Below are 57,053 nucleotides of genomic sequence, written 5' to 3'. Positions count from 1 at the left end.
GCCACGTTCCTGCTCGGTGTAGCCGGGTGAAACCGAGACCCAGCCGCCGGGCTCCACTTCGGCCAGGGCGTGCGGAGCCGCCAGCAGTGAAGTGGCGCCCACGGTCGTGGTCACGACGAGTGCGCGCAGGCGTGTGAGCATCCTGCCTCCCGAGGAGTGTGGGGGGTGACCGCCATTCACGCATTGTTCAAGTACATGAACTTTGGTCCCTGATTTGAACAAGCGAGGGGGACGTTAGGACCAGCCCAACAGACCGTCAAGAGATCGCGCGGCTCTGATCTTTCCCCTCCTATCCAGTGCGTTTCGGCCGTCGGGCGGGCATGGTTGTGCTCGACGCGTTCGTCTGCCTGCCGCGCCCAACTGGCGGAACGGCTGGGGACACGGTGGGATCGATGTGGTGCGAAGCAGCGATCCATGGGCATGCGAAGGGCGTCCGATGCAGACCGCCTGGAGCCGCAGAAAGGGATGAACACCGTGACACGACCCAGGATCCTGGTGGTCGGCGCAGGCTTCGCCGGCGTGGAGTGCGTACGCCGACTGGAGCGGAAGCTCGCGCCCGACGAGGCCGACGTCACGCTGGTGACGCCGTTCTCCTACCAGCTCTACCTCCCCCTGCTGCCCCAGGTCGCCTCCGGCGTGCTGACGCCCCAGTCGATCGCCGTGTCGCTGCGGCGCAGCAAGAAGTACCGCACCCGGATCATTCCGGGCGGAGCCATCGGCGTGGACATCAAGTCCAAGGTCTGCGTCATCCGCACCATCACCGACGAGATCGTCAACGAGCCCTACGACTACATCGTGCTGACGCCCGGCAGCATCACCCGCACCTTCGACATCCCCGGCCTCACCGAGCACGCGTACGGGATGAAGACCCTCGCGGAAGCCGCCTACGTGCGCGACCACGTCATCTCCCAGCTCGACCTGGCCGACGCGAGCGACGACCCGGCCGAGCGCGCCTCGCGGCTGCAGTTCGTGGTCGTGGGCGGCGGATACGCCGGCACGGAGACCGCGGCCTGTCTGCAGAAGCTCACCCACGCCGCGGTCAAGCGCTACCCGCGCATCGACCCGGCGCTCATCAAGTGGCACCTGATCGACATCGCCCCGAAGCTGATGCCCGAGCTGGGCGACAAGCTCGGCACCAGCGCCCAGACGATCCTGCGCAAGCGCGGCATCGACATCTCGCTGGGCGTCTCCATCGAGAAGGCGGGCGCCGAGGAGGTCACCTTCACCGACGGCCGGGTGGTGCCCACCCGCACCCTGATCTGGACCGCCGGGGTCGTCGCGAGCCCGCTCATCGCCACCCTCGGCGCCGAGACGGTCCGGGGGCGCCTCGCGGTCGCCGCGGAGATGAACCTGCCGGGCCAGGACGGCGTCTTCGCGCTCGGCGACGCCGCCGCGGTGCCCGACAAGGCCAAGGACGACGACGCCGCGGTCTGCCCGCCCACCGCCCAGCACGCCATGCGGCAGGGCAAACACGTCGCCGACAACGTCATCGCGACCCTGCGCAACAAGCCGCTGACGCCGTATGTCCACAAGGACCTCGGCCTGGTCGTCGACCTCGGCGGCAAGGACGCCGTCTCCAAGCCGCTCGGCATCGAACTGCGCGGTCTGCCCGCCCAGGCCGTCGCCCGCGGCTACCACTGGTCGGCGCTGCGCACGGGCGTCGCCAAGACCCGCGTGATGACCAACTGGGTGCTCAACGCGGTCGCCGGCGACGACTTCGTCCGCACCGGCTTCCAGTCCCGCAAGCCCGCCACGCTGAAGGACTTCGAGTACACCAACGCGTACCTGACGCCCGAGCAGGTGCGGGCGCAGGTCGAGGGGACGGGCCCCGAGGGGACCTGACGCGGTGCGCGCGCTCCCGTCCCGGCATGCCATGCTGGGACGGGATCTTGACGTGAGACGGGGACGGGAGTGAGTGCGGCGGCGTGAGAGCAGTGGCAGCAACGCTCCGGGCGCGGTCGCGCGATCTCGTCGCGGCATCCGATCCCGGACTGCTGCGACTGACCGCGGGTCTGCGGACCGTGGCTGCCATCGCCCTCACACTGGCCGTGCTGGCGCTGCTGCGGGCCGACGTGTCGCATCTGGTGGCCGGTGCCATCGCGGCGATGGTCGCCACCTTCGCCATCCGCGAGAAGGAACGCGGCCCGCAGGCGGTGACACTCGCCCTGGGCCTGCCGGTGGCGTTCGCTTCGCTCACCCTGGCCGCCCTGCTGCACTCGCGTGTCGTCGGCGGTGACGTCTTCTTCGTGGTGCTGATCTTCTGCGCCGTATACGGCCGCCGGTACGGGGACCGGGGCACCGCGCTGGGCCTGATCGGCTTCCAGACCTACTTCCTGTCCCTGTTCGTCGGCGCCACCCTCTCGACCCTGCCCCAGCTGTACGGGGTCGTCGCGATCGCCTTCGCCGCCAGCGCACTGGTGCGCTTCGTGCTCGTACCCGAGACGCCCGAGGGGATCCTGGGGCGGCTGCGGGACGCCTTCCGGGCCCGGCTGGCGCAACTCGTGTCCGCGCAGCTCGAACTGCTCGACGCCGGGCCGGACGAGGCCGAGACGGCCCTGGAGCACCTCCGTGAGGGCACCGCACGGCTGCACGAGACCGCGATGATGATCCAGGGCCGGCTGGAGCAGGGCACCGCCGACGCGGCCGTGGCACGGCTCGTGCAGCGCCGTATCGCGGACGCGGAGATCGCCGCCGAGCGCCTGGGCCTCCTGCTGCTGACCGCGCGCAGCGCCGAGCGCGCGGACACGCTGACCCTGCACCTGCCGGGCGCCCCGGTCCCGCCGCGGGGCGGCCGGCTGCCGGTGGGCGACGAGGCGACCGCCACCCTGCGCCGGGATCTGGAGGCACTGCGCCTGCTGGTCCTGCGGCCGGTGTCCGGGGACTCGGGGACCGGTCTGGCGCATGTGCGCAACCGGCTCCTCGGCTACCGTGACGAGGAGAACCTGCCCAAGGCGCCGCCCGCCGTGCAGGACGTGTTCCGGGGCATCGGCGAGGCCGGGCGCGCGGTGCTGGGGTTGCGGATCGCGCTGGACGGGCCGCAGGACGAGTCGGACGACAGCCCGTCGACGACCCGTTCGCGCGAGGAGCTGGACGCCGAGGACGTGGCGATCGACGCGGGCGAGGAAGAGCCCGAGGAGGAGCCCACGGGGCTGCGGCGGCCCACCACGCGGGCGGCCGTGCAGGTGGCGGTGGGGTCGTCGCTGGCGATCGTGGGCGGCGAGTTCCTCTCCAGCCAGCGCTGGTACTGGGCGGTGCTGACCTGCTGGATCGTGTTCATCAACACCGCGTCCACCGGTGAGATCCTGGTCAAGGGCTACCGGCGGCTGCTGGGCACCGTGCTCGGCGTGGTGGCCGGCCTGCTCCTGGCGGGCCTCGTCGGCCATCACACCTGGACGGCGTTCGCGCTGGTGCTGCTGCTGGTGTTCGCGATGTTCTACACGGCACCGCTGTCGTACACGCTGATGTCGTTCTTCGTCACCGCGGCCCTGGGGCTGCTGTACACCCTGCTGCACACCTACAGCCTGTCGGTGCTGATCCTGCGTGTGGAGGAGACGGCGCTCGGCGCGGCCTGCGGGATCATCGCGGCGGCGTTCGTCCTGCCGGTGCACACGGACCGCCGTACCAACGACCTGCTCGGCACCGTCCTTGACCGGCTCTCCGATGTCACGGAGGCCGCCGTCGACCAGCTCAGCGGCGGGCCCGCGGTCGACCTGCTCGACATGGCCCGTGATCTGGACCAGGCGCTGGCCGATCTGCGCGCCGCGACCCAGCCGCTCACCCACCCGGTGACGCCGATGCGGGCCCGGCGCGACACCGCGCGCTATGTCGTCGCGCTCCTGGAGACCTGCGCGTACCACGCGCGTTCGCTGGCCGCGACGGCCGAGCTGCTGCCCGGCAATCCGTCGATCGCCGCGGACCCCCGGCTGCGGCGGGCCGGTGAGCGCATCCTGCGCAACATCGGGGCGATCGCCGCGCGCGTGGCGGACGAGCGGGCCGAGGTCGAGGTCGAGACCGGCCCGAGCATCGCCGCGCTGCTGGAGTCCGACCGGCCGGGCACCTCCCGCTACGGGCGGGTCACCGACCGCGTGCTGAGGCATCTGCAGCGCCTCGACGAGGCCGTGACGGGGCTGGCCCGGCCGCTGAAGGTACCGGTGGCGGCGCCGGTGAAGAAGGCCAAGGGGTGAAGCGGTGGCTCAGAAGTCGGTGGGCAGGCCGCTCACCTCGGCGATGCCGCGCAGCTCCTCGTTCTCACGGTGCCGGTCCCGGATGTAGTCGGCGATCTCGCCCAGCCGTACCGGGTCAGCGGCGGTGTCCGCGTCGGTGACGACGCGGATCGGGCCGGTCTCGTCGAGGTTGAGCTCGACGACCTCGTTGTCCATCCTGCCGGTGACCGCGGCGGCGACGACCAGGGCCGCCTCGTCGCGGATCTCCTGGGACATGCCCTGTCCGCCCTCCTCGCCGATCGCGAAGTCCAGGGCGGGCAGGCGTTGCTCGTCGATCGCCTTGAGGACCGGTTCGACCACATCCAGCAGCAGCCGGTAGTCATCCGTGTCCATCCGGGTGCGCAGAATGCCGAGGTACATGTCGACGGCCCGGTCTTCCGGTGGAAACTCGGATTCGCTCATGGGCCTCGGGTGCCCGGTCCCCCGGGTGTCATGCGTACCGTCCTGCCCGCGTCACGACCGCCGGATCCGGGTGCCGCGCCCCCTGCGGCCGAGGGCGTGCAGATACTCCAGGGCGTCCAGGACCACCGTCCGGTCGTGCCAGGCCAGCCAGCGCCCGGCCTCGGCGCCCATCACCTCCAGCGTCTTGAGCTGCGTGTCGGTGAGCCGGCGCAGAGTGTGGTCGGCGTGGGCGGAGACCATGGCCACGCACATGCCGGACGCGGTCGACAGCGGCACGCTGTGGCAGCCCAGGCTGCCCGCCGCGAGGATCTGCGCCCGGGCCGCCTCGTCGAACACGGGGTCCGTCGACACGTCCGTGACGGTGACCTGTGTGAGGTCGCGGGCGGCGGCCGCGCAGGACGTGCCCTCTTCACCGACGTACGCGAAGAAGTCCACGAAGTCGTCGGTGAGACCGGTGTGCTTCTCCATCCGCAGTCCGCCCTTGACCCGGTCGGCGACCTGGACGTTGCCCATGGAGGTCTCGACCACGGCGAGCGTCTGGCTCAGTACGGCGCTCAGGACGGCGCCGCGGTTGCCTGGCTCCGGGCGGTACGGCGCCGGGAAGTTCAGCGCGGGCTCCGGAGACCGGACGCGCCGCGGGAACCACAGGGCGTCCTCGTCCGGGCGCGGGGCGGTGAGCACCACGTCGGCCAGCGACCGGAGTTTGACGTTGAACCGCTGGGAGGCCCGCTGCAGGAGCCCGAACGCGCTGTCGCCGTCGGGAAGTCGGTAGCGCTCCTGGAGAACGCCCTGTGCCTGGGATATCAGCGGGTGGGCGCGGGCCCGGGCCCGCAGTTCGCGCGCCTCCGCCCGCAGCCGTTCCAACTCCGCACGCTCCCGCTCCTCGTCCGCCCCCCGGCGCGCCGCCTCTGCCATGAACTCCCTCGCCTCCCGTCGCCCTGACACACAAGTGCCCGTGTGCGTGTTCGGACCGCATACGGGCACCTGCCGCTTGCCAGCGTCTTCCCCATTCGAACGGGCGTACACGAGGCGTGCGGGTTCGGTCAGGTGAGAGCCACCACAGCGGTGATGCACTTGCCGCCGGCGGGCAGTTCGGACACCCGGACGTCGCGGGCCAGCCGGCAGACGATCGGCCAGCCACGGCCGCCGACCCGTCGGCGCCCGGCCGAGTCGAACGGATCGCCGGCCACGGGCAGTTCGTCACTGCGGTCGCACACCGAGACGCGTACACCGGGCTCGACGACGTCGACACGGAAGCCCGTGACGCCGCCGCCGTGCCTGATCGCGTTGGTCGTCAACTCCGAGACGACGAGCAGGGCGTCACCCAGGGCGTCCTTGTCGCAGCGCGTCCGGGTCGCCCGGCACCGCGCCGCGACCGCCCGCTCGACCGCCCTGCGGGCCTCGGCCGGCCGGACCACCGGAGGAACCGGCATCCACGCCGCGGCCGACCTGGACTCGGGGTCAACTGCCCGGCCCGCCGGTTCGGCCGACACGCGCTCGCCGGGCCCACAATTCGGCCATGGCTCCATCTCCCGCCACTCCTGGGCGAATTGGGGGAATTCGATGCTGTGCTCCTTGCACATCGCCTGGCTCCCTGATCGGTGAAGAACCGGCCTCCTGGTTCATCGGCAACGAGGCCGGACCTGCCGCACCCGCGGTACGTGCCACTTGACCACCGCAGGCGCTCACCTAATCGGCTGACCTGTAAGGGCGGCACCAAACCTGTCGGCGGGATGCGCGAGTTCCGGTCATGGCTCCGCGAAAGCGGGGTATGCGCACCGCATGACGGAAGTCGTGGATTCGGGCGAGCTGTTGCGACGCCTGCAGCGGGCTCGGGCCTGCGCGGAACAGGAGCGGTCGACGTGGTGGGTGCGGAGCGAGGAGCTGCGGGCGACCGATCCGGACGCGGCACGCGAGGCGGCCGTACGGACGGTGGCCTTCGAGGCGGTGCTGCGGGTGCTGGACGAGGTCCTGACCCCCGGGCGGCATGCCGAGGCGGGGGTGACGGAGTGAAACCGGTCACGTGACCGGGTTTTTGCTACGCGAAAGCCTCGCATATGGTTTACCGTTCATTCATACGTGGTGACGGGGTGGACCGTACCGTCCTCCGACACCACCGCTTACGGCCCTGGCTGGCCTCCCCCGTCCAGCCAGGGCTTTTTCATGCCCTCACGCGGACCGTCCATCGGATACACACGTCCGCCGAGGTGCCCTGGACGGCCGCAGCAGCTCAAATGGGCTTAGGGAAAGCACCGGAACCGATGGCCGGCGAGGAGCCCCGCGTCATGACCAAAGCGACGAAACTGCTGACCGCCCTTCCCCCGCCCCAGCGCCACCACCTCATGACGCTCGCGCGCGAGGTCTCCTTCCCGGAGGACCACCGCATCTTCGAGGCGGGCGGCCGGGCCGACCGCTTCTGGGTGATCCGCTCCGGCGCGGTCTCGCTCGACCAGCGTGTCAACTCGCTGCAACGGGTCACCGTGGCCAGCCTCGGCGCCGGCGATCTGCTCGGCTGGTCCTGGCTGTTCCCACCGCACGAGTGGGACTTCGGCGCGGAGGCGTTCAGCCCCGTACGCGCCCACGAGTTCGACGCGGACGCGGTGCTGCGGCTGTGCGCCGAGGATCCCGAGCTCGGGATGGTGCTGGTACGGGGCGTCGCCGAGATCCTCGCGCACCGGCTGGAGACGACGCGGGGGAAGTTGATGGAGTACGCGAGGCATCGACGCAGCGCCCTGTAGGGGCCGCTGGTCGGACGGTCGTAACTCGGGGCGGCCGCACCGACCGACCCGGCTCGACCACCGTCGCAACCCGCCGGGCAGGCCTCCGCTCAGATCCGGTAGCGGCGCAGGGCCGGTACCGCTGCGGCCAGGCCCAGCATCACCACGACTACCAGGAGGCCGCCGCCCACGACCGCCGTGCGGGGGCCGAAGGCCGAGCCCGCGGTGCCGTGCAGGACGTCGGCGAGGCGTGGACCGCCCGCGACGACGACCGTGAAGACGCCCTGCATGCGGCCGCGCATCTCGTCGGTGGCCGCCGACAGCAGGATCGCCCCGCGGAAGACCATCGAGACCATGTCGGCGAGCCCGGCCACGGCCAGGAAGGCCGCCGCGACCCACAGGTTGGCGCTCAGCCCGAAGCCGGCGATCGCGGCGCCCCAGGCGACCACCGCGCCGATCACCATCCAGCCGTGCCGGCGGGCCCGCGAGAACGTCCCCGAGAAGAGGCCGCCGAGCACCGCGCCGATGGGTATCGCCGCGAACAGCAGACCGAGGGCGAGCCCTTCGCCGTAGGAGCCGTAGGTCTGGGCGGCGAGCTGGGGGAACAGGGCGCGCGGCATGCCGAAGACCATGGCGATGATGTCGGCCAGGAAGGACAGCAGCAGCACCTTGTGCAGGGAGAGGTAGCGGAAGCCCTCCACGATCTCGCGCACTCCGGCGCGCCGCGTCGCCCCGCCCACCAGCGGCGGCAGCTTGGGCAGTTGGTAGACCGCCCACACCGTCACGCACAGCGCGAGCGCGTCGATCAGGTACAGCTCGGCCAGGCCGATGACGGGGATCAGGACGCCGGCGAGCAGCGGGCCGACGACCTGGCCGGTCTGCATGACGGTCGAGCCGAGGGCGTTGGCGGCGGGCAGCTGCTCCGCGGGGACGAGCCGGGCGATGGAGGCGTTGCGGGCCGGGGCGTTCAGTCCCCAGAACGCCTGCTGCATCGCGAGCAGCAGCATCAGGACGACCACGGAATCGAGCCCGATGACGGCCTGGACCCAGAACAGCAGCGAGGTGACGGCGATGCCGATGTTGGTGATCAGGAGCAGCTTGCGGCGGTCCATGGTGTCGGCCACCGCGCCGCCCCACAGCGCGAACACGATCAGCGGCAGCAGCCCGGCCAGGCTCGCGGCGCCGACCCACGCCGAGGAGCCGGTGATGTCGTAGACCTGCTTGGGCACCGCGACCGCGGTGAGCTGGCTGCCGACCGCCGTGACGATCGTCGAGGACCACAGCCGGCGGTAGGCCGGGATGCGCAGCGGGCGGGTGTCCATCGCCCAGCGCCGCCAGCCGACCCGCGGCGGGCCCGCCTCGACGGGCGCGGATGGCTGCGGCTGAGCGGATGGCTGCGGCTCGGTGCTGCTCTCGCTGGTGTCCACGGAGTTCCTGGTTGCTCGTTACATCTTTCGGGGCCGGGGATCACTATCGCAGCACAGGAGGGAGTCCGGGACCGGCGGTCTCGGATCGCGGAACTCGGTATCCGGCGCCGTGCGTCAGCCCAGCGACGCCAGCCTCGTCGCCGCGCTGTCCAGCAGCATCTCCAGTGCCGTCGGATACGCGCTGGTCACCATCCGTCTCGCCAGCAGGGGTGCCGCCTCGGCGATGCGGGGGTGGGTGGTGCGGGGCAGGTGGGCGTAGGTGGAGCGCCACATGTCCTCGTCGGCGTGCAGGGCGGCGCTGGGCAGGGTGAGGGAGGCCGCGTCGAGGGCGGCGAAGGCCAGGGTCTGGTCGATGAAGGCGTGGTAGATACGCACGGTGTCGGCGAGCGGGAAGCCGGCGGTGCGCAGGACGTCCAGGACCGCCTCGTCGGCGGCGAGTTCGTTGGCGCGGCCGGTGACGCGGTTCGTGGTGAGCAGGGCCGCCTGCGGGTGGGCGACGTAGGCGGCGTGGATGCGCAGGCCGACGGTGCGCAGGTCCGCCCGCCACTCCCCCGTCGGGTGCCAGTCGGCGAGGGCCTGGCCGATCAGCGCGTCGCCGATGGCCAGGGTCAGGTCGTCCATGCCCCGGAAGTACCGGTAGAGGGTGCTCGGGTCGGCGTCCAGGGCGAGGCCGAGACGGCGGGCGGTCAACCCCGCGCTGCCGTGCTCGCGCAGCATCCGCAGCGCCGTCTCGACGATCAGCGCCTCCGACAGCACGGTGCCGCTCTTGGTCGGCCGGCGTCTGCGCCGCCGCTCCTCGGGGACCACGGGCTTGGGCACCGCACGACCTCCCGCTACGGCCTTCCGCTCTTATGCCAACGGCATTGACCTTACGTGACGACACGGCGTTGTATCCCCACCCAAGGGCCCGCACATCTCCGCTCCGGGCCCCGCACCTCTACGTCCTTCGACCCGAAAGGGAGTGTTCGTCATGCGTGTACTGCTCGTCGGCGCCGGAGGCGTGGGCACCGCGATCACCCGGATCGCGGCCCGGCGTCCGTTCTTCGAGGCGATGGTGGTCGCCGACTACGACCTGACGCGGGCCGAGGCGGCGGTCGCGGCCCTCGGCGACGGCGAGAGCCGCTTCCATGCCGAGCAGGTCGACGCGAGCGACGAGGCGGCGGTGACGGAACTGCTGCGCCGGCACGCGTGCGACGTGCTCCTCAACGCGACCGACCCGCGCTTCGTGCTGCCCCTCTTCCGGGCGGCCCGCGCCGCCGACACCACCTACCTCGACATGGCGATGTCCCTGTCGCACCCGCACCCCGAGCGTCCCTGCGAGGAGTGCGGGGAGAAGCTCGGCGACGCGCAGTTCGCGCAGGCCGAGGAGTGGGCGAAGGCGGGCGCGCTGGCCCTGGTCGGCATGGGGGTCGAGCCGGGTCTCTCGGACGTCTTCGCCCGCTACGCCGCCGACGAACTCTTCGACGAGATCGAGGAGATCGGCGTCCGCGACGGCGCCAACCTCACCGTGGACGGCTACGACTTCGCCCCGTCATTCAGCATCTGGACGACGATCGAGGAGTGCCTCAACCCGCCCGTGGTCTACGAGTCCGACCGCGGCTGGTACACCACGGAGCCGTTCAGCGAGCCCGAGGTCTTCGACTTCCCCGAGGGCATCGGCCCCGTGGAGTGCGTGAACGTGGAGCACGAGGAGGTACTGCTCGTGCCGCGCTGGGTCGACGCGCGCCGCGTCACGTTCAAGTACGGCCTGGGCCGGGAGTTCATCGAGACACTCAAGACGCTGCACCTGCTGGGCCTGGACCGCACCGACCCGGTCACCGTGCCGAGCGCGTCCGGACCGGTCGCCGTCTCGCCCCGTGACGTCGTCGCCGCGTGTCTGCCGGACCCGGCGACGCTGGGCGAGCGGATGCACGGCAAGACCTGCGCGGGCACATGGGTGCGCGGCACGAAGGACGGCGCGCCGCGCGAGGTGTACCTGTACCACGTGGTCGACAACCAGTGGTCCATGGCGGAGTACGGCAGCCAGGCCGTGGTGTGGCAGACGGCCGTCAATCCGGTCGTCGCACTCGAACTCCTCGCCACCGGCGCCTGGTCGGGCACGGGCGTCCTCGGCCCCGAGGCGTTCCCCGCCCGTCCGTACCTCGATCTGCTGACCGCGTACGGCTCACCGTGGGGCGTTCGGGAGCAGTGATCCACGTCACCCCGAACTCCTTGGTTTCACTTGCGCATCGACAGGTCACCCGGAAGCGAGTAAGCCATCCGCGAGGGCACGGACGACTTCGATCGCAGGTGACTTTGATGGACTTGACGGACGACTGGCGAGACCAGGCCGCATGCCGATACGAGGACCCCGACCTCTTCTTCCCGATCGGCACCTCCGGCCCGGCACTGTTGCAGACGGAACAGGCGAAGGGGGTCTGCGGACGCTGTCCGGTGCGGGAGCAGTGCCTGCGCTGGGCCCTGGACACCGGGGAGTGCCTCGGCATCTGGGGCGGCACGAGCGAGACGGAGCGGCGCACGCTGCAACTGCGCCGACGGCGGGCCGAGGCGCGGCAGGGGCGCGGGTAGTTGGAACGGGGCGGGTCCTCCGGGGTCCCGCCCCACCCACGCCGGTTCAACTCTCCAGCGCCGGTGCAGGCGCAGGCGCAACCGGCACGCGCAGCGTGAACTCCGCGCCCGCGCCCGGTTCGCTTGTCGCCTCGACCGTCCCGTCGTGTGCGGCCACCAGGTCGCGGACGATCGCCAGGCCGAGGCCGCTGCCGCCGGTGCGGCGGCTGCGGGACTTCTCGGCACGCCAGAACCGGTCGAAGACATGCGGGAGATCGTCCGGCGCGATACCCGTGCCGGTGTCGCGGACGGTGAACACGACCTGGTCACCCTCACGACGGGCGGCCAGCGTGACGGTGCCGTCCGGCGGTGTGTGCCGTACGGCGTTGGAGACGAGGTTGCCGAGCGCCTGCCGCATGCGCACCGGGTCGGCGTCGAGCCACGGGGCTCCGTCGGTCTCGGTGACCAGCGCGACCCCGGCCGCGTCGGCTCCGACGCGGTGGGCGGCGGCCACCTGGTCGAGCAACTCGTCGGCGCGGACCGGCTCGCGGTGCAGCCGTAGCGTGCCGGCGTCGGCGGCCGCCAGGTCCTGGAGGTCGTCGATGATCCGCTGGAGCACCATCGCCTCGTCGTGCAGGGAGGACAGCAGGGCGGGGTCCGGGGCGACGACGCCGTCTCGGGTGACCTCCAGCCAGCCGCGGATGTTGGTGAGCGGGCTGCGCAGTTCGTGGGCGATGTCGCTGACCATCGCCTTGCGCTGGACCTCTATCCGCTCCCGCCGTTCGGTCAGGTCGTTGAACGCCTCGGCCAGGATGCCGGTCTCGTCCCGGGTGGTCACCGGGACGCGGACATGCCGTTCCGGCGGCTGCTGGGCGGCTGCCGTGAGCGCGCGCAGGGGCCGGACCAGCCGGGTGGCGACCACCGCCGTCATGGCGACGGTGACGGCGAGGACGAGGCCGGCCACGCCGACGATCTTCGCCTTGTTGGCCGGGGACATGTCGAAGCGGGGCACGGTCTGGTCCCCGATACCGAGGAACAGGTCGGCCACGGGGGCGACATAGGGATCGAGCTGGGCGCGCCGCGCACTGTCGATGCAGTTCTGCACGATCCGGTCGGTGTCCGCGCCGGCGCCTGCGGGCCGGGAGTACTTGGAGGTGACGAAGTGGCCCGGGACGGTGTCGCGGGTGGGGTCCAGGGCGAGGAACAGCGGTTCGACGCCGGCGGCTCCCTTGTCCTGCACACAGGACCAGGCCCTCTTCTGGAGCGCGGACAGCGCCCTGCTCTCCGTCCGGGTCGGCGCGTCGTACCCGTAGCCGCAATCGGCCTCGTAGTGGTCCTCGGCGCTCGTTCCGTCCTCGTTGACGAGGACGGAACGTCCGCTCGGGGCCCGCTCGATCCTCACCTGGCTGAGGCCGTACCGCTCGTAGCAGCCCCGCAGTTTCTGCATCATCAGGTCCACCTCCTCGCGTTCGCCCGCCGTCAGCCGGTACGGGCCGACCGCGCGGGGATCGACGCCGCTGAGCTGGGCCCCGGACTCGCTGTAGGTGTCGGTGTGCAGGGGGTCGATGGTGGCGGCGGGCCGGGGTGGCAGGGAGGTGCGGCGGGGGGCGGAGTCGGCGACGAGCGTGCGGTCCGTGGTGGTCACCGCGATGCGCCGGCCGGTCTTGGCGGCCAGGGCGCTGATGGTCTTCTGGACTCCGGACCAGTCACGGTGGGTCGCGGCATAACCGCTGAGCTGCGCGAGGATCTTGGTGTCGGCGGCGAGATCCTGGCCCTGTTCCTCCTTCAGCGCACTGGTGGTGGTCGTCACGGCGAGCCAGGCGGTCGCGGCCACCGAGCACACGGCGATCAGGGCCGAGGTGAGCAACAGCCGCACCAGCAGCCGCTTGCGCAGCGGAATGCGGCGCTTCACGCCCGGCCGCCGCTGAGCTTGTAGCCCACGCCGAACACGGTCAGCAGCCGCACGGGCCGCCGCGGGTCGGCCTCGATCTTCTTGCGCAGGTTCATGATGTGGACGTCGACGGCCCGTTCCGTGGACGCCCGGTCGAGCCCCCGGGTGACCTGCAACAACTGCCGCCGGGAGAAGACGCGGTCCGGCTCCCCCGCCATGGCCAGCAGGACCTGGAACTCGGCCGGGGTGCACTCCACCGGCACCCCGTCACAGCGCACTTCGTGCCGCACCGGGTCCACGGTCAGCCCGGCGGCGCGTACGACGGGCTCCTCCCGCACCCCGTCCGCGCGCCCGCTGCGTCGCAGCACCGTACGGATCCGGGCCATCAGCTCGCGCGGGCTGTACGGCTTGGTCATGTAGTCGTCGGCGCCCAGCTCCAGGCCGAGCAGGACGTCGTCCTCCTCGGAGCGCGCGGTGAGCATCAGCACGGGTATCTCGGCGTCGCCGCCGCGCAGCACCCGGCACACGCCGAAGCCGTCGATCACCGGGAGCATCAGGTCCAGGACGACGAGGTCGGGCCGCAGCCTGCGGGCGGCCTCCAGAGCCGCCGCGCCGTCGTGCACGACGGTGGCGGTGTGGCCCTCCGCCAGCAGGGAGCGGCGGATGAGTTCGGCCTGCATCTCGTCGTCCTCGGCGACCAGCACATGTGCGCACACCCGGCGGATCCTAAGCGCTTCAGCGCGCGAGGGACGCGGCGTCCCCCATCACGACGACGGGGTGGAGGTGCGGGTCGAGCGCCAGGAGAAGCTGCTCCATGTGCTTCTCGGCGATGCTCACGCATCCGTGCGTCGGCCCGCCGTGGTCGACGTGGAACCATATTCCGCCGCCCCGGTTCGCACCGAGGGGACGGGTCCAGTCCAGGGGCGAGGTGCCCGGCTGACGGTTGTAGTTAATGGCGACGACGTAGTCGAAGGAGCCCTTCAGCGGCTCGCCCTCGAAGCCCGTGCCGGGCGAGACGAATCCGTAGCCCTGGTCGTACGTCAGCTTGGTGCCGGGGTCGCGGAGCAGGCCGCCGGCGTCCGTGAGGCCGTACACGCCGATCGGTGAGCGCAGGTCACCGCCCATGTGGTGGTCGCTCCAGCCCTTGAGCGCGTTGTGCGCGGGCCAGCTCTCGCCGGGCTGCCAGCCGGTGGACGCGCGCTCGTACAGGACGACCTCGGACGTCGGCGAGTTCTTGCCCCGGCCGGTGACCACGACGGCCTGTCGGGCGTCGGAGGGGACCTGGGCCAGCGTCTTGGGCCCGAGGCCCGGCAGTTCCAGGCGGGCGGCCTCGGCGGACATGGCCGGCGAGGGCGAGGAGGGGATCGCCGTCGTGGAGGCGGGCGGCCCGGGTTCCGACGTGGCGGCGCCGGACGGGTGGCCCGGCGACGCCACGGCACCGCTGCCGCATCCCGCGAGGAGCAGGGACGCGGCCAGCAGAGCGACATGGGGTCTGCGCATGATCATGACTCGACCTTGACCCAGACTTATCAGGAACTCGTCAGGTTCTAGGGTTTGTTCGGCTTGCCCGGCTCGTAGAGCCAGGTGTGGAACAGCCCGTCCAGGTCCTTTCCGGACACCCGCTCCGCGAGACGAACGAACTGCGCGGTCGTACCGTTCCCGTCGTGGTGCTGGGCCGCCCAGGCCCGCAGGGTCCGGAAGAACGCCGGGTCGCCGACGGCCGTACGCAGTTCGTGCAGGGCCATCGCGCCACGGGCGTAGACCGGTGTGCCGAAGATGTTGGCGCCGCTGCCCGGGTCGCCGGGCGGGAACTCCCACAGGCCGTCGCTCGCCGGGCGGGCGTAGAGCGCGTCGAAGGACTTCTGCGCGCTCGCGCCGCCGTGCTGCTCGCTGTAGAGCCACTCCGCGTAGGTCGCGAAGCCCTCGTTGAGCCAGATGTCCTTCCAGGAGGTCAGCGACACGGAGTCGCCGAACCACTGGTGGGCGTTCTCGTGGACGAGGGTGCCGAGACCGGGCGCCGAGTCGTACACGGGACGCGTCTGTGTCTCCAGGGCGTACCCGACGTCGGGCGCGTGGTCGACGATGGATCCGGCGGCGCGGTACGGGTACGGCCCGAAGAGCTTGCTCTCCCACTCCAGTACGGACGGCAGCTTCTTGAGCACGGGCGCCGCGGCGGCGGCCTCGCGCGGGTCGACCGCGTTGTAGACCTGGATGCCGTCACGGGTCCGGTACTGCTCGACCTGGAACCTGCCGACCGTGGCCGTGGCCAGATAGGCGGCCATGGGTTCGCGCTGACGCCAGCGGAATGTGGTCTTCCCGTGCGCGGTCCGCTGCCCGAGGAGCACGCCGTTGGCGACCGCGGTGCGCCCCTTGGGGACCGTGATCGTGATGTCGTACGAGGACTTGTCCTTGGGATGGTTGTTCGCCGGGAACCAGGTCATCGCGCCCTGGGGTTCGCCGGCGACGAAGGCGCCGTCGTCGGTGGGGATCCAGCCGTCGGGCGAGCCGTCGGGGTCGGTGACCGGCTTCGGGACGCCGTTGTAGGTGACGGTGACGCGGAACTTCTGGCCCTTGTGCAGTGAGTGGCGCGGGGTGACGACGAGTTCCTGTCCACTGCGCCGGAAGTCGGCCCTGGCGTGGTCGACGGTCAGGCCTGTGATCTTCAGGCCCGAGAAGTCGAGGTCGAAGCGGGTGAGCCGCTCAGTGGCCCGGGCGGTGAGAACCGCGGTGCCGTCCAGGTGCCGGCTGCCGGTGTCGTAACCGAGGGTCAGTCCGTAGTGCTCGACGTGGTAGCCGCCGTTCCCGGCGAGCGGGAAGTACGGGTCGCCGACACCGGACGCCCCGGTGGTGCCGGCCGCGGCGGGTCCGGCAGCGGCGAGCAGAGCCGCGACGGCGACGGGGACGGTCACGACGACGGCCTCGCGGCGGAGGACGGCGGTACGTCTGGTGCCTTGCCGGCGGGATTGCCTCACATGCGCTCCTTCGGGGGGGTGGCGGGTGATCAAACGGCCCCAGGCTAGAGGGGCACCTCGTACGGTTTCCCCCTCCGTCAGGTCAAGTCACGAAGCGTCACCCGGCCTCCCCGAACTACCGTGGACAGCGTCCCGTCCCCGGAGAGAGGCCCGGCCGTGACCGTTCGTGTGCGTCGCGTCTACCAATCGCCCGAGCCGCAGGACGGCGTCCGCGTCCTGGTGGACCGGCTGTGGCCGCGCGGTCTTTCCAAGGAGGCGGCGGCCGTCGACGAGTGGCCCAAGGCACTCACCCCGTCGACCGAACTGCGCCGCTGGTACCACGCCGGTGAGGGGTCCTACGAGGAGTTCGCCCGCCGGTACGAGGCTGAGCTGGCGGTCCCCGAGGTGGCCGAACTCCTCGACGGTGTACGCGAGTCGGCGGCCAAGGGCCCCATCACACTGCTCACCGCGGCGAAGGCACCCGAGCAGAGCCACGCGGCGGTGCTGGCCCGTCTCCTCCAGGACTGACTGCCCTGGTACGAGGAGACGGGCCAGGCGCCTTGGTCAGCCGGTCTGTTGCGCCGCGGCACGACCCGCCGCGCGGCCCGAGAAGAGGCAGCCGCCCAGGAAGGTGCCCTCCAGCGCGTTGTAGCCGTGGACGCCGCCACCGCCGAAGCCGGCGACCTCGCCGGCCGCGTACAGGCCCTCGATGGGTGTCCCGTCGGCACCCAGCGCGCGGGAGTCGAGGTCGGTCTGGATGCCGCCGAGGGTCTTGCGGGTCAGGATGTGGAGCTTGACACCGATCAGCGGGCCTGCCGCGGGGTCGAGGATGCGGTGCGGGGTGGCGACGCGGCCGAGACGGTCGCCGATGTAGCGGCGGGCGTTGCGGATGCCCTGGACCTGGGAGTCCTTGCTGTACGGGTTGGTCATCTGCAGGTCGCGGGCCTCGATCTGGCGGCGCAGCCGCTCCGCGTCGAGCAGCGGCTTGTCCGTGAGGCCGTTCATCTTCCCGACGAGCTGCTCCAGGGTCGGGGCGGTCACGAAGTCGGCGCCCTTGCGCAGGAACGCGTCCACCGGGCCCGGGGCGCCCTTGCCGAGGAGGCGGTCGCGCAGGACCGCGGTCTTGTCCTTGGCGGTGATGTCGGGGTTCTGCTCGGAGCCGGAGAGCGCGAACTCCTTCTCGATGATCTTCTGGGTGAGGACGAACCAGGAGTGGTCGTAGTCCGCGATGTCCTCGGTGGTGCGCAGGTACTTGAGCGTGCTGAGGGTGTCGTAGCCGGGCAGGCAGGGGTCGGGCAGCCGGCGTCCCAGTGCGTCGAACCACATCGACGACGGACCCGGCAGGATGCGGATGCCGTGGCCGGGCCAGATCGGGTCCCAGTTGTGCAGGCCCTCCGTGTAGTGCCACATGCGGTCGCGGTTGACCAGGCGTACGCCCGCCTCGGCGCTGATGTCGAGCATGCGCCCGTCGACGTAGGCGGGCACGCCGGTGGCCATCTCGGCGGGCGGGGTGCCCAGGCGCTCGGGCCAGTAGCGGCGGACGATGTCGTGGTCGGCGCCGATGCCTCCGGAGGTGACGACGACGGCTTGGGCGGTGAGTTCGAAGTCGCCGACGCGGTCGCGGTTGGAGGAGACGCCGCGGGGTGAGGTGTCGTCGGCCAGAATCGTGCCGCGCACGCCGCGTGCGGTGCCGTCCTCGACGACCAGGGCGTCGACCTGGTGGCGGTGGTAGAAGGTCAGCAGGCCGTCACGCCTGGCCTGCTTGGCGTACTCGACGAACGGCTCCACGACGCCCGTGCCGGTCCCCCAGGCGATGTGGAAGCGGGGTACGGAGTTGCCGTGTCCGTCGGCGCGCAGGTCACCGCGCTCGGCCCAGCCGACGGTCGGCAGCAGCTTGATGCCGTGCCCCTCCAGCCAGCTCAGCTTCTCCCCCGCCGCGAACTCGACGTACGCGCGCGCCCAGCGCACCGCCCAGGAGTCCTCGTCGTCCTGCCGGTCGAATCCGGCGCTGCCCTGCCAGTCGTTCCAGGCCAGCTCGAAGGAGTCCTTGATGCCGAGGCGGCGCTGCTGCGGGGAGTCGACGAGGAACAGTCCGCCGAACGACCAGAACGCCTGGCCGCCGAGGTTGGCGGCGTTCTCCTGGTCGACCAGCGCGACCCGCCGTCCCCGGCTGGTGAGTTCGTGCGCGGCGACCAGGCCCGCGAGGCCCGCTCCGACGACGATGACGTCGGCATCCATGGCGACCGTCCCTTCTTCATCTGGTGATGTGCACGGTTTGCATTGATGTGTACGGCGATGTCATACGGCGGTGTCGCCGCTGTCGGTCAGCAGCGCGGTGAGCAGTTGCCCGAGCCAGGCGCGGGCGCGCTCGGCGTCCTTGTCCAGCAGCAGTTGGGTGGTGACGCCGTCGTAGGCGGCGACCACGGCGTGCGCCGCGCCGTCCAGGTCGCCGAGCACGGCGGGCAGTCGGGCGTGGCCCCGGGCCCGGGCGAGCCGGTCGCGGATCGCCCGGCGCAGTCGCGCGCGGTGTTCCAGCAGGGTCCGCGCCACGGCCGGGTCGCGGGCGGCGTGCACCAGGAAGTCGGTCTTGACCAGCAGCCAGTCCCGGTCGAGCAGCAGCACCTCGGTGACGCGGTCGACAGCGGCCGGCACATCGAGATCCGGCCCGTCGAGGGCGAGCGCACCGGACACCTGGTCCGCGATGAGGTCGGCGCGTTCCTGGTAGAGCGCGAAGAACAGCTCGTCCAGGGTGGCGAAGTTCGAGTAAAAGGCGCCCCTGCTGTAGCCCGCGGCCTCGCAGACCTCCTCGATGGAGACCCGCCCGAACCCCTTGGCGGCGAAGACGGCGAACGCGGCGTCGAGGAGATTGGCGCGCGTGCGGATCCGGCGCCTGGTGACGCGCCGGGCCGTGTCCTCCGTTGTCATGTCCGGACCTCCGTTCGATACGGGAATGTATCCGATACACGACTGCATCGAAAGGCCTGGACGACAGCCGACCCGTATCGGGAACGGGCGAGAATCGAATAGGAACAGGTTTTCGATTTAGAGGTACGCTGGATCCATGACCACGCACCTCCAGGGCTCTCTCTTCGACCAGACGGACCGGTTGGCGCTCGGTTCCCTCGACGGGATCCGTCGGACGCGGCTTGGTCAGGGCGCCTGGCTCGACGTGCTGCCCGGCTGGCTCGGCGGCTCGGACACGCTGTTCGAACAGCTGGCCGCCGAGGTCCCCTGGCGCGCGGAGCGCCGCACGATGTACGACCAGGTCGTCGACATACCAAGACTGCTGGCGTTCTACGGACGGGACGACGCCCTCCCCCACCCCGTGCTGGACGAGGCGCGCGAGGCGCTCAGCGCGCATTACGCCACCGAGCTGCGCGAGCCGTTCACCACGGCCGGGCTGTGCCACTACCGCGACGGGCGGGACAGTGTGGCCTGGCACGGGGACCGGATCGGGCGGGGTGCGCGCGAGGACACCATGGTCGCGATCCTCTCCGTGGGCGCGCCCCGCGACCTGCTGCTGCGTCCGGTGCGCGGCGGCGAGTCGGTGCGCCGGCCGCTGGGGCACGGGGACCTGATCGTGATGGGCGGCTCCTGTCAGCGCACGTGGGAGCACTGCGTACCGAAGAGCACACGAGCCGCGGGACCGCGCATCAGCGTGCAGTTCCGCCCGCACGGCGTGCGCTGAGGCGGAGAGGCGGCCGCTTCGGACGCACGGCCGGGGCTGCCTCCGGCGGACGGTGCCGGAGGCAGCTCGTATCCCGCACGCCCCGCGCGCGAGTTGGCGCGGACCCGACGGTTCCGGAAGCATCCCGGTCTGCTTTGCTGGTGGTGACGGGCAGGGACGGGACCTCAGGACGCGGGGCGATCATGCGGGCAGACGTGCACCAGGTAGCCGACGGCGTTCATCTCGTGCACGGTTCCAACACGAACTGGGTGATCCTCACCGAGGGGGACCAGGTCACCCTCGTCGACACCGGCTACCCCGGGGACCGGGAGCAGGTTCTCGCCTCCCTCACTGCGGTCGGCGCCGCGCCGGAGGCGGTCGCGGCGGTGCTGATCACCCACGCGCACAACGACCACATCGGGTCCGCCGAGTACCTGCGCGCCGCCTACGGCACCCCGGTCTATCTGCACGAGGCCGAAGTCCCGCACGCCCGCCGGGAGTTCCTGCACCAGGTGGGCGTCGGGCAGGTGTTGAGGAACAGCTGGCGGCCCGGGGTCCTGCCCTGGGCGCTGCACGCCATGCGGTCCGGCGGCACGGCCCACGTGCCCGTCGCCGAGCCGGAGCCGTTCCCCACCGCGGGACCCCTGGACCTGCCGGGCCGGCCCGTGCCGGTGCACACGCCCGGCCACACCGACGGACACGCGGCCTTCCACCTCCCGGACGCCGGAGTGGTGCTCTCCGGCGACGCCCTGGTCACCGGCCACCCCACCTCGCGCGTACAGGGCCCGCAGCTGCTGCCCGACATGTTCCACCACGAGCGCGCCCGGGCCGTCGCCTCGCTGGACGTCCTGGCCGGCCTGGACGGCGACCTGCTGCTGCCCGGGCACGGCCCCGAGCACCGCGGACCGGTGGGCGAAACGGCACTTCAGGCCCGGGAGCGCGCGCTCTAAGGTGAGGTGACGATCACCCGCGAGGCAAGGACACACGCGCCATGGCACTGCAGATCAGCGCGACCAACCCGGAGCACCCCGCGCTCCTGCTGGCCCTGCCGTGGCAGCTGCCCCTGGAGCAGTGGCCCGACGAGTACCTGGTCCCGCTCCCCCGCGGCATCTCCCGCCACGTCGTGCGCTACGCGCGCGCAGGCGACGAGGTCGTCGCCGTCAAGGAGCTCGCCGAACGGCCCGCCCTGCGCGAGTACGAGCTGCTGCGCGACCTGGACCGGCTCGCCATCCCCGCCGTCGACCCGCTGGCCGTGGTCACCGGCCGCACCGACGGCGAGGGCGACCCGCTGGAGTCGGTGCTGATCACCCGCCACCTGCGCGGCTCCCAGCCGTACCGCTCGATGTTCGAGACGACCATGCGCCCGGCCACCATGCACCGCCTCATGGACGCCCTCGCCGTGCTGCTGGTGCGCCTGCACCTCGCCGGGTTCGCGTGGGGCGACTGCTCGCTTTCCAACACCCTCTTCCGGCGCGACGCGGGCGCGTACGCCGCGTACCTGGTGGACGCCGAGACCGGCGACCTGCACAGCCAACTGAGCTCCGGGCAGCGGGAGTACGACCTCGACCTCGCGCGCGTGAACATCAGCGGCGAGCTGCTCGACCTGGAGGCCTCCGGGGCGCTGCACCCCTCCGTCGACCCGATCGAGTTCGGCATGGAGATCTGCGCCCGCTACCAGGGGCTGTGGGAGGAGCTGACCCGCACCTCCGTCTACCCGGCGGGCAAGTACCACTTCATCGAACGCCGGATACGCCGGCTCAACGAGCTCGGTTTCGACGTCGCCGAGATGCAGATCCAGCACTCCTCGAACGGCGACACCGTCACCTTCGTACCGAAGGTCGTCGACGCGGGCCACCACCAGCGGCAGCTGCTGCGACTGACCGGCCTGGACACCGAGGAGAACCAGGCCCGCCGGCTGCTGAGCGACCTGGAGAGCTGGATGGCCACCCAGGACGACTACGCCCCGGGCGACCCCCTCGCCGCCCGCCCCGAGGTCCTCGCCCACCGGTGGGTCCGGGACGTGTTCCGGCCCACCGTGCGGGAGGTGCCGCCGGAGCTGCGCGGCTCCATGGACGCGGCCGAGATCTACCACGAGCTGCTCGAACACCGCTGGTACCTGTCCGAGCGGGCGCAGCACGACATAGGGCTGGACACGGCGGTCGAGGACTTCATCAAGAACGTGCTGCCCAAGGCCCGCGAGACCCTGGTGCCGGTCACCCCGGAGTGACTCAGGCGTGCGGGACCACGGCCACCGGGCAGTCCGCGTGGTGCAGGACGCCGTGCGCCACCGAGCCGATGCGCGCGCCGACGGCCGTACGGCGGGCCCGCCGGCCCACCACCATCAGCTGGGCCCTCGCCACCACCGACAGCAGCACCTGCCCCGCGCTGCCCATCTCGATGTGCTCGACCACGGGCACGTCCGGGAACCGCTCCCGCCACGGCTGCAGCGCCGCCGCCAGCGCCTTCTTCTCGTACGGCTCCAGACCGCCGGCCTCGTCGAGGAGCTTCATCGAGCCGGGGCTGTAGGCGAACACCGGCGGCAACGTCCAGGCCCGTACGGCGCGTACCGCGGCCCCGCGCGCGGCTGCGGTCTCGAACGCGAACCGCAGGGTCTCGGCGCTGTCCTCCGGTTCGCCCTGGTGGCCGACGACGATCTCGCGACCCGCGGCCTCGCCGGCCGCCTCGTCCCCGGCCCGCACCAGAACGACCGGCCGGGTGGCCTCCGCGATCACCTGCTGGCCCACCGAGCCGAGCAGGAACCCGACGACCGGCCCGTGCCCGCGCGAGCCCAGCACCAGCAGTTCGGCCTCCGCCGCCGCGGCGACCAGCGTCTCGACGGGGTCCCCCTCCAGGACCTCGGTGCTCACCTCCAGACCGGCATGCCGCGAGGTGACGGTCCGCGCCGCCTCGGCCAGCCCGTCCCGCACCCACCCGGCCTGCGTGTCCTGGTCCGCCGCGTCGATCGCCTCGTACGGCTGGAACCGCCAGGCCTGCACCACCCGCAACAGCAGCCCCCGCCGGACCGCCTCCCGGGCCGCCCAGGCCAGCGCCGCGAGGCTCTCCTCGGTTCCGTCGACGCCTGCGGTGATCGGGCGCGTCATGGGGATGCCTCCTGTGTCGTGGTCACGTCGGTCGGGGCCAGTCTTCACTACGCTGGCGACATGGCTCTGGAATGGGAACAAGTGATCGTGGACTCGGTGGACCCCGTGGCCCTCGGCCGCTGGTGGGCCGAGGCGCTGGGCTGGGTCGTGGTGGGCGAGGAGCCGGGCGAGTACGAGATCCGGCCCGAGAAGGACCGGCTGCCCGGACTGCTCTTCGGCACGGTGCCGGAGGAGAAGACGATCAAGAACCGGCTCCACCTGGACTTCCGCCCCGACGACCAGGAGGCCGAGGTCGCCCGTCTCCTGGCGCTCGGCGCGCGGCACGCGGACGTCGGTCAGGGCGAGGAGACGTGGGTGGTGCTGGCGGATCCGGAGGGCAACGAGTTCTGCGTGCTCTCCTCACGCAAGGGCTGAGGTACGGCCCGCCTGTCGATATACCGGAGCGAAGCGGGACGATCGAACTTACGATGGGCAGGAGCCGGCGCGGTGACTGTTCCTACGACGGGGCTCGCCGTGCCGCAGATCCGACCACTCGGGGTGGGAGACGTATGGCACAGGCGTCCGACGCAGCGCGGACCGTCATCATGACCGTGGACGACGACCCGGGGGTCTCCCGGGCCGTCGCCAGGGATCTGCGGCGGCGCTACGGCGAGTCGTACCGGATCGTGCGCGCGGAGTCCGGCGAGTCCGCGCTGGACGCCCTGCGCGAGCTGAAGCTGCGCGGGGATCTCGTGGCCGTGATCCTGGCCGACTACCGCATGCCGCAGATGAACGGCATCGAGTTCCTGGAGCAGGCCCTGGACGTGTACCCGGGCGCGCGCCGGGTGCTGCTGACCGCGTACGCGGACACGAACGCGGCGATCGACGCGATCAACGTCGTCGATCTGGACCACTACCTGCTCAAGCCGTGGGACCCGCCGGAGGAGAAGCTCTATCCGGTCCTGGACGACCTGCTGGAGTCGTGGCGGTGCAGCGACTTCCGGCCGGTGCCCAGCACCAAGGTGGTCGGCCACCGCTGGTCGGCGCGTTCCTCGGACGTACGGGAGTTCCTGGCCCGCAACCAGGTGCCCTACCGCTGGTACTCCGCCGATGAGCCCGAGGGGCAGCGGCTGCTCAGGGCGGCCGGCCAGGACGGACAGCGGCTGCCGCTGGTGATCACCCCGGACGGGACGCCGCTGATCGAGCCGGAGGCGCCCGAGCTGGCCGCGCAGGTGGGTCTGGCGACGACTCCGGCGGCGGACTTCTACGACCTCGTCGTGATCGGCGGCGGGCCCGCCGGGCTCGGCGCGGCCGTGTACGGGGCCTCGGAGGGGCTGCGGACCGTGCTGGTGGAGCGGTCGGCGACCGGCGGGCAGGCCGGGCAGAGTTCCCGGATCGAGAACTATCTGGGCTTCCCGGACGGTGTGTCGGGGGCGCAGCTCACCGACCGGGCCCGTCGGCAGGCGGCGAAGTTCGGCGCGGAGATCCTCACCGCGCGCGAGGTCTCGGGTCTGGAGGCCAACGGCGCCGCGCGGACGGTGCGGTTCTCGGACGGCTCGGCGGTCGCCGCGCACAGCGTGATCCTGGCGACCGGTGTGTCCTACCGCCAGTTGACCGCTCCCGGCACGGTCGACCTGACCGGGTGCGGTGTGTTCTACGGCTCGGCGCTGACCGAGGCGGCCTCCTGCCAGGGCCACGACGTGTACATCGTCGGCGGCGCCAACTCCGCCGGGCAGGCGGCGATGTACCTGGCCAAGGGCGCCAAGTCGGTCACCCTGCTGGTGCGCGGGCAGGACCTGTCCGCGTCGATGTCGTACTACCTGATCCAGCAGATCAACGAGGCACCGAACATCTCCGTACGCGCGCGTACCGTCGTCGAGTCCGCGCACGGCTCCGACCACCTGGAGCAGCTCACGCTGCGGGACGTCGACACGGGACACACCGAACTCGTCGACGCGCAGTGGATGTTCGTGTTCATCGGCGCGGCCCCGCTGACCGACTGGCTGGACGGCACGGTGCTGCGCGACGAGCACGGGTTCATCCTGACCGGGCCCGACCTCACCGCCGACGGCAAGCCGCCGGGGGACTGGGAGCTGGACCGGCCGCCCTACCACCTGGAGACCAACATTCCCGGCGTGTTCGTGGCGGGCGACGCGCGCGCGGAGTCGGCCAAGCGCGTCGCGTCCGCCGTCGGAGAGGGAGCCATGGCAGTCATGCTCGTCCACCGGTATCTGGAGCAGTCGTGAGCGGCAAAATGGTGCCCTGCAGCCCGCAGGAGATCGGGACGCTGTTCCTGTTCGAGAAACTCACCCCGGAGCAGCTCGGACGGCTGTGCAGCGAGGGGCGGGTGGAGCTGTTCGAGCCGGGGCCCGTCTTCACCGAGGGTGAACCCGCCACGTGCTTCTACGTGATGGTCGAGGGCACGGTCGTGTTGTACCGCCGGGTCGGCGGCGACGACGTGGAGATCAGCCGTACCTCACAGCGCGGGGTGTACGCGGGCGCGATGCAGGCCTACATCGGGGACCGGATGCAGCAGGTCTACAACAACTCGATGCGCGTCACGGAGCCGACCCGGTTCTTCGTGCTGCCCGCGGACACGTTCGCGAGCATCATGCAGGAGTGGTTCCCGATGGCGGTGCATCTGCTGGAGGGGCTCTTCTTCGGTTCGAAGAGCTTCCAGCAGGCCATCAGCCAACGTGAACGGCTGCTGGCGCTGGGCTCGTTGTCCGCCGGGCTCACACACGAACTCAACAATCCTGCTGCGGCGGCCGTCCGCGCCACCGCGACCCTGCGGGAGCGGGTCGCCAAGATGCGGCACAAGCTCGGCGTCATCTCCTCGGGCCCCTATCCGCGCGAGGACCTGGCCGGACTCATCGAGATCCAGGAACGCACGGCCGAGCTGGTCGCCAAGGCGCCGACGCTCAGCCCGCTGGAGGCCTCGGACCGCGAGGACGAGCTCAGCGACTGGCTCGACGACCACGGCATCCCCGACGGCTGGCGGTTCGCGCCGACGTTCGTGCAGGCCGGTCTGGACGTCGCCTGGCTGGACCAGGTCGCCACGGAGGTGGAGGAGCAGATCCTGCCGGCCGCGATCGGCTGGCTCAACTACACGGTCGAGACCGAGCTGTTGATGGATGAGATCGAGGACTCCACGACCCGCGTCTCCAACCTGGTGAACGCGGCCAAGCAGTACTCGCAGCTCGACCGCGCCCCCTACCAGAACGCGGACGTGCACGAACTCCTCGACAGCACCCTGCTGATGCTCTCCGGCAAGATCGGCGCGCAGATCGACGTCGTCAAGGACTACGACCGTACGCTGCCGAAGATCCCCGCCTATCCAGCGGAGCTCAACCAGGTGTGGACCAACCTGATCGACAACGCGGTCCAGGCCATGAACAGTGCCGGTGGGGAGGGCACGTTGACGGTCCGCACGGCGCTGGAGAACGACCAGTTGCTGGTCGAGTTCGGCGACACGGGGCCCGGTGTGCCGAAGGAGATCCGCGGTCGTATCTTCGATCCGTTCTTCACCACCAAGCCGGTGGGCGAGGGCACGGGGCTCGGCCTGGACATCTCCTGGCGGATCGTCGTGAACAAGCACCACGGCACCCTGCAGGTCGAGTCCGAACCCGGCGACACCCGCTTCCAGGTCCTGCTGCCGCTCACCGCGGCGGACGACGAGACGCCCGAGGAGCCCGCATGAGCAGCGACAACCGAATCGACCCCAGCGTCGCGCCGAGCGGCGACGGCTGTGTCGAGTGCGACCAGGCCGGCGGCTGGTGGTTCCACCTGCGGCGCTGCGCGCAGTGCGGCCACATCGGCTGTTGCGACGACTCCCCCGCCAAGCACGCCACCGCCCACTACCGGGAGACCGGCCATCCGGTGATCCGCAGCTTCGAGCCCGGCGAGGCCTGGTTCTGGGACTTCGAGTCCTCGCAGCTGTACGAGTCGGGTCCCGAACTGGCTCCTCCGGTCAGTCATCCCCTCGACCAGCCGACGCCGGGCCCGGCGGGCCGGGTGCCGGAGAACTGGGCGCAGACGCTGCGTTGAGCCTCGGGGCCGTCGGGCCTCGTCGTCCCTGCTCGCAGGCCGCGTTGTCAGTGCCGCGTGCCAGGATGGATCCGTGCCGCAGACCGTATTCACCGCACCGCTGATCGGCCGGGACGACGAGGTCGCCCGACTCGCCGGCGTACTTGAGCGAGCCCGCGGCGGCCAGGCCCAGGCCGTGCTGCTCGCCGGGGACGCCGGTGTGGGCAAGACGCGCGTGCTGGACGAGCTCGCCGTACGGGCCGCCGGGGCCGGGATGACGGTGCTGACCGGTCACTGCGTCGATCTCGGTGACGTCGGTCTGCCCTATCTGCCGTTCACCGAAGTGCTCGGAGTGCTCGCGGCCGACGAGCGGTTCGCGGGCGTCCTGACCGCGCATCCGGTGGTCGACCGGCTGCTGGGCGCGGGGACGGACACCGCGCGGGACGTGGGAGGGCGGCTCCAGCTCTTCGAGGGCATGGCGGGGCTCCTGGCCGACCTCGCGGACGTGGCTCCGCTGCTGCTGGTCCTGGAGGACCTGCACTGGGCCGACCAGTCCTCCCGGGACCTGCTGCGGTTCCTGCTCAGCCGCGGCATCCTGCAGCGGCCGGCGGGCGGCACGCCCACCCACCGGCTCGCGGTGTTCGCGTCGTACCGCGCGGACGACCTGCACCGCCGCCACCCGCTGCGCCCGCTCCTGGCCGAGCTGGTGCGCCTCCCTGCGGTCGAGCGGCTCGAACTGCGGCCCATGGCCGACGCCGAGGTGGCCCGGCTGGTGCGCGCGCTGGAGGACCGTCCGCTGCCGGAGGCCACGGTCCGCGGGATCGTGGAGCGCGCCGAGGGCAACGCGTTCTACGCGGAGGAGTTGGTCGCGGCCACGGACACGGCGGCGGACGGGGTGCCCAGCGGCCTGGCCGACGTCCTGCTCATCCGCTTCGAGCAACTCACCGACACCGCCCAGCAGGTGCTGCGCACCGCCGCCGTCGCCGGACGGCGCGTCGAGCACGACCTGCTGCGCGACGCGGTCGGGCTCCCGGAGGACGAGCTGGAGTCGGCGCTGCGTGAGGCGATCAGCCGTCAGCTCCTGGTCTCCGGCGCCGGTGACACGTACACCTTCCGGCACGCGCTGGCCCGGGAGGCGGTCTACGCCGACCTGCTGCCGGGCGAGCGGTCGCGGCTGCACGGCGCGTTCGCCCGGCTGCTGGCAGGCCGCGGCCATCCCGCCGAGAGCGCGGCGGAGCGCGCCCACCACTACCGCGAGAGCCACGAGCTGGCGGAGGCGCTGGCCGCCTCGCTGGAGGCCGCCGACCACGCCCAGCGGGTGGGCGCGCCCGCCGAGGTGCTACGACATCTCGAAACCGCCCTCGATCTGTGGGCGGTGGTGGATCCCACGGCCCGGCCCGCGGGCGACGGCGTCGACCGGGTCACGCTCACGCTGCGCGCCTCGGCGGCGGCCGCGCACGCCGGGCAGGCGCACCGCGCGGTGTCCCTCACCCGGTCCGCGCTCGCGGGCATCGGCCAGGACGCGGACTCCGAACTCGCCGCCCGGGTGCGGTACACGCTGGCCGGCAATCTGCTGGGCGTCGACAGTCTGACGGCCGCGTTCGGCTACAGCAGCGAGGCGCTCGCCATGATCCCCGCGGATCCGCCGACCCGGACCTGGGTGTGGGCGGCGGCCACCCATGTGATGGCGGCCCGGCAGGTCGGGGAGAACGAGACGGCGCTGAAGGTGGCCCGACAGGCCCTGGGCGTGGCCGAGCAGTTGCAGGTGACGGACGCGCAGGCAGACCTCCTCGTCTCGCTGGCCACCCTGGAGGGCGGTGGCCGTCGCACCCCCGAGGGCCGGGAGCGGCTCAAGGAGGCCCGGGAGCTGGCGAGGCGCGCGGGGAACATGCCGGTGGAGATGCGTGCCCTGTTCAATCTCGCCGTGGGCTCCTTCGAGTCCGGTGACCTGGAGGGCTCGCTGCCCTGGGTGACCGAGGGCCTGGACCGGGCCCGGCGGGCGGGGTTGCTGTCGTCGCCGTATCCGCTGGAGATGCGGTATCTGCATCTGCTCGTGCTCTACACGCTGGGGCACTGGGACGAGTGTGCCCGGGCCGCGAAGGCGGACGCCGAGGTGTTGCCGGGGGCGGGCGGGTACGCGGGCGGGCCCGCGCTGTACGTGGCGCTGGCCCGGGGCGACCTGAGCGCCGCCGACCGGGCCCGGGCCTTGCTGGAGGGGCACTTCGACTGGATGGCCACGCTGGTCGCGGGCGTCGCCCTGACGGAGGCCGCCGTGCTGCGCGGCGATCCGGAGGGGGCCGTGGAGCGGTTGCGGGTGACGGTCGCCGCGCTGAGCGACGACGCCGGCAACCGTCCCGACGTCACGGTCCGGCTCGCCACCCTCGCGCTGACCGCGGTCGCCGACGCGGCGGTGGAGCTGCGGTCGTCCGGCGACGCGTCGCAGCGGTGGAAGGAGACCGCGGACGAACTGGTCGAACTGGCCCGCACGATGGCCCTGCGCAGCGAGGACGGCTCCCCGCAGGGCCCCGAGGGACTGGCGTGGCTGGCCCGTGCCGAAGCGGAGTGGACGCGGGTCGTGTCCGGGCCGGACGCGGCGGCCTGGGAGAAGGCGGTCACCGCGTTCGACTTCGGTGACGTGTACGAACGGGCGCGCTGTCAGGCCCGGTTCGCCGAGGCCCTGCTCGCGGCCGACCGGCGCGACGAGGCGGCCGTCCAGGCCCGCGAGGCGAGAGCGGTGGCCGAACGGCTGGGCGCGAGGCCCCTGTTGGAGCGGATCGACGCCCTGGTCCGGCGCGGCCGGCTCGGGGACACCCCGGCCGACCACAGCCGCACCTCACCGCTGACCGCCCGCGAGCAGGACGTCCTGCGGCTCCTCGCGCGCGGCCGCAGCAACCGTCAGATCGGCGAGGAGTTGTTCATCACCGGCAAGACGGCCAGCGTCCACGTGTCCAACATCCTCGCCAAACTGAGCGCCGCGAGCCGCACGGAGGCGGTGGCGATCGCCTATCGCGAAGGCCTCATCAGCAGCCCAGCCCCTTGAGATCGACCGCGTCGGCCATCGCCGCCATCCCCTTGTCGTTGGGGTGGATGTGGTCGCCGCCGTCGAAGAAGGGCAGCATCCGCTCCTGGTCGTAGGGACTGCGCAGGATGTGGTCGAAGTCGGTGTAGCCGTCGAAGTCGGTGCTGTCGCGGATGTACGCGTTGACCTCCTGACGGACCGCCTCGCCGGCCTGGTCCCACTCCGACCAGCCCTTGAAGGGGGCGACCGTCGCGCCGACGACACACTTCCCGGCGGCGTGCGCCCGCCGCGCGATCTCCTGGTAACCGGCGATCAGGTCCTGCGCGGTGACGCCGGAATGTGCCTTGAGGTCGTTGACGCCCTCGAAGAGGAACACCGTACGGACTCCCGGCTGGGACAGGACATCGCGCTCCAGCCGGTTCAGGGCGCTCTGCCCGGCGCCGTCCGCGAGCACCTTGTTGCCTGAGATGCCCTCGTTGGCGACGCCCTGGATCTCGGTGCCCGCCTTCTGCAGGCGCCGGGCCAGGTAGTCCGGCCACCGGCGGTTGAGGTCGGTGGTGGACTGCCAGCCGTCGGTGATGGAGTCGCCGAGCGTGACGACGGCCGAAGTGCCCGTGGACGGTCGTACGGAGACGGAGTCGAGGTAGGCCCAGGAGCCGGTCGTCGCGCTCCAGTTGGCGGCGCCGGCCTCCGCGGTGTGGTCGCCCTGGGTGTAGTAGTTGGTCTGCATGGCCATGCCGTGGCCGGTGGCAGGGCCCGCCGCGTCCGGGCTGTGGATGCTGACGACCAGGTTCGTCGCGGCGGGGACCCGGCCGGGCAGCGGGTCGCTGAGGACGACGGACCCGGCGGGGACCGTCACGGAGCGCGCGCCCTCGAAGGTCACCGGCCGGTTGGAGCCGGCGACCAGTTCGGCGCCGCTCTTCTGGGTGCCGGCGTAGACGCTGTCGAAGGTGAGCGGCCGGTCCCCGAAGGCGTTGGAGAGCCGGATGCGCAGGCCGGTGCCCCCGACGCTGGTGTGCACGACGAGCCGGTAGGCCCGGTCGGCCACGCCGTCGCCCATCCGGTCGGCGCTCGCGCCCCAGGTGACGACGTCGCGCCGGTCGGCCGGAGCGCCCACGACGGCGAACGCGGGCTGATCGGCGGACGCCTGCTGCACCGGCACCGCCTGGACGGCGCCGGCCAGCAGCAGGAGCGCGGCGAGCCGACCGGCTCTCGCGGTGCGGGCGATCACCGGGCGAAGTCCTTCAGCGTCACGGATCCTCCCGGCTTGACGGTCACCGTGCGGGTCTTGCCGGCGTAGGCGACGGTCGTCGTGCGTCCGCCGACGCTGCGGATCTTCGCCTCGGTGGGCTTGCCGTTCTTCCAGCGCAGGTCGACGACGAAGCCGCCCCGGGCGCCGGCCCCGGTGATCGAGCCGGACTCGGCCCAGGCGTCCGGCAGGGCCGGCAGGAGCTCCAGATGGCCGGGGCGGGAGTACAGGAGCATCTCGGTCACGGCGGCCGGGGTGCCGAAGTTGGCCTCGATCTGGAAGATGCCGCGGCCCTGTTCCACCTCGTAGATGTCGAAGAGGTTGAAGGCGGTGCCGTTGGTGCCGTTCTCCGACGGGCGGAGGTTGTTGACGATCAGCTGGTAGGCCTTGTCCGAGTCCTTGAGGCGGGCCCAGCACAGGCTGCGCCAGGCGTTGGCCCAGCCGAAGCTGTTCATGCCGCGCGCGGTGAGCAGGGCGGTGGCGCCGTCGACGATGTCCTTCGGCGTGGAGCCGTCGGGGCGGATGCGGTCGCCCGGGAACAGGTTGATCAGCGGGGACAGGTGGCGGTGGGTGGTCTCGCCGAGGTTGTCGGGCGACATCCACTCCTCCAGCCAGCCGGACTTCGGGCTCACCTCGGGCAGGTACAGACGCCTGCGCAGACCCGAAATCGTACCCGCGTACGCGCTGTCCCGCTTCAACTCCGCCGAAGCGGCGGCGTAGTTGCCGAACAGGGTCCACACCACCTCCTGGGCGTAGGTGTTGCCCTTGCCGTCCTGCGGACCGTGCTCCGGCGACCAGTCGTGGTCCGCGACCAGTACCTCCTTCCCGTTGTCCAGGGTGGTGGTGATCAGCCGCGCCTCCCAGAACTCGCAGGCGCCCTTCAGGAGGGGGTAGATCTTCTGCAGGTGGGTGCGGGAGTGCGTGAACTCGTAGTGCTCCCAGAGGCTGTTGCTCAGCCAGGCGTTGCCCGCCGGGTGCCACCACCAGCCGTTTCCGCCATAGGGGTTGGTGGAGAAGGCGACGGTCCAGCCGGCGACCTTCCCGCTGGAGTTGCGGAAACGGTTGCGGGAGTCCTGGAACAGCCGGTGGGTGAGGTCGGTCCAGGACGACAACTGGTCGACGCAGTAGTCGGTGAAGGCGTCGAAACACGAGGACAGGCCCACCCGGTCGGCCATCCAGTAGTTCATCTGGATGTTGATGTCGGTGTGGTAATCGCCCATCCAGTCCGGGTCGTTGCCGTCCAGCCACAGGCCCTGGAGGCCCATCGGCAGACTGCCGCGCGAGCCGGAGACCATGAGGTAGCGGCCGAACTGGACGTAGGCGGCTTCGAGTTCGGGGTCGGGGTCGCCGGTCGTGTGGCGGGCCTGGATCCGCTCCCAGGTGTCCAGCGCGCGCTGGTCGTCGGACGACCTGCCGAGCGAGAGGCCGAACGTGCCGAACGCGGCCCGGTAGTCGGCGACATGGGTGCGCAGCAGCGTCGCGGCCGAGTGTTCGGCGGCGGCGCGGACCTTGGTGCGGGCGAGCTTCTGCGGGTCGAGCTTGGGGTCGCGGAAGCCGCGGGCGGCGTCCGGGGCGTAGTTGCTGCCGCCGCTCACCACGACGGTCAGGTCCTTGCACCCGGAGAACTCGATGTGCGACCCGTGCACGGTGACCCGGCCGCCGCTGCCGTAGGCGGTGACGGCGGCCCCGTACTTCAGGCCGTTGGCGAACTTGGCGCCGAAGGAGGTCGCGGCGGCCTCGCCGTGCGTCCCCTCCAGCGTGACCGTGCCGGTGTAGCGTCCGCCTCCGCTCTGGGAGAAGTGGAGGACGATCGCGTCGTCGGGACTGCTGGAGAAGACCTCCCGCCGGTACGTCACCCCCGAGCGGACGTAGGAGGCGGCCACCACGCCCCGGTCGAGGTCGAGGGTGCGGCGGTAGCCGGAGACGGCGCCCAGGTCGTGGTCGGGGATGTCGACGGTGAGCCGGGCGAGCAGGGTCAGGGACCCGAAGTCCTCGCGGCCGTAGGGGAATTGACCGTCGGAGTCGAGAGTGCCGTTGAGGCCGCCGGTCCAGATCGTGGCGTCGGTGACGAGGAGGACCTCGTGGCCCGGGTCGTTGCTCGCCAGGGCGCCGAGGCGGCCGTTGCCGACGGGCAGACCCTGCTCGATCATGGAGCTGTCGTCGGCGGGGGCCTGCCACCACAGCGTGTTCAGCGAACCGCTCGCGCCGTAGGCCGAGTTGTCGTCGGCCGAGGCGTCGGGGCGCTGCGGTGCGGCCGAGGCGGTGAAGGTCGGGAGGGCGGCCAGGGCGCCGGTCGCGGTGGCGATGGCGAGCAGATCGCGTCTGGGCAGCATGCGGGACGGTTCGGTGTTCATTGCGGCTCCTGGTGGCTCGTTCAGGACGACTTGGGGACGTCGATGCGGTCGATGTCCGGCGCGTAGCTGTCGCCGCTGTCGAAGATGATCGTGTTGGAGCCGGCCTTGAGGGTCACCGGCACGCTGACCGTCCCGACGGTTCCCCAGTCCCCGGTCGACGGGAACTTGTGGCTGACGGCACCGCCGCCGTTGGCGGAGACACGGGCCGAGCGGGCGTCACCGCTGACGTAGGCGACCTTCACCTGGTAGGTACCGGCCTTGGCGACGACGACGTCGTTGATGGTGAGCTTGCCGCCGACGTAGAGGTTGCCGACCTTCTTGCCGTCGGAGCAGGCGGAGCAGGCGGCGACGACGGCGTTGCCGGACAGGGTGTTCGCCGTGGCCTCGGCCTCGTAGCCGGTGAAGGCGAGCGTGCTGCCGTGCGGGGTGACGGTGAACAGGCGGGAGCCGTGGGCGGGCAGGGCCTGGGTGACCTTGTCCTTGTAGGTGCCGAGGTTCTCGTGGTTCCACAGGTCACGGACGGCGGCCTTGCCGGTGAAGCCGAGGGTGGCCCAGTTCGCGGAGACGGACGAGGGCTTGTCGGCGAGGTTGAACAGCGCGACGGTGTAGCTGCCGTCGGCGTTCTTCGCGGCCCACACCTGCTGCGCGTCGGACGGGGTGATCGGGCGGGCCGGCGGGGTGCTGCCCTGGTTGAGGGCGATGACTTCCTTGTTGGTCAGCAGGGACAGACCGTAGGAGTCGAGCTTCGTCAGGTCGTCGCCGGTGTACAGCGGGGACTTGGCCACGGCCCACAGGGTGGCGTAGCTCTGCCGCTCGGCCTTGGTCAGGCCGTCCATCTCACCGTTGCCGACGTCCAGGGAGTCGAGGTCGTTCCAGCCGCCGGGGCCCGCCTTGTCGGTCCAGCCGGGAGCGTCGTCCCAGCGGTCGTCGACGGAGTTCTCCCAGCTGACGAGGGTGTTGCAGTAGCACTCGACGTCCGTGTCGATGCGCCAGCCCTGCGAGTACTTCTTCCAGTCGGCGGCGTGCCCGATGTCCAGGGACCAGGACAGTTCGAGGTGGATGGCGCGCCCGGTCTCGGGGATCGCCTTGTTCCAGGCGGCCACGTCGGCGACGTTGTCGTACTGGTCACCGCTCTTGCCCGAACCGGGGCCGACGCCGTCGAGCTTGAGGAAGTCGTAGCCCCAGCCGGCGATCAACTGCGCCTGGGAGTCTATGTACTTCTGGGTGCAGGGCCGGGAGAAGTCCAGCTTGTACGAGCTGTCCCAGCCGTTGGTGGTGCGCAGGTCGCTGTAGACGATGTCGGCGGTGGTGCAGCCGTCGGCGTTCCAGATCGGCGTCTTGCCGTCGTTGTAGGCCTCCTTCTCCAGGCCTGCCGGGAGGTAGATGCCGGCCTTCAGACCCTTGGAGTGGATGCGGTCGGCGACGGCCTTCATACCGCTGGGGAAGCGCTTGGGGTCGGCCTTCTGGCGGCCGTACTGGTCGTACTCGGGCTTCCAGGAGTTGTCGCGCCACCAGCCCGCGTCGATGTTGACGTACTCGTAGCCGAACTTCTTCAGCTTGCTCGCCAGGGCGTCGGTCTGCTTGGTGACGTTCGCCTCGGTGAGATAGCTGTAGTCGCCGTCCGGATTGAGCCCCGGGTACTTCGACGACTGCATGCTCCAACTCGACCAGCCCATGTAGGGCTTGGCCGCGAGGGAGGTCGCGGTGGTCGCGGCCGGAGCCGCGGGCGCGGTGGCCTCGGCACTGACCGCGGGTGCGGCGGAGACGGCTCCAGCGGCCAGGGCCAGGACCACCGTGGCTCTCAGGACGCGTGCGGGCAGGACGGAGTACGAGGATGACCGCATGGGTCGTACCTCCAGGGTGATGGTGGATCAGCGGCTCTGTCGTTGGTCGTGCGGGGTGATGAAGGACTGGATCGCGGTGGCGGCGGCCCCTCGTGCCCACTCCTCGAACGGAAGCGGGCGGGTCTGTACGTCGCACTGTGCGGCGGAGCCGAATGCGGCGGCTGTGAACGCCTCGCGGATCTGCTCGGCGAACAGGTCGTAGGCGGCGAGTCCCTCGCCGGAGATGATCACGCGTTCGGGGCCGAGGAGGTTGGCCACGGTGGCGATGCCGCGGCCGATCGCTTCCCCCGCTCTGGCGTACGCCTCACGTGCCCCCTCGTCGCCCTGGTGGGCGAGCGCCGCGGCCGCGGCGGAGTCGGCGACTTCGAGGCCCGTGGTCTCGCGGATCCGTCGGATGATCGCGGCGTCCCCCGCGATCGCCTCGACGCAGCCGCGGTTGCCGCAGTGGCAGGGCGGTCCGGCCGGGTCGACGGTGACATGGCCGATCTCGCCGGCCACGCCGTGCGCTCCGGAGATCACCCGGCCGTGCACGACGATCCCGCAGCCGATGCCCGCGCCCACCGTCACGACGGCGAAGTCGGACAGTCCGGCCCCTGCGCCGAACCACTGCTCGGCGACGGTCAGCGCGCGGACATCGTTGTCGACGGTGACCGGCAATCCGGTGGTCAGGGCGGCGAGTTCGGCGAGGTGGACGTCCCGCCAGTCGAGGAAGGGCGAGTAGCGGACGACGCCTTCGGCGCGGTCCACGTCGCCGGAGATCGCGACCCCGAGACCGAGGACGGGGGCGCCCAGTTCCTCGGCCTCGGCGAGCAGTTCGCGCGCCAGTTCGGCCAGCGAGGTGAGCACGGCCTCGGTCGCCCGGTCCGGGACCGGAACGTGCCGGGCGATGCGGATGCGGCAACGCAGGTCGGTCAGTACACCGATGAGCTCACCCGCGGTGACCTTCACGCCGATGAACAGCGCCCGTCCGCCGTCCACCCGCACCAGGCTCGCAGGCCGCCCGAGCGCCGGACGTGCCTCCTGGTCCGGGGTCTCCACCAGGTACCCGGCCTCCAGCAACGGACGCACCGCCTTGGTCACGGCCGCCGCCGACAGCCCCGCCCGGCGCGCGGCGTCGAGCCGGGTCAGGGGGCCGTGGGACAGGACCGTGGTGAAGATCTGTGCCGCGGCCGGCGTATGGGCCGGAAACGTTTCGGCGGGTGGGGCGGAGCGCATGGCCCGGAACTTAGGGCTCTTAATTTCCGCTGTCAATAAAAGAAACAGGAATCGCCTGAAGGTTGACTATGAGGCTGCAGTGGCCTTCAAATGACAGGTGGGACGGCATCGTTGGCGACCGATCGCGCCGATGTCAGTGCCGGGCCGCACAATCGCCCCTATGACGACGATCGACTGGCACGAGCTGACCCACGCCTACGGCTCGGCCGAGGACATACCCGGCCTCTTCGCGCGCCTCGGCGGCACGGAGGACGACGACGTGTGGACCGCGCTGTGGTCCTCGCTGTGCCATCAGGGATCGGTGTACGACGCGAGTTGGGCGGCCCTGCCGCAGCTCACCGAGATCGCGCGGGGACGCGCGCCGGGCGGCCCCCTCCAGGCCGTGGTCATGGCCGGGGTGATCGCCGACGACATGGACGACCCGCGCCGCGAGCTGTACGCGCGCGAGATCGACGAACTGCTCGCCACCGCCCGCGAGTTGCTGGCCGGCCCCGACCCGACGGCCCCGCTCTTCGTGAACCTTCTCCAGTCCGTCCTGTCCTTCGAGGGCGCCGGCATCTGGTCCGAGGCCCTGGCGGGGGTGAACAGCGAGGAGTACGAGTTCGAGTGCCCGGAGTGCGAGGAGAGCCTGTACATCGCCTTCGGCGGCTACGGGACGTTCGTGTCGGTCGGGGACTATGTGCCCGGAGCGGGCGACCAGGACCCGGAATCCCGGGGGAAGTTGACGCCCGCGGTACCGGAGCAGTTGTCGGGCATGGGGGCGCGGCTGCACGGCGAGGCGGTCGCCCATGGCCAGGCGGAGGTGGCCCGGGCCCTGACGTATGTCTTCGGCGAGGCGCGCTGCCCCTCCTGCGACACCGTGTTCCCGGTGTCGCAGGAGGTCGAGAATCAGTGGTTCTGAGTTCTGATCTCTGAGGTCAGCGGTGGGTGGCCGGTGTGTTGGCCAGGGTGACGTTGACCCCGGCCCAGGCCTTGTTGACCGCCAGGTACTCGGTGCTGTTCAGCCCGTACAGGTCCTTCGCGGCCTTCAGCGTCGCGCCGCGCGCGTCGTGGAAGTCGGTCGTGGAGACCATGTAGCGGGTCAGGGCGCGGTAGAAGATCGCCGTGGCCTTGGTACGGCCGATGCCCTTGACCGTGGCGCCGTTGTAGGTCGGCGAGTCGTAGGCGACGCCACCGATCGTCTTGCGGCCACTGCCCTCGGCGAGCAGGTAGTACGCGTGCGAGGAGACACCGGAACCGGCGTGCACCTCGGTGTCGTAGACCGCCGGCGACCAGTAGTCGATGGCGCCTTCGAGCACGTCGAGGGAGGGGTGGTCCAGGCGGCGCAGGAACTTCTGGGCGAGGCCCAGCTTCTCGCCGATGAGGTAGTCCGGCTTGTCCTTGGCGTTGTTGGTGAAGAACTCGACGTTCGAGCCGAAGATGTCCGCGAGGGACTCGTTGAGCGAGCCCGGCTCGCCGTACTGGTTGCCGTCGGCGTCGACACGCGTGGGCTCCAGCTTGGCGGTGGCGTCCACCACGCCGTGGGTCAGCTCGTGACCGGTGACGTCGAGGACGACGAGCGGCTTCTTGAACATGTCGCCGTCACCGTCGCCGTAGAGCATGCAGCCACAGGTGGGGTCCCAGAAGGCGTTGGCCACCTCGGTGCCCCAGTGGACCATCGCCTTGGCGGCCTTGCTGTTGTTCGCGATGCCCTTGCGACTGAAGGTCTTCTTGTAGAAGTCCAGGGTCTTGGTGACGCCGTACTGGGCATCGACGGCGGCGCTGTTGCGGCTGGAGACCGCGCCGTTGCCGAAGGTCGGCGTGGTGTTGGTGACCGCCGAGCCGCGGGCGAAGTTCTCCGTGAACGAACCCTTGGCGTCCCGGGTCTCGGTGCCGTACCGGTTGGGGTCCTTGAGCTGGTACTTCTTGGCGGCCGTCCGGGTGATGGTCAGCGAGACCTTGCCGACGAAGAGCGACTTGCCGCTGCCCGTGACCGTCTGCGGGTAGTGGACGGCGGCCGCGCCCGACGCCGCGGTGAGCCCCGCGGCCTGCGAGCCGATGCCGGTCTGGGGGTCGAGCTTCTCGCCCCGCTCGCGCAGCGTTTCGAGCAGCTCGGGCGAGAGGAACTCGTCGCTGTCGGGCGTGTTGCTGCGCACCTTGCCGGTCACGGCGTCGATGACGACGGTGCTGGAGCCGCCGCCCTCGGTGGTGCCGGAGTCGCTGACCCGCACCTGGTAGGCGAGGGCGGAGGCGCCGTCACGCGCGTCGACCACGAGTTGGGCGGGGCCGGCATCGCCCTTGGCGACCGACGCGGCCTTCTGCTCGGCCTGCGCCGTCGTGAGCTTGGCGTCGGTGGTGCCGGGCTTGACCGTGTGGTCGGCGGCGCGGGTGACGCCCGCGTACTTCAGCTGCCGGGTGAGGTGGACGACGAGGTCGCCGCCGAGAACCTGCATGCCCTGGTGGGCCCGGGCGAAGCGGACGTGCCGCGCGCCTTCCGGGTCGATCAGGACGTCCGTGGCCTGGAGTTCGTCGCCGGTCAGAACGCCGGTCGCCGAGGAGTGGGCGAACGCGGCGGCGCGGGCGGCGGCCACCACGGACGCGGTCGAGCTTTCGGCGGCGGCGGTCGCGGACCCCGCCCCCGCGGCGGGGTCGGCGAAGGCGGTACCCGCGAGGCCCGTGGCGGCCGTCGTCACGGCGACGGCGACCGCCACGCTGCGTATGTGCGGTCTACGCACTGGTGAGGGTTTCCTTCCTGACAGAGCGGCCGGGATCCCCAACCGCCCTGAGGCGTGGCGTAGTTGAACGCCACGAGGGCTGGTCGGGCCCTCGGGCGAAACCCTTATGTACGAGTCATGGACATGTAAAGCCCAAATCATCGCTTTCAGCGTGATCCATGGCAATACTTTGCAAACCCACATCGCTCAGTGATCAGCGAGTGACCAACTGTGCGTCTCCTGTGGAGATGTGACTCGACGGAAGAAGGTTGCACCGCGTGAATGTGACAGATATCGCATCCTTGGCCAAGGGTGCGGTCCTGGGGACGCTCACCCTGTCCCTCCTCGCGGTACCGGCGCAAGCCGCGTCGGCGAACTCACTCCCCAAACCGGACATCACCGCCCTCAGGGGCGTCCTGCGCACGGCCGTTCAGCAGGGCGCGCCCGGCGCCATGGCCCGCGTCGTCGACCACGGCACCATGCGGACAGCGGCCGTGGGCGTCGCCGACCGCACGACCGGCCGGGCCCTGGCCACCACCGACCGTTTCCGCATCGGCAGTGTCACCAAGACCTTCTCGGCCGTGGTCCTCCTCCAACTGGCCGACGAGAAGAAGCTCGACCTCGACGCCTCCGTCGACCACTACCTGCCCGGCCTGCTCCCGGACCGGCGCATCACGGTGCGGCACGTGCTGGGCCACCGCAGCGGTCTGTACGACTACACGAACGACATGTTCGCCAAGACGGTGCCCGGCTTCGAGGCGGTCCGCACCAAGGTCTTCACCTACCGCCAACTCCTGGACCGCTCACTGCGGCACGCCCGCACGAACAAGCCGGGCGCGGCCTACTCGTACTCCAACACCAACTTCGTCGTCGCGGGCCTGCTCATCGAGAAGCTCACGGGCCACTGGGTACGGACCGCGTACGAGAAGCGCATCTTCAAGCCCCTGAAGCTGCGCGACACCTTCTACCTCCACCCCGGCACCAAGATCCCCGGCCGCCACTCCAAGGGCTACCTCACCCCCGACCGGGCCGGCGCCCCACTGGTCGACGCGACCGAACAGACCGCCTCCTGGGCGCAGAGCGCGGGCGCGATCATCTCCAGCACCCGAGACCTCGACACCTTCCTGTCCGCCCTGCTCGGCGGCCGGCTCACCTCGGCCGCCCGGCTGAAGCAGATGGAGCGCATGATCCCGGTCAACAGCACCCAGGCGTACGGCCTCGGCCTGCGCCGCCGCGACCTGTCGTGCGGGGTCTCGGTCTACGGCCACACCGGCGCCGTCCAGGGCTACTACACGTACGCCTTCGCCTCCAAGGACGGCAGGCGCAGCCTCGCGACACTCGCCACCACCTCCAACAACGGCGAGGTGCTCAACACACTGCTGGCCACGCTGGAGTCGGCGTTCTGCGGGAAGCGGGCGAAGTCGTCGCGTGCCGTCACGGTCGCCGAGCGGTACGAGGACGTCGCGCCCGGCGTGGTCAGGAACTGATCGCCGCAGGGAACCCCACGTGCCCTGACGGACGTTGATCTGGCAACCCCATCAGGGTGCCGACACCCCCACGGGGGCACGGACGACGACACATCAGGGCGGCGCGATGACCGAGTTGGTCCCCGGCGGCAACATGCCCCTCCCGGCCGGTGCCGTGACCGTCCGGGTGCCCGGCCCCTTCGACGTCTCCGCACTCATCACGGACGACGGCGGCAAGGTCCGGGGCGACGGCGACTTCGTGTTCTACAACCAGCCGTCCGCCCCGGGAGCCCGCCTCGACGGCGACACCCTGACCGTCGACCCGCCGAGGCTGCGCCCCGGAGCGACCAGGATCACAGTGGTCGTCAGCCCCGCCGACCCCGGCACCCCACTCGGCAGCCTGCCGGCACCCGCCCTCCACCTCACCGCCCCCGGTGGCCGCCAACTCGCCCGCTTCGCCCCACCGCGCCCGCAACAGGAGACCGTGCTGCTGCTCGCCGAGATCTACCGGCGGGGCGGCGCCTGGAAGATACGGGCCCTGGGCCAGGGGTACGCCGACGGGCTGGCGGGCATCGCCCGCGACTTCGGCGTGGACGTCACCGACGACGCGGCGGAACCACCGGTGCCCTCGCCGACGGCAGCTCGCCGCTGGTCCATGCCGAACCTGTCCCGAGGCCGAGCCAAGCCTCCCGCTCCGCGCGGGCCCTCACCATCGCCCGCTTCCCACGGTCACTCCACGCCACCCGCACCGCGAAGCGCCTACCCACCCACCGCACCCGCCGGACAGCCCTCGTCCTCCCCCACCCCCGACCCCGACGGTTTCCTCCGCCTGATCAACCCCGCCCGTGCCACGGCCGGTTCGCCACCCGTCGCCCTGGACTCCCGGCTGACGTCCGCCGCACGGGCCCACGCCTCGGCGATGGCGGCGGCCGGGCAACTCGGTGTCGAGGGCCGGGACGGCGTCTCCGTCCACCAACGCGTGACCGCCACGGGATACACGTATCTGACGATCGGCGAGCACCTCGTCTCCGGTCCGCGCACGCCCGCGGAGTTCGTCGACTACTGCCTGCGCGAGGAGCAGACCCGGCGCACCCTGTCCGACCCGGCCTTCACCCACGCCGGTCTGGCGTACGTCACCGACGGCCGCTCCGGCGACACGTTCTGGACCGCCCTGTGGGCGCGGCCTCTCACCCCCGGCGACTTGAGCCGCACGGCGGCCGAGGTCGTGGACCTCACCAACAGGGAGCGCGCCAGGGCGGGTCTGCCCTCGCTGGCCACGGACCCTCTCCTCACCGCTGCCGCGCAGGCGCACAGCGCGGACATGGTGGCCCGCGCCTTCTACTCGCACACGTCCCCGGAGGGCAGCCAGCCCTGGGACCGGGCCGCCCGGGCGGGCTCCCGGCGCCGGACGATCGGCGAGAACATAGCGTGCGGTCAGCGCTCCCCCGCCGAGGTCGTGGAGGGCTGGATGAACAGTCCCGGCCACCGCGCCAACATCCTCAAACCGGACTTCACCCACATCGGGATCGGCTTCGCGGGCGGCGGCCCGTCGGGCACGTACTGGACCCAACTCTTCGGCGCCTGATCTCCGCCACTGATCTCCGCAACGTCCCGGTTTTGTCAGGTTCTCGTCGACGATCTTGGCGGAATCAACCCGTCCGGGCCAGGATGCCCGCATGAAGGGTGACCTGTTTTCCAGTGAGCGCATGGTCCAGCCGGCCGTCCAGCCGGGAATGACCGTCGAGAACGCCAAGTGCGTCAAGTACGCGGTGAACGGCGAGATGCACGCCCGCCAGGGCGCGATGATCGCCTACCGCGGCAATCTGCAGTTCGAACGCAAGGGCCAGGGCGTGGGCGGCATGCTCAAGCGCGCGGTCACCGGTGAGGGCCTGCCGCTCATGGCGGTGCGCGGACAGGGCGAGGCGTGGTTCGCGCACGAGGCGCAGAACTGTTTCGTCGTCGACATCGATCCGGGCGACGAGTTCACCGTCAACGGCCGCAACGTCCTGTGCTTCGACTCCTCGTTGTCGTACCGGATCTCGACCGTGAAGGGCGCGGGCATCGCCGGCGGCGGCCTGTTCAACAGCGTCTTCACCGGGCAGGGCAAGTTGGGCCTGGTGTGCGAGGGCAATCCGCTGGTCATCCCGGTCTCACCGCAGTATCCGGTGTACGTCGACACGGACGCGGTCGTCGGCTGGACGGCGGGCCTGGGGACCTCGCTGCACCGCTCGCAGTCCATCGGCTCGATGCTGCGCGGCGGCTCCGGCGAGTCCGTGCAGCTGATGCTCCAGGGCGAGGGGTACGTCGTCGTGCGGCCCAGCGAGGCCACCCCGCAGAAGGCTCAGCAGCACTGACCTCTCATCGAGTGATCTACGTCGCACAAGCAACCCCGGCGGCGGAAGTGGCGTCTTGATCGACAACAGGTGATGCCCTGGCCTTCCCGGCCAGGGCCTATTTTCGACGCACTATACACACTGTGTATACACAGGGCGTAGAGCAGGCATGTATAGCTCGATGTATACGCATCGTGTATATGGACCGAAAGGCATCCATGTACGGCAAGGCACACGCTCCGGAATACCAAGGCGCCCTCACCACCCTGTCCGTGAACTCCTCACTGACCGACGTACTGGCCGCCGGCACCCGGGAGTTGAGAGAGGCGGAGAAGGCCGGGCAGCACGGGGAGGCGGCCCGTTCCGGGCTCGCCGTCGCCGAGGCGCACCGCCGGCTGGGGCAGATCGGGGACGCCGACCGGGCGTGGAAGGCCAGTTACCGTGCGGCTCGCGCGGCCGAGGACATCGCGGCGATGGCCTGGGCGCTGTGGAGCGGCGGCACGCTCGCCCGACAGCGGGGCGCCTTCCCGTTGGCCCGCCGACTGCTGCAACTCGCAGCCGAGATGGGCAAGTCGGGCGGCGATGTCGTCGTCCGCGGCTACTCCCTCGCGGGGCTGGCGGAGACCGGCCGCATCCAGGGCGACTACGACGCGGTCGCCCGGTTGCACGAGCAACTGCTGGCCGAGGCCCGACGGCGCGGCGAGGCACGGCACACGGTATGGGCCCTGGAGGGCATCGCACAGATCCACCGCAACACCGGTTCCTACGACACGGCGTACGCCCTCTTCGAGGAGGCCGCCGAGATAGCGGCGGGTGCAGAGGACCGGCGCGGGCACGCCTGGGCTCTGCGGGGCCTCGCCGACATCGTCTCCGTACGCGACGGGGACACCGAGCGGGCGCTCACGCTGCTGTCGGAGGCGGAGACGGCGTGCCGGGCGATGAAGCTGTCCAGCGCGCTGGCCTACAACCACAAGATGCGCGGCAACGTCCTGTACCGGGCCGGGCGCTACGCCGAGGCCCGCGATCTGTACGAACAGGCGCTCGCGGAGTTCCGGGCGATGAGCGAGCCACGCGGGCAGGCGCTGGCGCGTCTGGGGCTGGCCAAGTCCCTGGCCCGACTGGGCCGCGACCGCGCCGAGACGGCGGCCGAACTGGCCGAACTGGCCGGCGAGTTGGACCGGATCGGGCTGCGACACGCCAGGGAGATGGTGGCACGGGCCGAGGTCGAGCTCGGTCTCCGGGCGGAGGCCGTGCGATGACCACGCTCCAGGCGCCGGCGGATGTCCGCCAAGTCCTCAACCGCTGCCGGACCTTGGTGCGACCCGCGCTCGCGGAGGCCGTCGGGCGCATGCACCCCTGGGTGGGCGAGATGGCCGCCTACTCCTTCGGCTGGTGCGAGGTGGGCGGAGCACCGGCCGACGCCTCCGGCGGCAAGGGGGTGCGGCAGGCCCTCGCTGTGCTGGCGGCCGAGGGCGCGGGCGCGCCCGGAGCGGACGGGGTACCGGCGGCGGTCGCGGTGGAACTGGTGCACGCCTTCTCCCTGTTGCACGACGACATCATGGACGGCGACCAGTCCCGACGCCGCCGCCCCACCGTGTGGAAGGCGTACGGCACCGGTCCCGCGGTCCTCGCCGGGGACGCGCTCTTCGCGCTCGCCGTCGAGACGCTCGCCGCCACTCCGGCCGGACCGCGGGCGCTGCGTCTGCTGTCGGCGGCGCTGGGCGATCTGGTGCGCGGGCAGGCGGACGACCTGCTGTTCGCGGGCCGCCCGTGGACGGGTCCGGGGCGGGTGCGGCCCGACGAGTACCGCACGATGGCCGAGCACAAGACGGGCGCCCTGCTGGGCTGCGCGGCGGCACTCGGCGCCCTGCTCGGCGGCGCGCCTCCCCCGGTCGCCGCCGACCTCGACCGGGCCGGGCGGCATCTCGGTATCGCCTTCCAGATCGTGGACGACGTGCTGGGCATCTGGGGCGATCCCCTGGTCACCGGCAAGCCCGTCCACGGTGATCTCCGGGAGCGGAAGAAGACGTTCCCGGTGCTGGCCGCGCTCGACGCGCCGGGTCCCGGGTCCCGTCGGCTGGCCGGGTTGCTGGATCGCGGGGACGCGATCGAGGAGGCGGCCTCCCTGATCGAGGCCGGGGGCGGCCGGTCGGCGGCGCTGGCGGAGGCGCGGCGGCACATCGCCGCCGTGGAGACGACGCTGGCCGGTCTCCCGCTGGCGGATCGGGCCGTGGGCGAGCTTCGGTCACTGCTGGACTTCCTCGTACGGCGCGACCTCTGAGACGCGCGAGCAAAGGCGGGCAGCCCTCACCACCGTAGGGAAATCCGTGTTGACCTGCGGCCACTCACCGAGTCAGGGTGCAAGCGGCGCGGACCTTCACCCCCGCGCCGGGAGGGTGATTGCGTTGATCGGGATCTCGGACATCGAAGCCGCGGGCGAGCGGATCGCCGGACACGTCGTACGCACGCCCACGGTGCCGAGCCCGGGCCTGTCCGACCTGCTCGGCGTTCCGGTCACCGCCAAGCTCGAACTGCTGCAGCGCACCGGCTCCTTCAAGGCGCGCGGTGCCACGGCGAAGCTGCTCTCGCTGAGCGAGGCGGAGCGGGCGGCCGGGGTCGTGGCGGTCAGCGGCGGCAACCACGGGATCGCCCTCGCGGTGATGGCCGCGGCGCTCGACGTGAAGGCCACGGTGATCATGCCGCGCACGGCTCCCGCGCGCTCGATCGAGATCGCGCAGGCCGCCGGGGCGTCGGTGCGGCTGACGGAGGGCATGGCCGAGGCGTTCGCGCTCATGGCGCGGCTGCCTGCGGAGGGGCTGACGCCGGTCCACCCCTTCGACGACGCCGTGGTCATCGCGGGACAGGGCACGGTCGGGCTGGAGTTCGCCGCCGACGCCGGTGAGCTCACGGACGTCGTCGTCAGCATCGGGGGCGGCGGGCTGATCGCCGGTGTGGCGGCGGCTTTTCGGGCGCTGCGGCCGGGCGTGCGGGTCTGGGGCGTGGAGACCGAGGGCGCAGAGGCCATGTCGCGGGCGCTGGCGGCGGGCGGCCCGGTCCAGGTCGACCCGTCCTCCATCGTGACCACGCTCAGCGCGCCCTCCGTGTCGCAGTTGACGTACGACCATGTCTCCGCGCTGGTCGAGGAGGTGTTCGTGGTGTCCGACCGGGAGGCGGTGCGGGGCGTTCTGGAACTCGCCGAGCACGCCAAGGTGTGGACCGAGCCGGCCGCGGGATGTCTGTTGCCGGCCGCCCGGCGGGTCGTCGACCGCGTAGGCGAAAGTGCGCGGATCGGACTGGTCGTGTGCGGGGGCAACGCGACGGCCGGTGACGTGGTCGCATGGGCGGAGCGCTTCGGGCTGCGCTGAATTCCCCCACGTTACCGCCGAGTTGAATATCCGTCAGGCTCAATCGGCTCTATGGAAATACCCAACTCCGCATGAGCAAAAGGCAGCCGCCGCCCTTTGGTCGAGGAATGTTTGAACATACCCCGGCCCACTTGCCGTACTTCTGGGAAAGGGGAACACCCGGGTTCAGCGAGGGATGACCATGGTCAAGGCGCACGTCTTCACGCACGAGCTGGTCGCCGGAAGGTACCGGCTCGTCGATGTCGTCCACCGCGAGACGAATCGCCTGTGCTGGTACGGCAACGATGTCGAAGCCCAACGCCCTTATCTCCTCACGCAGATCGGGCTCCCGGACGATCCGGATCCGGAGGCCGTGCCGCGCGCCGTCCGCATCATCCGGATGTCCGAGACCATGGGGCAGCTGTGCCCCGGCCGGGTCGCGACGGTCGTCGACGCCGTGGAGGAGAACGGCGCCCTGTGGACGGTCACCGAATGGATCGACGGCACCCCGCTGAGCGAACTCCTCGAACAGCAGGGCCCGTTCAACTACGTGCGGGCCGCGCGCATCGCGCTGGAGCTGCTCGACGTGCTGGAGGTCGCGCACGGCGAGGGCATCACGCACGGCGAGCTGAGCCCTGGCCAGGTGTACGTCCAGGACCGGGGGCCGATCGTGGTCACCGGCTTCGGACTGGCGGGGGCCACCCTCGCGCCCCGGCTCACCGCACCCTCGTACGCCTCGCCCGAGCAGGCCCGCGACGACCGCATCGGCCCGGCGGCCGACCTGTGGGCCCTCGGCGCGATGCTCTACACGATGATCGAGGGGCGCCCGCCGTTCCGTGACCGGGACCGGTCCGACGCCACGCTGAAGGGCGTGGACAAGCTTCCGCTGCGCGCCCCCGTGCGGGCGGGCCCGCTCACCCAGACCGTGCAGGGCCTGCTGCGCAAGAACTCCAGGGAGCGGCTGACCCGGCCGGTGGTCCGTGAGGCCCTCAGCCGCGTGCTCACCGAGGAGCCGGAAGCGACACGGCGCAGCGGCTCGGGACATGGGCTGCGGGATGTCTACGTCGCCGCGGTGCACGCCGTCCCGAGCTGGCGCCGGCCCTCCATGGCCGTCGGCACCGCCCTGGCCGTGGGCACGATCGCCGTCGCCGTGCTCGCCGCGACCCATCAACTCCCGGGCATCAACGACTCCGCGGCCGGTTCGGCGACCCGGCCGTCCGCCTCGGCCGGCGTCGCCGCGGCCGGTGAGCGCACCGACGGCAGAGCCTCGGCGCCACCCGCGTCCCCGTCGGAACCGTCGGTACCGCCGAAGACCTCACCGCCGGCCTCCCCCTCGACATCGCCCTCAACCTCCCCGTCGCCCACGGCCTCCGCATCGGCCACGGGCCTGCCGGCCGGTTTCCGCCGCTACACCGCGCCGGAAGGCTTCTCCGTCGCCCTCCCCGCCGGCTGGAAGCGGCTGGAGACCCAGCGCGGTGGCGACGAGTCGGTCCGCGTGACCTTCGGCGCGGACGACGACCCGCGCACGCTCGCCGTGACCTACAGCGAGGTCGTCGGCCCGGATCCCGTCGCGGTGTGGCGGGACGACGTGGAGCCGGTGCTGAAGCAGACCGCCGGGTTCGAGCGGATCGGGGACATCGAGGCGACGACGTACCAGGGGCGCAAGGCCGCCGACATGGAGTGGCTCTCCGATGTCGACGGCACGCAGGTGCAGACCTTCGGCCGCGGTTTCCTCCTCGGCGGCGGGCGCGGCTTCTCGCTGCGCTGGACGACGCCGGCGGCCGACTGGGACGACGCCGCCAACCAGCAGGCGCTGGACACCTTCCTGAAGACGTTCCGGGTGACGTCAGACTGACGGCCGGGGCGCCCGCATCGCGCGCAACGGAGGGCTGTGCAGTGGGGTCGTACGCCACTTCGCCGTAAAGGTCCGCTGCGGCAGCGAGCACGTCACCGCCAGGCGATGCGGCGTCTCCAGGAACACCACGTCGACCGCGAGGGTGTCCGCGTCGGCCCATCCCCCGCTCACCGCGGTGGGCATCGTCCCCTCGGCGACGGCCCAACCGGCTTCCCCGATCCGCAGATCCAGCCGGCGACCGTCCTCCGTGAGACTCAGCCCCCAGCCGTCCGCGTCGGCCGTCACCTCGACGCCGGTCAGCTTCGGCTGGTCGGCACAGACACCGCCGTCGGGCGTGAACTCGGCGCCGGACCAGTCCCGGTGCCGCTCCGGCGGCGCGGACTTCCCCGGGACCGGCGGCAGCGCGAGCAGCGCCAGCCGCTCCCCCAAGGCCTCGTCCGCCGCCTCCCGGCCGGACAGCGGCTCCGGTCCGAAGGCCGGCAGCAGGTGCTCCCAGGCCAGGTCGAGCACCCGCTGCATCTCCTCGGTGGCCGCGGTCGTCGCGATCACGGCATCGTGCTCGGGCAGCACCACACAGAACTGCCCGTACGCCCCGTCGCCGCGGTACCCGTGCCGGGCCTTCCAGAACTGGTAGCCGTAGCCCTGCTGCCAGTCCGACTGCGCCGCCTCGGGCGTACCGGAGCTGTTGTCGATGTGCGGGCGCGTGGCCTCGGCCACCCACCCCTCGGGCAGCAACCGCTCGCCCTCCCAGACACCGTCCTGCAGATACAACTGGCCGAGCCGGGCGATCGCGTCGGTCGTGGCGTGCAGTCCGCTGAAGCCCAGCTCGCGGCCGGCCCGGTCGCGCAGCCACGCGACCTCGCCGATGCCGATCCGGTCGAGCAACCGGGAACGCAGATAGTCCGTCAACGACTGGCCGGTCACGCGCTGGACGATCGCGGCGAGCGTGTACGTGGCGGGCTGGTTGTAGGCGAAGACGGTGCCCGGGTCGCGCTCGGGCGGCACCAGCAGGAAGCCGCGCACGAGTTCGTCGCGGTCGTTGGCCATCGCCCGCTCCAGGGTCTCGGCCTCGTGCCCGCTGGCCATCGACGCCACGTGCCGCACCCGCATCGCACGGCTGCGCGGGTCGGTGATGTCGGCCTCGAACTCCGGGAAGTACGAGATCACCGGATCGTCGAAGCGGAGCAGCCCCTCGCCGACGGCGAGCGCGGCGGCCGTCGAGGTGAAGCTCTTGCTGAGCGAGTAGAGGAGATGCGGACGTTGCGGCGTGTACGGCGCCCACCAGCCGGACGCCACCAGCCGACCGCGCCTCATGATCATCAGGCTGTGCGGCTCGATGGCGGGGTCGGCTTCGAGGGCGTCGAGGAAGGCGTGGACGCCGGTGGCGTCGACGCCCTGGGCAGCGGGGGTACCGGTGGGCAGCGAGCGATCACTCATGACGGCATCCTCCCTGACGGAACACACCGAAGCCCAGGCCTGGTTCTCCCTGACCGAGCACGCCGAAGCCCAGGCCTGATCCTCCCTGAGGAGCGCGCCGAGGCCCAGGCCTGCCGACCCGTCGCCATGCGTGCGGCTAGGCTTCCGGTCTGCAGCTTCACCCCCGTCTGCCGTGCACAGGAGAGTCATCCGTGACCCTAGCGATCGATCCGTCCGAGACGTCCGCCGCGCCCCTGTCCGACCTCGTGGCGCGGGACGCGCGCGAGTTCGGCGTCTACGCCCGGACCGGCGGCTGGGCCTTCGGCCTGATGGTGGCGCGCAGCGTACGGCCGGGCGGGCAGGGCGCGGAGGAGACGCCGAAGGTGTCCGCGAAGGAGTTCGCGGAGCTCGCCGGCTGCTCCGCCGACCGCGTCATGCGCTTCTACAAGGCCTGGGACCGCGCCGCCGACGACGGTGTCGTCCCGCTCTTCGAGGCCCTCGAACCGGGCCAGGACGTCGAGTTGCCGGACGCCGACCTGTGGCTCACCTACTACGTCTCCCGCAACAGCGCCACCTCCGAGCGGGGCACCGCCATCACCGAGGCCGCCGAGGCCGAGGGCATCCGCCCGACGAAGGCGCTGGAGGTCGCCGAGAACCCGACCGCGCTGCGCGCCGCGATCCTCGCCGACCCCTCCACGGCCCGCGCGGCCCGCCAGGCGCTCCTCGACCGCGTGCGCGAAGACCCGGAGCTCCAGGCCGAGTTGGCCCGCGACGTCGTCCGCACCGACGACCTCAAGAAGGCCGTCGCCACCGAGTCCAGGTCGGCCGACCGGATCGGGTACGTGCGTCAGATCGCCGAGTCGGGCCAGGTCAAGACGCCCGCCGGGCAGACCATCGACGCGCCCGTCGACCTGCGCCAGGAGGCCGAACGGCACCTGTCGCTGCTCGACGAGCTGGAGGAGGACGAGGACACCGGCGAGTGGGCCACCGAGGCCTACGACACCATGAAGTCGCTCGTCGTCGAGGCCGTGGAGGCCGATCCCGAACTGCGTGTCCAGGAACGGCGGACGAAGTTCTACAGCAGCCTGCAGAAGGCCACGAAGGTCTTCGAGGAGCTGACCTTCGACGATGTGCAGGAGTTCGTCGAGGACGACATGGTCCAGCGCCTGGAGGAACTCCAGCAGGCCATCACCTCCTGCATCACCGCCCTGCGCAGCGCGCAGAACTGAGGTTCCGCTACCCGGCGGGGCTGAGTAGTCGTACTCATGCCGCCGCCCGGCCGCCCGGCCACGATGGGGGCTCCCACGAAGAGGAGCCCCCATGACCACCGTCGCGCACCCCACCGTCGTCCCCCGCCGGCACCTGCCCACCGTGCTCGCCGGCGTCGTGGCCGTCGGCCTCGCCGTGTCGGCCTGGGGCGCGAAGGACCCCACGACGTGGTTCCTGGAGACGATGTGGGTCCTGGTGGGGCTGCCACTCATCGTGTTCACCTGGCGGCGTTTCCCGCTGACGAACCTGCTGTGCTGCCTGCTCGCCGCGCACGCGCTCGTCCTGGCCGTGGGCGGCCACTACACGTACGCGGAAGTGCCCTTGGGCGACTGGGTACGGGACACCTTCGGCCTCGACCGCAATCCCTACGACCGCTTCGGGCACCTCATGCAGGGCTTCGTACCGGCCCTGCTGGTAAGGGAGTTGCTCAGTCGTACGTCACCACTGCGCGGCAGCCGCTGGCTCGCTCCGCTGACCGTGTGCGCGTGCCTCGCCTTCAGCGCCGTCTTCGAGATGCTGGAGTGGCTGGCCGCCGTGACCGGCGGGCAGGCGGCGGACGCCTTCCTGGCCACGCAGGGCGATGTGTGGGACACGCAATGGGACATGTTCTGCGCGCTGATCGGCGCCACGGTCTCGGTTCTGGTGCTGAGCCGGGTGCACGACCGGCAGCTGGCCGCGCTGGACGCGGACGCTCGGCAGGTCCGGTAGCGGGCGGTCAACAGGGCTGTGACCGACGGTCACTTGACCGTGTGGCGGTGCCGGGTCCACAGGGGCAGGACGAACCAGCACAGGACATACCAGACCGCCACCCCCGCGACCAGATAGGGCACGTAGTGGTCGTGCGTCGCCACCCGCAGGACCAGCAGCAGGGCGGCGATCATGGTGGCGAAGAGCAGGAGCAGCCCGACAAGCGTCAGCCGGGACGCCCACCGCACCGCCTGCGTCTTGACCCGTCGACCGGAGACCAGGCGGTGCAGGGAGACCGGTCCGATCAGGGCGCCCGTGGCACAGGCGCCGAGGACGACGGTCACGATGTAGATCGTCTCGTTCGCCTGGCTCAGGTCCACGAAGCGCGGCGTGAACACGACCGTGAGCAGGAAGCCGAAGAGGATCTGTACGCCCGTCTGGGCGACGCGGATCTCCTGGATGAGCTCGCCCCACATCCGGTCGGCGCGCTCGGCCTCGCTCTCGTCGCGGCCATCGCTCCGCTCGCGGCCATCGCTCCGGTCGGGGTCGGCCTGTGGAACGGTCACTTGTCCTCCCGGTTGGCGTCGGCCGGCACGTGTCCCCGCCCTAGTACCCCGAGAACGGTGACCGTCCCAGGTCCGGCTACCAGCGGCCCTCGACCTGCTCCTTGATCCGCCGGTCGTAGAGGTCGGCGATCGCCGCGAGCGTCTCGTCGGTCAGCTCCGGGAGCCGGGCGGCGGAGGCGTTGGCGCGGGCCTGCTCGGGGGTGCGGGCGCCGGGGATCACGGTGGTGACGCCGGGCTGCTGGACGATCCAGCGCAGGGCGAGCTGGGCCGGGGTGCAGCCCTCGGGGGCCAGGGCGGCGAACTCGGCGGCGGCCTCGACCCCGGTCACGTAGTCGACGCCGGAGAAGGTCTCGCCGACGTCGAAGGACTCACCGTGCCGGTTGTAGGTGCGGTGGTCGTTCTCGGCGAAGACGGTGTCCTTGGTGTACTTGCCCGACAGCAGCCCGGAGGCGAGCGGCACGCGCGCGATGACGCCGACGCCGGCCTCATGGGCCGCGGGGAGCACCTCGCGCAGGGGCTTCATACGGAACGGGTTCAGGATGATCTGCACGCTCGCGACACCCGGGCGCGCGATCGCGGTCAGCGCCTCGGCGCAGGTCTCCACGCTGACGCCGTACTTAGCGATGCGCTCCTCGGCGACCAGGGTGTCGAGGGCGTCGAACACCTCGTCCGAGGAGTAGACGGCGGTCGGCGGGCAGTGCAGCTGGACCAGGTCGATGCGGTCCACGCCGAGGTTGCGCCGCGAACGGTCGTTCCACGCGCGGAAGTTGTCCAGGACGTAGTTCTCAGGGAGCTGGTCGACCCGGCGGCCCATCTTCGTGGCCACCATGACGTGCAGGTCAGGTCGGCCGCGCAGGAAGCCGGCGATGGTCTCCTCGCTGCGTCCGTCGCCGTACACGTCGGCGGTGTCGAAGAAGGTCACCCCCGACTCGGCAGCCGCCTCCAGCACCGCGAGGGCTTCCTTGTCGTCGACGTCTCCCCAGTCGGCACCCAGCTGCCACGTGCCGAGACCGACGACGGATGCCTGCTGACCCGACCTACCGAAAGTGCGCTCGTCCATGGCGTCAGTCTGTCATCCGTCACCGACATCCGCGGAACCGGTTGCTCCGGTGCACAGGCCCGGTCGCTCCGGTGCGATACCTGCGAATCTGTCACTCACACGGGTGATGGGATTCGACGAATGCACGGCACGTGTCAACGGCGCCCTAGCGTGTGGCCGTGACTGACCGTTCAATGAACAACTTAGTGTTCGACGCCTCGGACCACCCGTCCCCCGTCGCGTCCTGCGCGCCGTCCTCCGCCCCACCCTGCGATCCCTCCTGGACCCGCCGCGGCTTCCTGTTCGGGGCCGCCGCGCTGGCCACCGTGCCCGTCCTGACCGCCGCGGATCCGGCGGTGGCGGCACAGGAGCTGCCGGACTTCCCCGCGGGCGTCGACCTGTACCGCTCGGCGTACCGGAACTGGGTCGGCGAGATCACCGCCGACGGTCTGTGGGCCTGCGCCCCGAGCGGCCCCGACCAGGTGGTCGACGTCGTCAACTGGGCCTGGCGACACGGCTGGACGGTACGCGCGCGTGGCGCCGCGCACGGCTGGTCGCCCCTGACGATCACCGAGGCCACATCGGCGGACGCGCCGGTACTCCTCCTCGACACGGCCCCGCACCTGACCTGCCTCGCCCTCGACTCGCCGACCGCCGTCCGCGCCGGCACCGGGATCACCCTGGAGGTGCTGCTCACCTACCTGGAGGAGCACGGGCTCGGGGTCACCGCGGCGCCCGCTCCCGGCGACCTCACCCTCGGCGGCGCCCTGGCGATCGACGCGCACGGCACCGCCGTACCCGCCGAGGGCGAGCGGCGGACGCACGGCCACACCTACGGCTCGCTCAGCAACCTCGTGCTGTCGCTGACGGCCGTGGTGTGGGACGAGGAGGCGGGCGCGTACGTGCCGCGGACGTACCGCCGCGACGAGGCGGACTGCGCCGCGCTGCTGACCCACCTGGGCCGCTCGCTGGTGACCGAGGTCGTGCTGCGCGTGGGCGCGAACGCCCGGCTGCGGTGCCTGAGCCGTACGGACATCCCGGCCGCCGAACTCTTCGCCGCGCCGGGCTCCGACGGACGCACCCTCGCGAGCTTCCTCGACGAGTCGGGACGCGTGGAGGCGATCTGGTTCGCCTTCACCGAGGTGCCGTGGCTGAAGGTGTGGAGTGTGTCGCCGACCCGGCCGCTGACCTCGCGGCGCGTGACCTCGCCGTACAACTACCCCTTCTCCGACAGCGTCCCGACCCTGGTGGCGGACCTGGTCGGGCGGATGGTCTCGGGCGCGGCCTGGTATCTGGCGCCGGTCCTCGGCAACGCCCAGTTCGACGTGGCCGCACTCGGGCTGGTGACGACGCTGTCCGCCGACATCTGGGGGCCGTCGAAGAACACGCTGCTCTACATCAGACCGACCACCTTGCGGGTCACCGCGAACGGCTACGCGGTGCTCACCAGCAGGGCCCAAGTGCAGCGCGTGGTCGCGGAGTTCACGTCCTTCTACCGGGAGCGCCTCAAGGCGTACGCGACTCAGGGGCGTTTCCCGGTCAACGGCTCGGTCGAGATCCGGGTGACCGGCCTCGACGACCCCGCCGACGCCGAACTGGACGGCGCCCGGGCCCCGTTGCTGTCGGCACTCCGACCGAGCGACGCGCACCCCGAGTGGGACACGGCCGTCTGGCTGGACGTCCTGACCCTGCCCGGCACACCCCACGCGGCGGCCTTCCTGCGAGAGTTGGAACATTTCCTCCTCGCCACCTACGACGGTGAGCACGCACTCACCCGGGTCGAGTGGTCGAAGGGCTGGGCCTATACGGACGAGGCCGCCTGGAGCGACGCCGAGGTACTGGACACGGCGGTGCCAGCCTCGTTCGGCGAGAGCACGTGGGGGCAGGCGGCGGGGGTGCTGGACCGGCTGGACCCGCACGGCGTCTTCGGCAACGCGTTCCTCGACCGGTTGCTTCGGTAGGCGGCTACTCCGACAGGCGGCTCCCGCGATAAGCAGCTGTCGCCCTGAGCCGTTGCCGCGATAACCGGTTGCAGTCGTCCGCAGGGCGCTGAGAAGGTCCTGATCATGCCTGCCTTCTCCGCGCCCGACGGAACCGAACTCGCCTGCCACCTCATCGGTGCGGGCCCACCCCTGGTCTGCGTCCCCGGCGGCCCCATGCAGGCCTCCGCCTACCTGGGCGATCTCGGTGGCCTGTCGGCGCACCGGCAGCTCGTCCTGCTCGACCTGCGCGGGACCGGCGAGTCGGCGACACCGGACGACCAGGCCTCGTATCGCTGCGACCGCCAGGTCGACGACGTCGAGGCCCTGCGCGGGCACCTCGGCCTCGACCGTCTCGACCTGCTCGGGCACTCCGGTGGCGCGAACCTGGCACTGCTGTACGCCGCCCGCCATCCGGAGCGCGTCCGCAGTCTCACGCTGATCACGCCGAGCCTCTTCGCCGTCGGGATCCCGGTCTCCGGGGAGGTCCGGCGTGCGACCGCTCTGCTGCGCCGGGACGAGCCGTGGTTCGCGACGGCCTTCGAGGCGCTGGGCGAGATCGGCGCGGGCCGGGCCACCGCCGACCACTGGGCGGCCGTATCGCCGTTCTTCTACGGACGTTGGGACACGGCCGCGCAGGTGCATCACGCCGCTGGGCCGGAGCAGAAGAACCAGGAGGCCGCGGTGGCTTACGGTGCCGACGGGGCCTTCGACCCGGAGGCCACCCGGGCCGCGCTGGCCCGCTTCGACGCGCCCGTGCTGCTGCTCGCCGGCGAGGTCGACCTCAACTCGCCGCCGTCTACGGTGAGTTCACTCGCCGGGCTCTTTCCGAAAGCCGAATTCGTGGTGCAGCCGGGAGCCGGTCACTTCCCGTGGCTCGACGACCCCGAGCGGTTCGTGGCTACGAGCGCCGGGTTCCTGAGCCCGGCGTGAGGTGCACCTGGACCGCGGGCGCGTAGCGGTCGACCACGTCCTCCAGCGTCGCCCGGCGCAGTTCGGTGCCGCGGGCGATGCCGTAGATCACGCCGAGTCCGAGCAGGGCGGCGACGGCCAGTTCGGCGCGCAGGCCCGCGTCGGGGCCGTCGAGGCGCGCGGTGAGGCGTTCGGTCACCTGGGTGCGGAAGTTGGCGCGCAGGATGTCGCCCTGTTCGCCGTGCAGTGGCGCGAACACGATTCGCAGCAGGGGGTCGGCGCCCTGCTGCGACTGGCTGAACAGGACGTGCCGGACCATGTGCGCGCCGAGTTCGTCGAGCGGGGCGTCCAGGAGCACGTCCGCGTCGGCCTCGAAGGACATGACGCGGGCGAAGAGGGCGTCCTTGTTGCCGAAGTACTTGAGGATCAGCGGCGCGCTGACCCCGGCCCGCTCGGCGACCGCCTTGAGCGTGATGTCGCCGTGGGCGTGCCGGGCCAGCAGATGGCGGGCGGCCTTGAGGATGGTCGCCTTGGTCGCCTCGGCGTCCCGGCGGACGGGCGCGGTGGGAGGAGTGCTCACGGCACTCATGCTCCCTCCAACGCCTCGTCACGGCTGCTCCGGGTGCGGTCCTGGGCGTGTTTCGTCTCGTCGGACGCCGGGTCGTCGCCGGGGATGGTCAGGGCCGCGGCGCAGGCAGCCAGGGCGACGGCGCCCGCCATCCCGAAGGCGAGCAGGTAGCCGTGCAGGGTGGGGACGGGGGCGCCGCCGATGAGGCTGGTGTGGTGGACCAGTACGGCGGCGACGGCCGCGCTGGAGACGGCCTGGCCGATGGTGCGCATCAGGACGTTGACGCCGTTGGCGGAGGCGGTCTGTTCGGCCGG

The 57,053-nt window shown here is 71.5% G+C and carries 50 protein-coding genes (2 of these 50 only partly in view); 27 read left to right on the top strand and 23 right to left on the bottom strand.

Features of this window, described 5'->3' with window-relative positions:
• Window positions 1-141: the beginning of a hypothetical protein gene (locus M2283_RS41400; RefSeq protein WP_280881717.1), read on the bottom strand. Its footprint begins 462 nt before the window's first position; 141 of the gene's 603 nt are visible here — the first part of the coding sequence; the start codon lies at window positions 139-141; its stop codon lies beyond the left edge, outside the window.
• Between the two features lie 324 nt (window positions 142-465).
• Between M2283_RS41400 and M2283_RS41395 the strand changes: the two genes are divergently transcribed.
• Both M2283_RS41395 and M2283_RS41390 read left to right on the top strand, forming a co-directional pair.
• Complete coding sequence (locus M2283_RS41395; RefSeq protein ID WP_280881716.1) at window positions 466-1,842, top strand: NAD(P)/FAD-dependent oxidoreductase; 1,377 nt, start codon at window positions 466-468, stop codon at window positions 1,840-1,842.
• Between the two features lie 92 nt (window positions 1,843-1,934).
• Window positions 1,935-4,184 carry an FUSC family protein gene (locus M2283_RS41390; RefSeq protein WP_432423198.1) on the top strand — a complete coding sequence of 750 codons (2,250 nt, stop codon included), beginning with the start codon at window positions 1,935-1,937 and terminating at the stop codon, window positions 4,182-4,184.
• 9 nt (window positions 4,185-4,193) lie between these two features.
• Here the strand turns inward: M2283_RS41390 and M2283_RS41385 are convergent, their stop codons facing one another.
• The 3 genes from M2283_RS41385 to M2283_RS41375 form a co-directional block, all read right to left on the bottom strand.
• The gene (locus M2283_RS41385; RefSeq protein WP_280881714.1) at window positions 4,194-4,625 is read right to left on the bottom strand and encodes a hypothetical protein; all 432 of its coding nucleotides are present in this window, start codon (window positions 4,623-4,625) and stop codon (window positions 4,194-4,196) included.
• Window positions 4,626-4,676: 51 nt separating this feature from the next.
• A complete protein-coding gene (locus M2283_RS41380; protein WP_280881713.1) occupies window positions 4,677-5,540 on the bottom strand; it encodes an ANTAR domain-containing protein in 864 nt (287 codons plus the stop codon).
• 128 nt (window positions 5,541-5,668) lie between these two features.
• On the bottom strand, window positions 5,669-6,058 hold the full coding sequence (locus M2283_RS41375; RefSeq protein ID WP_280881737.1) for an ATP-binding protein: 390 nt from the start codon (window positions 6,056-6,058) through the stop codon (window positions 5,669-5,671).
• A 349-nt stretch (window positions 6,059-6,407) separates the two neighbouring features.
• Between M2283_RS41375 and M2283_RS41370 the strand changes: the two genes are divergently transcribed.
• Both M2283_RS41370 and M2283_RS41365 read left to right on the top strand, forming a co-directional pair.
• Complete coding sequence (locus M2283_RS41370; RefSeq protein WP_280881712.1) at window positions 6,408-6,638, top strand: hypothetical protein; 231 nt, start codon at window positions 6,408-6,410, stop codon at window positions 6,636-6,638.
• A gap of 272 nt (window positions 6,639-6,910) precedes the next feature.
• Entirely contained in the window at window positions 6,911-7,363 is a 453-nt protein-coding gene (locus tag M2283_RS41365; protein WP_280881711.1) for a cyclic nucleotide-binding domain-containing protein, read from the top strand.
• Between the two features lie 89 nt (window positions 7,364-7,452).
• Here the strand turns inward: M2283_RS41365 and M2283_RS41360 are convergent, their stop codons facing one another.
• Both M2283_RS41360 and M2283_RS41355 read right to left on the bottom strand, forming a co-directional pair.
• Window positions 7,453-8,769, bottom strand: coding sequence for an MFS transporter (locus M2283_RS41360; protein ID WP_280881710.1), 1,317 nt, complete (start codon window positions 8,767-8,769; stop codon window positions 7,453-7,455).
• A 114-nt stretch (window positions 8,770-8,883) separates the two neighbouring features.
• Window positions 8,884-9,588, bottom strand: a complete 705-nt coding sequence (locus tag M2283_RS41355; protein ID WP_280881709.1) for a TetR/AcrR family transcriptional regulator — start codon at window positions 9,586-9,588, stop codon at window positions 8,884-8,886.
• 151 nt (window positions 9,589-9,739) lie between these two features.
• Between M2283_RS41355 and M2283_RS41350 the strand changes: the two genes are divergently transcribed.
• Together M2283_RS41350 and M2283_RS41345 are read left to right on the top strand one after the other, a co-directional pair.
• A complete protein-coding gene (locus M2283_RS41350; protein WP_280881708.1) occupies window positions 9,740-10,960 on the top strand; it encodes a saccharopine dehydrogenase family protein in 1,221 nt (406 codons plus the stop codon).
• A 107-nt stretch (window positions 10,961-11,067) separates the two neighbouring features.
• Window positions 11,068-11,337: a WhiB family transcriptional regulator gene (locus tag M2283_RS41345; protein WP_280881707.1), complete on the top strand. Its 270-nt coding sequence runs from the start codon at window positions 11,068-11,070 to the stop codon at window positions 11,335-11,337.
• Between the two features lie 46 nt (window positions 11,338-11,383).
• On the opposite strand, the gene M2283_RS41340 is transcribed toward M2283_RS41345, so the two are convergent.
• The 4 genes from M2283_RS41340 to M2283_RS41325 are packed head-to-tail and all read right to left on the bottom strand — an operon-like array spanning window position 11,384 to window position 16,179.
• On the bottom strand, window positions 11,384-13,228 hold the full coding sequence (locus M2283_RS41340) for a sensor histidine kinase (protein ID WP_280881706.1): 1,845 nt from the start codon (window positions 13,226-13,228) through the stop codon (window positions 11,384-11,386).
• Window positions 13,225-13,923 carry a response regulator transcription factor gene (locus M2283_RS41335; RefSeq protein WP_280881705.1) on the bottom strand — a complete coding sequence of 233 codons (699 nt, stop codon included), beginning with the start codon at window positions 13,921-13,923 and terminating at the stop codon, window positions 13,225-13,227. Before M2283_RS41335 ends, M2283_RS41340 begins: the two co-directional genes overlap by 4 nt.
• Before the next feature lie 19 nt (window positions 13,924-13,942).
• Window positions 13,943-14,713 (bottom strand): hypothetical protein, encoded by a 771-nt coding sequence (locus M2283_RS41330; RefSeq protein ID WP_280881704.1) that lies wholly within the window; start codon window positions 14,711-14,713, stop codon window positions 13,943-13,945.
• 41 nt (window positions 14,714-14,754) lie between these two features.
• Window positions 14,755-16,179 carry a M1 family metallopeptidase gene (locus M2283_RS41325; protein WP_280881703.1) on the bottom strand — a complete coding sequence of 475 codons (1,425 nt, stop codon included), beginning with the start codon at window positions 16,177-16,179 and terminating at the stop codon, window positions 14,755-14,757.
• 156 nt (window positions 16,180-16,335) lie between these two features.
• On the opposite strand from M2283_RS41325, the gene M2283_RS41320 reads away from it, so the two are divergent.
• Window positions 16,336-16,686, top strand: a complete 351-nt coding sequence (locus M2283_RS41320) for a DUF488 domain-containing protein (RefSeq protein WP_280881702.1) — start codon at window positions 16,336-16,338, stop codon at window positions 16,684-16,686.
• Window positions 16,687-16,722: 36 nt separating this feature from the next.
• Here the strand turns inward: M2283_RS41320 and M2283_RS41315 are convergent, their stop codons facing one another.
• Window positions 16,723-18,396, bottom strand: coding sequence for an FAD-binding dehydrogenase (locus tag M2283_RS41315; RefSeq protein ID WP_280881701.1), 1,674 nt, complete (start codon window positions 18,394-18,396; stop codon window positions 16,723-16,725).
• Window positions 18,397-18,456: 60 nt separating this feature from the next.
• Complete coding sequence (locus tag M2283_RS41310) at window positions 18,457-19,083, bottom strand: TetR/AcrR family transcriptional regulator (RefSeq protein WP_280881700.1); 627 nt, start codon at window positions 19,081-19,083, stop codon at window positions 18,457-18,459.
• A 136-nt stretch (window positions 19,084-19,219) separates the two neighbouring features.
• Here M2283_RS41310 and M2283_RS41305 point away from each other — a divergent pair, with 136 nt between their 5' ends.
• From M2283_RS41305 to M2283_RS41295, 3 genes are all read left to right on the top strand, one after another.
• The gene (locus M2283_RS41305) at window positions 19,220-19,846 is read left to right on the top strand and encodes an alpha-ketoglutarate-dependent dioxygenase AlkB (RefSeq protein WP_280881699.1); all 627 of its coding nucleotides are present in this window, start codon (window positions 19,220-19,222) and stop codon (window positions 19,844-19,846) included.
• 182 nt (window positions 19,847-20,028) lie between these two features.
• Window positions 20,029-20,775, top strand: a complete 747-nt coding sequence (locus M2283_RS41300) for an MBL fold metallo-hydrolase (protein ID WP_280881698.1) — start codon at window positions 20,029-20,031, stop codon at window positions 20,773-20,775.
• Window positions 20,776-20,816: 41 nt separating this feature from the next.
• The gene (locus M2283_RS41295) at window positions 20,817-22,052 is read left to right on the top strand and encodes a DUF4032 domain-containing protein (RefSeq protein ID WP_280881697.1); all 1,236 of its coding nucleotides are present in this window, start codon (window positions 20,817-20,819) and stop codon (window positions 22,050-22,052) included.
• Between the two features lies 1 nt (window position 22,053).
• Here M2283_RS41295 and M2283_RS41290 read toward each other — a convergent pair whose 3' ends face one another.
• On the bottom strand, window positions 22,054-22,926 hold the full coding sequence (locus M2283_RS41290; protein ID WP_280881696.1) for a universal stress protein: 873 nt from the start codon (window positions 22,924-22,926) through the stop codon (window positions 22,054-22,056).
• Window positions 22,927-22,986: 60 nt separating this feature from the next.
• Here M2283_RS41290 and M2283_RS41285 point away from each other — a divergent pair, with 60 nt between their 5' ends.
• From M2283_RS41285 to M2283_RS41265, 5 genes are all read left to right on the top strand, one after another.
• Window positions 22,987-23,340 (top strand): VOC family protein, encoded by a 354-nt coding sequence (locus M2283_RS41285; RefSeq protein ID WP_280881695.1) that lies wholly within the window; start codon window positions 22,987-22,989, stop codon window positions 23,338-23,340.
• Window positions 23,341-23,474: 134 nt separating this feature from the next.
• A complete protein-coding gene (locus M2283_RS41280; RefSeq protein WP_280881694.1) occupies window positions 23,475-25,151 on the top strand; it encodes an FAD-dependent oxidoreductase in 1,677 nt (558 codons plus the stop codon).
• Window positions 25,148-26,605, top strand: coding sequence for an ATP-binding protein (locus M2283_RS41275; RefSeq protein WP_280881693.1), 1,458 nt, complete (start codon window positions 25,148-25,150; stop codon window positions 26,603-26,605). The genes M2283_RS41280 and M2283_RS41275 overlap by 4 nt, the downstream gene beginning before the upstream one ends.
• Window positions 26,602-26,952: a UBP-type zinc finger domain-containing protein gene (locus M2283_RS41270; RefSeq protein ID WP_280881692.1), complete on the top strand. Its 351-nt coding sequence runs from the start codon at window positions 26,602-26,604 to the stop codon at window positions 26,950-26,952. Before M2283_RS41275 ends, M2283_RS41270 begins: the two co-directional genes overlap by 4 nt.
• A gap of 73 nt (window positions 26,953-27,025) precedes the next feature.
• Window positions 27,026-29,971 carry a helix-turn-helix transcriptional regulator gene (locus M2283_RS41265; protein WP_280881691.1) on the top strand — a complete coding sequence of 982 codons (2,946 nt, stop codon included), beginning with the start codon at window positions 27,026-27,028 and terminating at the stop codon, window positions 29,969-29,971.
• Here the strand turns inward: M2283_RS41265 and M2283_RS41260 are convergent.
• From M2283_RS41260 to M2283_RS41245, 4 genes are read right to left on the bottom strand one after another with little or no spacing between them, the layout of a single operon-like run.
• Window positions 29,952-31,181: an SGNH/GDSL hydrolase family protein gene (locus tag M2283_RS41260; RefSeq protein ID WP_280881690.1), complete on the bottom strand. Its 1,230-nt coding sequence runs from the start codon at window positions 31,179-31,181 to the stop codon at window positions 29,952-29,954. The genes M2283_RS41265 and M2283_RS41260 overlap by 20 nt on opposite strands.
• Window positions 31,178-33,553 (bottom strand): glycosyl hydrolase family 95 catalytic domain-containing protein, encoded by a 2,376-nt coding sequence (locus M2283_RS41255; protein ID WP_280881689.1) that lies wholly within the window; start codon window positions 33,551-33,553, stop codon window positions 31,178-31,180. The genes M2283_RS41260 and M2283_RS41255 overlap by 4 nt, the downstream gene beginning before the upstream one ends.
• Before the next feature lie 20 nt (window positions 33,554-33,573).
• On the bottom strand, window positions 33,574-35,397 hold the full coding sequence (locus tag M2283_RS41250; protein ID WP_280881688.1) for an alpha-galactosidase D: 1,824 nt from the start codon (window positions 35,395-35,397) through the stop codon (window positions 33,574-33,576).
• Between the two features lie 27 nt (window positions 35,398-35,424).
• Window positions 35,425-36,612, bottom strand: coding sequence for an ROK family transcriptional regulator (locus M2283_RS41245; RefSeq protein WP_280881687.1), 1,188 nt, complete (start codon window positions 36,610-36,612; stop codon window positions 35,425-35,427).
• Window positions 36,613-36,772: 160 nt separating this feature from the next.
• Here M2283_RS41245 and M2283_RS41240 point away from each other — a divergent pair, with 160 nt between their 5' ends.
• Window positions 36,773-37,513, top strand: coding sequence for a hypothetical protein (locus M2283_RS41240; protein WP_280881686.1), 741 nt, complete (start codon window positions 36,773-36,775; stop codon window positions 37,511-37,513).
• Between the two features lie 16 nt (window positions 37,514-37,529).
• Here M2283_RS41240 and M2283_RS41235 read toward each other — a convergent pair whose 3' ends face one another.
• Window positions 37,530-39,326, bottom strand: a complete 1,797-nt coding sequence (locus M2283_RS41235; protein WP_280881685.1) for a M4 family metallopeptidase — start codon at window positions 39,324-39,326, stop codon at window positions 37,530-37,532.
• 281 nt (window positions 39,327-39,607) lie between these two features.
• On the opposite strand from M2283_RS41235, the gene M2283_RS41230 reads away from it, so the two are divergent.
• The 7 genes from M2283_RS41230 to M2283_RS41200 all read left to right on the top strand — a co-directional run bounded on the left by M2283_RS41230 (window position 39,608) and on the right by M2283_RS41200 (window position 48,303).
• On the top strand, window positions 39,608-40,792 hold the full coding sequence (locus M2283_RS41230; RefSeq protein ID WP_280881736.1) for a serine hydrolase domain-containing protein: 1,185 nt from the start codon (window positions 39,608-39,610) through the stop codon (window positions 40,790-40,792).
• 106 nt (window positions 40,793-40,898) lie between these two features.
• Complete coding sequence (locus M2283_RS41225; protein ID WP_280881684.1) at window positions 40,899-42,356, top strand: CAP domain-containing protein; 1,458 nt, start codon at window positions 40,899-40,901, stop codon at window positions 42,354-42,356.
• A gap of 91 nt (window positions 42,357-42,447) precedes the next feature.
• Window positions 42,448-43,125: an AIM24 family protein gene (locus tag M2283_RS41220; RefSeq protein ID WP_280881683.1), complete on the top strand. Its 678-nt coding sequence runs from the start codon at window positions 42,448-42,450 to the stop codon at window positions 43,123-43,125.
• 197 nt (window positions 43,126-43,322) lie between these two features.
• Window positions 43,323-44,363, top strand: coding sequence for a tetratricopeptide repeat protein (locus tag M2283_RS41215; RefSeq protein ID WP_280881735.1), 1,041 nt, complete (start codon window positions 43,323-43,325; stop codon window positions 44,361-44,363).
• Entirely contained in the window at window positions 44,360-45,385 is a 1,026-nt protein-coding gene (locus M2283_RS41210) for a polyprenyl synthetase family protein (protein ID WP_280881682.1), read from the top strand. Before M2283_RS41215 ends, M2283_RS41210 begins: the two co-directional genes overlap by 4 nt.
• Before the next feature lie 124 nt (window positions 45,386-45,509).
• Window positions 45,510-46,469, top strand: coding sequence for a threonine/serine dehydratase (locus tag M2283_RS41205; RefSeq protein WP_280881681.1), 960 nt, complete (start codon window positions 45,510-45,512; stop codon window positions 46,467-46,469).
• Window positions 46,470-46,644: 175 nt separating this feature from the next.
• Entirely contained in the window at window positions 46,645-48,303 is a 1,659-nt protein-coding gene (locus M2283_RS41200) for a serine/threonine protein kinase (protein WP_280881680.1), read from the top strand.
• Here the strand turns inward: M2283_RS41200 and M2283_RS41195 are convergent.
• On the bottom strand, window positions 48,295-49,740 hold the full coding sequence (locus M2283_RS41195) for a serine hydrolase domain-containing protein (RefSeq protein ID WP_280881679.1): 1,446 nt from the start codon (window positions 49,738-49,740) through the stop codon (window positions 48,295-48,297). The genes M2283_RS41200 and M2283_RS41195 overlap by 9 nt on opposite strands.
• Before the next feature lie 191 nt (window positions 49,741-49,931).
• Here M2283_RS41195 and M2283_RS41190 point away from each other — a divergent pair, with 191 nt between their 5' ends.
• Both M2283_RS41190 and M2283_RS41185 read left to right on the top strand, forming a co-directional pair.
• On the top strand, window positions 49,932-50,948 hold the full coding sequence (locus M2283_RS41190; protein WP_280881678.1) for a hypothetical protein: 1,017 nt from the start codon (window positions 49,932-49,934) through the stop codon (window positions 50,946-50,948).
• A 91-nt stretch (window positions 50,949-51,039) separates the two neighbouring features.
• Complete coding sequence (locus M2283_RS41185; protein ID WP_280881677.1) at window positions 51,040-51,696, top strand: DUF2238 domain-containing protein; 657 nt, start codon at window positions 51,040-51,042, stop codon at window positions 51,694-51,696.
• A gap of 29 nt (window positions 51,697-51,725) precedes the next feature.
• Here M2283_RS41185 and M2283_RS41180 read toward each other — a convergent pair whose 3' ends face one another.
• On the bottom strand, window positions 51,726-52,151 hold the full coding sequence (locus M2283_RS41180) for a DUF6328 family protein (RefSeq protein WP_280881734.1): 426 nt from the start codon (window positions 52,149-52,151) through the stop codon (window positions 51,726-51,728).
• A 166-nt stretch (window positions 52,152-52,317) separates the two neighbouring features.
• A complete protein-coding gene (locus tag M2283_RS41175; RefSeq protein ID WP_280881676.1) occupies window positions 52,318-53,301 on the bottom strand; it encodes an aldo/keto reductase in 984 nt (327 codons plus the stop codon).
• Between the two features lie 152 nt (window positions 53,302-53,453).
• Here M2283_RS41175 and M2283_RS41170 point away from each other — a divergent pair, with 152 nt between their 5' ends.
• Window positions 53,454-55,241, top strand: a complete 1,788-nt coding sequence (locus M2283_RS41170; RefSeq protein WP_432423197.1) for a cholesterol oxidase substrate-binding domain-containing protein — start codon at window positions 53,454-53,456, stop codon at window positions 55,239-55,241.
• A 105-nt stretch (window positions 55,242-55,346) separates the two neighbouring features.
• Window positions 55,347-56,192: an alpha/beta fold hydrolase gene (locus M2283_RS41165; RefSeq protein WP_280881674.1), complete on the top strand. Its 846-nt coding sequence runs from the start codon at window positions 55,347-55,349 to the stop codon at window positions 56,190-56,192.
• Here M2283_RS41165 and M2283_RS41160 read toward each other — a convergent pair.
• On the bottom strand, window positions 56,161-56,760 hold the full coding sequence (locus M2283_RS41160) for a TetR family transcriptional regulator (protein WP_280881673.1): 600 nt from the start codon (window positions 56,758-56,760) through the stop codon (window positions 56,161-56,163). The genes M2283_RS41165 and M2283_RS41160 overlap by 32 nt on opposite strands.
• On the bottom strand, window positions 56,757-57,053 hold the 3' portion of the coding sequence (locus tag M2283_RS41155; RefSeq protein WP_280881672.1) for an MFS transporter. The gene runs 1,188 nt beyond the window's last position; only the last 297 of its 1,485 coding nucleotides appear in the window; its start codon lies beyond the right edge, outside the window; its stop codon occupies window positions 56,757-56,759. Before M2283_RS41155 ends, M2283_RS41160 begins: the two co-directional genes overlap by 4 nt.

Source organism: Streptomyces pseudovenezuelae, assembly GCF_029892565.1.
Lineage (GTDB): Bacteria > Actinomycetota > Actinomycetes > Streptomycetales > Streptomycetaceae > Streptomyces > Streptomyces pseudovenezuelae_A.
Note: the sequence above shows the minus strand (reverse complement) of the source record. Positions and strands in the feature narration are given on the sequence as shown.

Excerpts from the sequence above, each read along its gene's own strand:
- M2283_RS41250 (WP_280881688.1), bottom strand. The coding sequence starts at position 35,397 with ATGCGGTCATCCTCGTACTCCGTCCTGCCCGCACGCGTCCTGAGAGCC.
- M2283_RS41295 (WP_280881697.1), top strand. The coding sequence starts at position 20,817 with ATGGCACTGCAGATCAGCGCGACCAACCCGGAGCACCCCGCGCTCCTG.
- M2283_RS41285 (WP_280881695.1), top strand. The coding sequence starts at position 22,987 with ATGGCTCTGGAATGGGAACAAGTGATCGTGGACTCGGTGGACCCCGTG.
- M2283_RS41305 (WP_280881699.1), top strand. The coding sequence starts at position 19,220 with ATGACCACGCACCTCCAGGGCTCTCTCTTCGACCAGACGGACCGGTTG.
- M2283_RS41200 (WP_280881680.1), top strand. The coding sequence starts at position 46,645 with ATGACCATGGTCAAGGCGCACGTCTTCACGCACGAGCTGGTCGCCGGA.
- M2283_RS41195 (WP_280881679.1), bottom strand. The coding sequence starts at position 49,740 with ATGAGTGATCGCTCGCTGCCCACCGGTACCCCCGCTGCCCAGGGCGTC.
- M2283_RS41185 (WP_280881677.1), top strand. The coding sequence starts at position 51,040 with ATGACCACCGTCGCGCACCCCACCGTCGTCCCCCGCCGGCACCTGCCC.
- M2283_RS41385 (WP_280881714.1), bottom strand. The coding sequence starts at position 4,625 with ATGAGCGAATCCGAGTTTCCACCGGAAGACCGGGCCGTCGACATGTAC.
- M2283_RS41240 (WP_280881686.1), top strand. The coding sequence starts at position 36,773 with ATGACGACGATCGACTGGCACGAGCTGACCCACGCCTACGGCTCGGCC.
- M2283_RS41245 (WP_280881687.1), bottom strand. The coding sequence starts at position 36,612 with ATGCGCTCCGCCCCACCCGCCGAAACGTTTCCGGCCCATACGCCGGCC.
- M2283_RS41160 (WP_280881673.1), bottom strand. The coding sequence starts at position 56,760 with ATGAGTGCCGTGAGCACTCCTCCCACCGCGCCCGTCCGCCGGGACGCC.
- M2283_RS41300 (WP_280881698.1), top strand. The coding sequence starts at position 20,029 with ATGCGGGCAGACGTGCACCAGGTAGCCGACGGCGTTCATCTCGTGCAC.
- M2283_RS41290 (WP_280881696.1), bottom strand. The coding sequence starts at position 22,926 with ATGACGCGCCCGATCACCGCAGGCGTCGACGGAACCGAGGAGAGCCTC.
- M2283_RS41370 (WP_280881712.1), top strand. The coding sequence starts at position 6,408 with ATGACGGAAGTCGTGGATTCGGGCGAGCTGTTGCGACGCCTGCAGCGG.
- M2283_RS41255 (WP_280881689.1), bottom strand. The coding sequence starts at position 33,553 with ATGAACACCGAACCGTCCCGCATGCTGCCCAGACGCGATCTGCTCGCC.
- M2283_RS41380 (WP_280881713.1), bottom strand. The coding sequence starts at position 5,540 with ATGGCAGAGGCGGCGCGCCGGGGGGCGGACGAGGAGCGGGAGCGTGCG.
- M2283_RS41165 (WP_280881674.1), top strand. The coding sequence starts at position 55,347 with ATGCCTGCCTTCTCCGCGCCCGACGGAACCGAACTCGCCTGCCACCTC.
- M2283_RS41315 (WP_280881701.1), bottom strand. The coding sequence starts at position 18,396 with ATGGATGCCGACGTCATCGTCGTCGGAGCGGGCCTCGCGGGCCTGGTC.
- M2283_RS41180 (WP_280881734.1), bottom strand. The coding sequence starts at position 52,151 with ATGTGGGGCGAGCTCATCCAGGAGATCCGCGTCGCCCAGACGGGCGTA.
- M2283_RS41280 (WP_280881694.1), top strand. The coding sequence starts at position 23,475 with ATGGCACAGGCGTCCGACGCAGCGCGGACCGTCATCATGACCGTGGAC.
- M2283_RS41365 (WP_280881711.1), top strand. The coding sequence starts at position 6,911 with ATGACCAAAGCGACGAAACTGCTGACCGCCCTTCCCCCGCCCCAGCGC.
- M2283_RS41175 (WP_280881676.1), bottom strand. The coding sequence starts at position 53,301 with ATGGACGAGCGCACTTTCGGTAGGTCGGGTCAGCAGGCATCCGTCGTC.
- M2283_RS41225 (WP_280881684.1), top strand. The coding sequence starts at position 40,899 with ATGACCGAGTTGGTCCCCGGCGGCAACATGCCCCTCCCGGCCGGTGCC.
- M2283_RS41210 (WP_280881682.1), top strand. The coding sequence starts at position 44,360 with ATGACCACGCTCCAGGCGCCGGCGGATGTCCGCCAAGTCCTCAACCGC.
- M2283_RS41350 (WP_280881708.1), top strand. The coding sequence starts at position 9,740 with ATGCGTGTACTGCTCGTCGGCGCCGGAGGCGTGGGCACCGCGATCACC.
- M2283_RS41215 (WP_280881735.1), top strand. The coding sequence starts at position 43,323 with ATGTACGGCAAGGCACACGCTCCGGAATACCAAGGCGCCCTCACCACC.
- M2283_RS41345 (WP_280881707.1), top strand. The coding sequence starts at position 11,068 with ATGGACTTGACGGACGACTGGCGAGACCAGGCCGCATGCCGATACGAG.
- M2283_RS41310 (WP_280881700.1), bottom strand. The coding sequence starts at position 19,083 with ATGACAACGGAGGACACGGCCCGGCGCGTCACCAGGCGCCGGATCCGC.
- M2283_RS41270 (WP_280881692.1), top strand. The coding sequence starts at position 26,602 with ATGAGCAGCGACAACCGAATCGACCCCAGCGTCGCGCCGAGCGGCGAC.
- M2283_RS41395 (WP_280881716.1), top strand. The coding sequence starts at position 466 with ATGAACACCGTGACACGACCCAGGATCCTGGTGGTCGGCGCAGGCTTC.
- M2283_RS41220 (WP_280881683.1), top strand. The coding sequence starts at position 42,448 with ATGAAGGGTGACCTGTTTTCCAGTGAGCGCATGGTCCAGCCGGCCGTC.
- M2283_RS41375 (WP_280881737.1), bottom strand. The coding sequence starts at position 6,058 with ATGCCGGTTCCTCCGGTGGTCCGGCCGGCCGAGGCCCGCAGGGCGGTC.
- M2283_RS41330 (WP_280881704.1), bottom strand. The coding sequence starts at position 14,713 with ATGATCATGCGCAGACCCCATGTCGCTCTGCTGGCCGCGTCCCTGCTC.